This window comes from Labrys sp. F242 (genome assembly GCF_057813875.1).
In genome coordinates this window covers 1-57,671 of the sequence record NZ_JBVASG010000008.1, presented here as the reverse complement: position 1 = coordinate 57,671, position 57,671 = coordinate 1, and the positions used below count along the sequence as shown (strand labels likewise).

The 57,671-nt window shown below is 61.9% G+C and carries 46 protein-coding genes and 1 pseudogene (1 of these 47 running past the window's edge); 12 read left to right on the top strand and 35 right to left on the bottom strand.

Annotated features, from left to right (window positions below; translation table 11 throughout):
- The 5 genes in view from ACZYTC_RS31530 to ACZYTC_RS31510 are tightly spaced (at most 58 nt apart) and all read right to left on the bottom strand, a layout consistent with a single transcriptional unit that may run on beyond the window.
- Positions 1-265: the 5' portion of an acyl-CoA dehydrogenase family protein gene (locus ACZYTC_RS31530; RefSeq protein WP_488991431.1), read on the bottom strand. The gene continues 944 nt to the left of window position 1, outside the view; only the first 265 of its 1,209 coding nucleotides appear in the window; the start codon lies at positions 263-265; the stop codon falls past the left edge of the window.
- A gap of 58 nt (positions 266-323) precedes the next feature.
- Complete coding sequence (locus ACZYTC_RS31525) at positions 324-1,124, bottom strand: CoA-transferase subunit beta (RefSeq protein ID WP_488991430.1); 801 nt, start codon at positions 1,122-1,124, stop codon at positions 324-326.
- Positions 1,125-1,135: 11 nt separating this feature from the next.
- Positions 1,136-2,014, bottom strand: coding sequence for a CoA transferase subunit A (locus ACZYTC_RS31520; protein ID WP_488991429.1), 879 nt, complete (start codon positions 2,012-2,014; stop codon positions 1,136-1,138).
- Positions 2,015-2,063: 49 nt separating this feature from the next.
- Complete coding sequence (locus ACZYTC_RS31515; protein WP_488991428.1) at positions 2,064-4,157, bottom strand: 3-hydroxyacyl-CoA dehydrogenase NAD-binding domain-containing protein; 2,094 nt, start codon at positions 4,155-4,157, stop codon at positions 2,064-2,066.
- Entirely contained in the window at positions 4,154-5,164 is a 1,011-nt protein-coding gene (locus ACZYTC_RS31510) for an NADPH:quinone oxidoreductase family protein (RefSeq protein WP_488991427.1), read from the bottom strand. Before ACZYTC_RS31510 ends, ACZYTC_RS31515 begins: the two co-directional genes overlap by 4 nt.
- A 211-nt stretch (positions 5,165-5,375) precedes the next feature.
- On the opposite strand from ACZYTC_RS31510, the gene ACZYTC_RS31505 reads away from it, so the two are divergent.
- Together ACZYTC_RS31505 and ACZYTC_RS31500 are read left to right on the top strand one after the other, a co-directional pair.
- Positions 5,376-6,131 (top strand): SDR family NAD(P)-dependent oxidoreductase, encoded by a 756-nt coding sequence (locus ACZYTC_RS31505; RefSeq protein ID WP_488991426.1) that lies wholly within the window; start codon positions 5,376-5,378, stop codon positions 6,129-6,131.
- A gap of 99 nt (positions 6,132-6,230) precedes the next feature.
- Complete coding sequence (locus ACZYTC_RS31500; protein ID WP_488991425.1) at positions 6,231-7,769, top strand: class I adenylate-forming enzyme family protein; 1,539 nt, start codon at positions 6,231-6,233, stop codon at positions 7,767-7,769.
- A 16-nt stretch (positions 7,770-7,785) separates the two neighbouring features.
- Here the strand turns inward: ACZYTC_RS31500 and ACZYTC_RS31495 are convergent, their stop codons facing one another.
- From ACZYTC_RS31495 to ACZYTC_RS31475, 5 genes are all read right to left on the bottom strand, one after another.
- On the bottom strand, positions 7,786-9,720 hold the full coding sequence (locus ACZYTC_RS31495; RefSeq protein WP_488991424.1) for an ABC transporter permease: 1,935 nt from the start codon (positions 9,718-9,720) through the stop codon (positions 7,786-7,788).
- Between the two features lie 5 nt (positions 9,721-9,725).
- Entirely contained in the window at positions 9,726-10,439 is a 714-nt protein-coding gene (locus ACZYTC_RS31490) for an ABC transporter ATP-binding protein (protein WP_488991423.1), read from the bottom strand.
- Positions 10,432-11,208 carry an ABC transporter ATP-binding protein gene (locus ACZYTC_RS31485; protein ID WP_488991422.1) on the bottom strand — a complete coding sequence of 259 codons (777 nt, stop codon included), beginning with the start codon at positions 11,206-11,208 and terminating at the stop codon, positions 10,432-10,434. Before ACZYTC_RS31485 ends, ACZYTC_RS31490 begins: the two co-directional genes overlap by 8 nt.
- A gap of 15 nt (positions 11,209-11,223) precedes the next feature.
- The gene (locus ACZYTC_RS31480; RefSeq protein WP_434960474.1) at positions 11,224-12,423 is read right to left on the bottom strand and encodes an ABC transporter substrate-binding protein; all 1,200 of its coding nucleotides are present in this window, start codon (positions 12,421-12,423) and stop codon (positions 11,224-11,226) included.
- Positions 12,424-12,616: 193 nt separating this feature from the next.
- Positions 12,617-13,423, bottom strand: a complete 807-nt coding sequence (locus ACZYTC_RS31475; RefSeq protein ID WP_434960473.1) for an SDR family oxidoreductase — start codon at positions 13,421-13,423, stop codon at positions 12,617-12,619.
- A gap of 216 nt (positions 13,424-13,639) precedes the next feature.
- Between ACZYTC_RS31475 and ACZYTC_RS31470 the strand changes: the two genes are divergently transcribed.
- Complete coding sequence (locus ACZYTC_RS31470; protein ID WP_488991421.1) at positions 13,640-15,223, top strand: FadD3 family acyl-CoA ligase; 1,584 nt, start codon at positions 13,640-13,642, stop codon at positions 15,221-15,223.
- A gap of 219 nt (positions 15,224-15,442) precedes the next feature.
- On the opposite strand, the gene ACZYTC_RS31465 is transcribed toward ACZYTC_RS31470, so the two are convergent.
- From ACZYTC_RS31465 to ACZYTC_RS31410, 12 genes are all read right to left on the bottom strand, one after another.
- Positions 15,443-16,348, bottom strand: a complete 906-nt coding sequence (locus ACZYTC_RS31465; protein ID WP_434960471.1) for an SDR family oxidoreductase — start codon at positions 16,346-16,348, stop codon at positions 15,443-15,445.
- Positions 16,349-16,359: 11 nt separating this feature from the next.
- A complete protein-coding gene (locus ACZYTC_RS31460; protein ID WP_434960470.1) occupies positions 16,360-16,962 on the bottom strand; it encodes a gamma carbonic anhydrase family protein in 603 nt (200 codons plus the stop codon).
- Positions 16,962-18,116: an acetyl-CoA C-acetyltransferase gene (locus tag ACZYTC_RS31455; protein ID WP_434960469.1), complete on the bottom strand. Its 1,155-nt coding sequence runs from the start codon at positions 18,114-18,116 to the stop codon at positions 16,962-16,964. Before ACZYTC_RS31455 ends, ACZYTC_RS31460 begins: the two co-directional genes overlap by 1 nt.
- Complete coding sequence (locus ACZYTC_RS31450; RefSeq protein WP_488991420.1) at positions 18,109-19,173, bottom strand: acyl-CoA dehydrogenase family protein; 1,065 nt, start codon at positions 19,171-19,173, stop codon at positions 18,109-18,111. Before ACZYTC_RS31450 ends, ACZYTC_RS31455 begins: the two co-directional genes overlap by 8 nt.
- Positions 19,174-19,186: 13 nt before the next feature.
- Positions 19,187-20,350, bottom strand: coding sequence for an acyl-CoA dehydrogenase family protein (locus ACZYTC_RS31445; protein ID WP_434960467.1), 1,164 nt, complete (start codon positions 20,348-20,350; stop codon positions 19,187-19,189).
- 37 nt (positions 20,351-20,387) lie between these two features.
- Positions 20,388-21,284, bottom strand: coding sequence for an enoyl-CoA hydratase (locus ACZYTC_RS31440; protein WP_488991419.1), 897 nt, complete (start codon positions 21,282-21,284; stop codon positions 20,388-20,390).
- Between the two features lie 93 nt (positions 21,285-21,377).
- Positions 21,378-21,902, bottom strand: a complete 525-nt coding sequence (locus ACZYTC_RS31435; RefSeq protein ID WP_488991418.1) for a thioesterase family protein — start codon at positions 21,900-21,902, stop codon at positions 21,378-21,380.
- A 5-nt stretch (positions 21,903-21,907) separates the two neighbouring features.
- A complete protein-coding gene (locus tag ACZYTC_RS31430) occupies positions 21,908-22,609 on the bottom strand; it encodes an ABC transporter ATP-binding protein (RefSeq protein ID WP_488991417.1) in 702 nt (233 codons plus the stop codon).
- Entirely contained in the window at positions 22,602-24,404 is a 1,803-nt protein-coding gene (locus ACZYTC_RS31425; RefSeq protein WP_488991416.1) for a branched-chain amino acid ABC transporter ATP-binding protein/permease, read from the bottom strand. The genes ACZYTC_RS31430 and ACZYTC_RS31425 overlap by 8 nt, the downstream gene beginning before the upstream one ends.
- Positions 24,405-24,406: 2 nt before the next feature.
- Positions 24,407-25,285: a branched-chain amino acid ABC transporter permease gene (locus ACZYTC_RS31420; RefSeq protein WP_434960462.1), complete on the bottom strand. Its 879-nt coding sequence runs from the start codon at positions 25,283-25,285 to the stop codon at positions 24,407-24,409.
- A 147-nt stretch (positions 25,286-25,432) separates the two neighbouring features.
- Positions 25,433-26,278 (bottom strand): sugar phosphate isomerase/epimerase family protein, encoded by an 846-nt coding sequence (locus ACZYTC_RS31415; RefSeq protein ID WP_488991415.1) that lies wholly within the window; start codon positions 26,276-26,278, stop codon positions 25,433-25,435.
- A gap of 62 nt (positions 26,279-26,340) precedes the next feature.
- Entirely contained in the window at positions 26,341-27,354 is a 1,014-nt protein-coding gene (locus tag ACZYTC_RS31410; protein ID WP_434960460.1) for an SMP-30/gluconolactonase/LRE family protein, read from the bottom strand.
- A 284-nt stretch (positions 27,355-27,638) separates the two neighbouring features.
- On the opposite strand from ACZYTC_RS31410, the gene ACZYTC_RS31405 reads away from it, so the two are divergent.
- Complete coding sequence (locus ACZYTC_RS31405; protein WP_434960459.1) at positions 27,639-29,072, top strand: NAD(P)/FAD-dependent oxidoreductase; 1,434 nt, start codon at positions 27,639-27,641, stop codon at positions 29,070-29,072.
- Positions 29,073-29,175: 103 nt separating this feature from the next.
- Positions 29,176-29,775, top strand: a complete 600-nt coding sequence (locus ACZYTC_RS31400) for a LysE family translocator (RefSeq protein WP_488991414.1) — start codon at positions 29,176-29,178, stop codon at positions 29,773-29,775.
- 109 nt (positions 29,776-29,884) lie between these two features.
- Here the strand turns inward: ACZYTC_RS31400 and ACZYTC_RS31395 are convergent, their stop codons facing one another.
- Entirely contained in the window at positions 29,885-31,141 is a 1,257-nt protein-coding gene (locus ACZYTC_RS31395) for an MFS transporter (RefSeq protein ID WP_488991413.1), read from the bottom strand.
- 105 nt (positions 31,142-31,246) lie between these two features.
- On the opposite strand from ACZYTC_RS31395, the gene ACZYTC_RS31390 reads away from it, so the two are divergent.
- A complete protein-coding gene (locus ACZYTC_RS31390) occupies positions 31,247-32,032 on the top strand; it encodes an AraC family transcriptional regulator (protein WP_434960456.1) in 786 nt (261 codons plus the stop codon).
- A 219-nt stretch (positions 32,033-32,251) separates the two neighbouring features.
- On the opposite strand, the gene ACZYTC_RS31385 is transcribed toward ACZYTC_RS31390, so the two are convergent.
- From ACZYTC_RS31385 to ACZYTC_RS31360, 6 genes and pseudogenes are all read right to left on the bottom strand, one after another.
- The gene (locus ACZYTC_RS31385; protein WP_434960455.1) at positions 32,252-33,688 is read right to left on the bottom strand and encodes an NAD(P)(+) transhydrogenase (Re/Si-specific) subunit beta; all 1,437 of its coding nucleotides are present in this window, start codon (positions 33,686-33,688) and stop codon (positions 32,252-32,254) included.
- Between the two features lie 10 nt (positions 33,689-33,698).
- Entirely contained in the window at positions 33,699-35,270 is a 1,572-nt protein-coding gene (locus ACZYTC_RS31380) for a Re/Si-specific NAD(P)(+) transhydrogenase subunit alpha (protein WP_434960454.1), read from the bottom strand.
- Between the two features lie 717 nt (positions 35,271-35,987).
- A pseudogene (locus tag ACZYTC_RS31375) lies at positions 35,988-36,134 on the bottom strand (ribose ABC transporter permease); the annotation flags it as partial.
- A gap of 50 nt (positions 36,135-36,184) precedes the next feature.
- A complete protein-coding gene (locus ACZYTC_RS31370) occupies positions 36,185-37,669 on the bottom strand; it encodes a mannitol dehydrogenase family protein (protein ID WP_488991412.1) in 1,485 nt (494 codons plus the stop codon).
- Positions 37,670-37,739: 70 nt separating this feature from the next.
- Positions 37,740-38,690: an ABC transporter substrate-binding protein gene (locus tag ACZYTC_RS31365; protein WP_441770823.1), complete on the bottom strand. Its 951-nt coding sequence runs from the start codon at positions 38,688-38,690 to the stop codon at positions 37,740-37,742.
- A 400-nt stretch (positions 38,691-39,090) separates the two neighbouring features.
- Positions 39,091-40,317 carry an MFS transporter gene (locus tag ACZYTC_RS31360; protein WP_488991411.1) on the bottom strand — a complete coding sequence of 409 codons (1,227 nt, stop codon included), beginning with the start codon at positions 40,315-40,317 and terminating at the stop codon, positions 39,091-39,093.
- Positions 40,318-40,409: 92 nt separating this feature from the next.
- Between ACZYTC_RS31360 and ACZYTC_RS31355 the strand changes: the two genes are divergently transcribed.
- On the top strand, positions 40,410-41,429 hold the full coding sequence (locus tag ACZYTC_RS31355) for a LacI family DNA-binding transcriptional regulator (RefSeq protein WP_434960451.1): 1,020 nt from the start codon (positions 40,410-40,412) through the stop codon (positions 41,427-41,429).
- Between the two features lie 65 nt (positions 41,430-41,494).
- Here the strand turns inward: ACZYTC_RS31355 and ACZYTC_RS31350 are convergent, their stop codons facing one another.
- Both ACZYTC_RS31350 and ACZYTC_RS31345 read right to left on the bottom strand, forming a co-directional pair.
- Positions 41,495-41,956, bottom strand: coding sequence for a hypothetical protein (locus ACZYTC_RS31350; RefSeq protein ID WP_488991410.1), 462 nt, complete (start codon positions 41,954-41,956; stop codon positions 41,495-41,497).
- 36 nt (positions 41,957-41,992) lie between these two features.
- Positions 41,993-42,529, bottom strand: coding sequence for a hypothetical protein (locus tag ACZYTC_RS31345; RefSeq protein WP_488991409.1), 537 nt, complete (start codon positions 42,527-42,529; stop codon positions 41,993-41,995).
- On the opposite strand from ACZYTC_RS31345, the gene ACZYTC_RS31340 reads away from it, so the two are divergent.
- The 5 genes from ACZYTC_RS31340 (at position 42,507) to ACZYTC_RS31320 (ending at position 46,137) form a co-directional block, all read left to right on the top strand.
- Positions 42,507-42,815, top strand: a complete 309-nt coding sequence (locus tag ACZYTC_RS31340; protein ID WP_488991408.1) for an NAD-dependent epimerase/dehydratase family protein — start codon at positions 42,507-42,509, stop codon at positions 42,813-42,815. The two genes, ACZYTC_RS31345 and ACZYTC_RS31340, sit on opposite strands and share 23 nt — an antisense overlap.
- Before the next feature lie 522 nt (positions 42,816-43,337).
- The gene (locus ACZYTC_RS31335; RefSeq protein ID WP_488991407.1) at positions 43,338-43,616 is read left to right on the top strand and encodes a hypothetical protein; all 279 of its coding nucleotides are present in this window, start codon (positions 43,338-43,340) and stop codon (positions 43,614-43,616) included.
- 1,482 nt (positions 43,617-45,098) lie between these two features.
- Entirely contained in the window at positions 45,099-45,296 is a 198-nt protein-coding gene (locus ACZYTC_RS31330) for a hypothetical protein (protein ID WP_434960446.1), read from the top strand.
- A gap of 255 nt (positions 45,297-45,551) precedes the next feature.
- Positions 45,552-45,761, top strand: coding sequence for a cold-shock protein (locus tag ACZYTC_RS31325; RefSeq protein WP_434960445.1), 210 nt, complete (start codon positions 45,552-45,554; stop codon positions 45,759-45,761).
- A 118-nt stretch (positions 45,762-45,879) separates the two neighbouring features.
- Positions 45,880-46,137 carry a hypothetical protein gene (locus ACZYTC_RS31320; RefSeq protein ID WP_441770541.1) on the top strand — a complete coding sequence of 86 codons (258 nt, stop codon included), beginning with the start codon at positions 45,880-45,882 and terminating at the stop codon, positions 46,135-46,137.
- Between the two features lie 311 nt (positions 46,138-46,448).
- Here the strand turns inward: ACZYTC_RS31320 and ACZYTC_RS31315 are convergent, their stop codons facing one another.
- From ACZYTC_RS31315 to ACZYTC_RS31300, 4 genes are all read right to left on the bottom strand, one after another.
- On the bottom strand, positions 46,449-54,992 hold the full coding sequence (locus ACZYTC_RS31315) for a GH36-type glycosyl hydrolase domain-containing protein (protein WP_488991406.1): 8,544 nt from the start codon (positions 54,990-54,992) through the stop codon (positions 46,449-46,451).
- Between the two features lie 419 nt (positions 54,993-55,411).
- Positions 55,412-55,624 (bottom strand): hypothetical protein, encoded by a 213-nt coding sequence (locus ACZYTC_RS31310; RefSeq protein ID WP_481271490.1) that lies wholly within the window; start codon positions 55,622-55,624, stop codon positions 55,412-55,414.
- A gap of 71 nt (positions 55,625-55,695) precedes the next feature.
- Entirely contained in the window at positions 55,696-56,148 is a 453-nt protein-coding gene (locus ACZYTC_RS31305; RefSeq protein WP_434960442.1) for a DNA-binding transcriptional response regulator, read from the bottom strand.
- A 726-nt stretch (positions 56,149-56,874) separates the two neighbouring features.
- Positions 56,875-57,483, bottom strand: a complete 609-nt coding sequence (locus tag ACZYTC_RS31300; RefSeq protein ID WP_488991405.1) for a phytanoyl-CoA dioxygenase family protein — start codon at positions 57,481-57,483, stop codon at positions 56,875-56,877.
- Between the last annotated feature and the right edge of the window lie 188 nt (positions 57,484-57,671).

The following is a 57,671-nucleotide window of genomic DNA, read 5'->3' as shown; positions in this document are numbered from 1 at the left end:
AATGCACGCGTCCCATCACCTCGCAAAGCGGCGCGTATTCGGTGTTGCTCAGGTCTGCGCCATGCTCTGAATCCGGCAGGAACAGGTTCCACAACCCAGCCGCCCTCGCCTTGGCCTTGAGTTCATCGAGCACGGGCGGATGCCTCCAGCGGTCGGCCTCGACCTCCTGATGATAGCGTCGCTCATTGGGATAGACATGCTCGTCCATGAAGGCATTGAGCCTGTCGAGCAGGTCCTTGGTCCTGGTGCTGTAATCGAAATCCATCTCGCATCCGCCGCTGGTTGGCGCGGCGCCGCCGGTCCGATCGCCGGTGGCGGCCGTCTTAGGCTGCCCGTACGCCCGGCGGGTTGCCCTTCAGGACCCCAGACCGGATATTGTGCGGATCGAGCCGGCCGATGATCGCCAATTGCTCCGGGGTGGGGGCCGGCGTCGTCGTCAGGCCTTCGTCAGGCAACAATGGAAAGCCGGTGGCCTCCTGCACCTGCTGGAAGGTCACGCCGGAATGCAGTGACAGCACCCGCGCGGTGTGGCCGGGACCATTGAAATCGAACACGCAAAGATCCGTGACGACAAGGCCGAGCTTGACGTCTATCGGTTTGGCGCCCTCCGGCCAGTTGCGCGGGTTGTGGCCGACGCTCGCCACCACGTCGACCTCTCCTTCGACGAAGGTGCGCTTGCTGTGGTTGGGCAGGAACATCGAGTTCTTGTGACAGATCGAATTACCCGGGAATCCGCGGACACCGAGCATGGCGACCTTGGGCTTGCGAAAATCGCCGCCAAGCGCGGAGATGTTGCCCTGGCCGAAGCGGTCGACCTGGACGGGTGTGACCATGGCATGGCGGCGCCCGCTCCAGACACTGTCGAACACGCGCGAATAGGGCATCCAGCCCGAGAATTTCGGCTGATAGTCACCGCGCGGCCCCAGCGGCACGGGATCCTCGACGAGATAGGCCTCACCATCCGTCAGCATGAGGCCCGGCGCAAAGGTCAGTTTCGCAAGGCCGGCAGCCAGGCGCGGCAACGGGCCGATACCGGTGGCGAGCACTTCGCCGTCGCCCTGCCAGGCCTGTGCGGCAGCCACGATGACCAGGTCTGCCAGTGTATAGTCTTGTGCGGTCGTCATATCGTATCCGATCAGAAAATGGGGAGCGGCAAAGCGCGGATCTCGGCCTCGCCGCCCACGCTCGCGATGTAGCCGGCCTCGTCGCTCTTCAGATATTGCTCGAAATAACGCTGCCAGCCTCCCTCCTCGCCGGCCGATGCGGCATAGCTCTTCAGGTGGCCCATGTCCCAGCCATAGGCATCGTGCGAAGCGGTCGGATGCGCACCGAGCGGCGCCTCGATCACGCCGGTCACGAGGCAGCGCTCGAACAGGTTCGACCTGGCCGTGTGCGAATGGTCGGCATCGATGCGGTCGACCAGCACTTCGCTGGTCACGAACACCCTGTCCGCCGCGCGCGCGAACAGGCCATCGAAGAACGGGTCGGGACCATCGGTCTGGGTGTTGCCCAGCCGGTCGGCCCGGCTGGCATGGATCAAGGCGGCATCGAGCCTGATTGCCGGCATCGCCAGCAATACCTCGCCATCGTCATAGGGCGATTTCACCGTCCTGAAATGCGGATTATAGGTCATGACGCCAGAGCCGAGTCCGACGCGCGTCGCCGCGAAGGGTAGATTATGGCCCGCTGCCTGCAGCCCGAGCAGCAGCAGACCCTCGTCCAGTTCCGAGACCTCGACGGCACCCGCCTCGCGGGCCTTGCGGAAATAGGGTTCGATCGGCATGGCATCGAGCGATACGAAGCCGTAGATCAGCTTCCGGACCTTGCCAGCCGCGCACAGCATGCCGATCTCCGGCCCGCCATAGGCGACCAGCGTCAGATCCTTGAGATCGGAGCGCAGGATCTCGCGCACGAGCGCCATGGGCTTGCGCCGCGGTCCCCAACCGCCGATGCCGATCGTCATGCCGCTGCTGAGCTGGCCGACTGCCGTTGCCAGGTCCATCTGCTTGTTCATAATGTCCTATTCCGTCTGGTCTTGAATGGGTTCGGCACGGGCGGCGACATCAGCCATGGAAGCCGCGGCCTTCGGCAACCAGCCTTTCGATGAGAGCGGCAGGGCGGAAATAATCGTCGCCCACCAGGCCGGCATATTTCTCCAGGGCCAACTTGACTTTCGCCAAGCCGATCTGGTCGGCGTGGAACATCGGCCCCCCCAGATAGGCCGGGAAACCCAGGCCGCTGGTCCAGATGACGTCGATATCGCCGGGCCGCGCCGCGGCCTTCTCCTCCAGGATCCGCGCCGCCTCGTTGATCATGGCAAACAGGCAACGCTCCAGGATCTCCTCGTCGCTGATGCTGCGCGCTGCAAAGCCGCGCTCGCGCCGATGGGCATCGAGTATATCGTCGACGGCCGGATCATGGGCAGCCTTGCGGTTCTCGTCATAGACATAATAGCCCGTGCCCGATTTCTGGCCGAGCCGGCCGGCTCCAACCAGTTTGTCGACGATGGCGCATTGCTGCTCGCGTAGCGACATGCGGGGCAGACGAGCCCTTCGGGCGGCGGCCATGATGTCCATGCCGGCGAGATCGGCCAGGGCGAACGGCCCGATGGGGAAACCGAACGTGGTGAGCACCCGGTCGACCTGAAGGGGTGTCGCCCCCTCCTCGAGCAGGAACTGGGCTTCCCGCGTCCGCTTGGAGAGCATGCGGTTGGCGACAAAGCCTTCCGAGCGGCCGACCATCACCGGCACCTTGCCCAGGCGCCTGCCCAGCGCCATCGTGGTCGCCAGCACGTCCGGGGACGTTTTCGCGGAGCGCACATTTTCGAGCAGCTTCATGACATTGGCCGGATTGAAGAAGTGCATGCCGACCATGCGGCCGGGATTCCTGCAACTGCCCGCGAGTTCCTCGATGTCGAGGAAGGAGGTGTTGGTCGCCAGGATCGCATCGTCGCGAACCGCCCCCTCGAGCCTGGAGAAGACCTCCTTCTTCTCCGCCATATCCTCGGTCACCGCCTCGAGGGCAAGATCGATGTCGCCGAGCCCGTCATAGGTCGTGGCCGGGGTCAGCAGCTCCATGCGCCGCGTCATCTCCTCGGCCGTCAAGACGCCGCGCTTGACCAGGCTCTCATAGCTTTTACCGATCGCCCCGACCGCCGTAGCGAGCCCCTCTTCCGACAAGCCGACCAGCGTGACGGGGATGCCGATATTGAGGAAGCATGTGGCGATGCCGCGGCCCATGACGCCGGGGCCGACGACGGCTGCCTTCCTTACCTCCCGGGCCTTTATCTCAGCACCGACACCGTCAATCCTGAAAGCTTCGCGCTCCGCCGCGAAGACATGGCGCAGCGCCTTCGACTGCTGTGAGCCAAGCAACTCCCTGCAAGTCTGATATTCGCGAGCGATAGCTTCGGCCACGGGCGTTTCGGCTACCATCCGAACTAGATCCACCGCTATAAGAGGTGCCTTGAACCCTTTGTATTTCCTAGATAATAACGCTCGACTTGCTTCGAGTACGGTCGGGTCGAAGGCCGGGATTGGCAGATCGCTGGTGCGGCGCATCCTGGCGCCTTCGGCAACCACCTTCCCGGCGAAGGCGACGGCCGCAGCCTCGAGATCGCCACTGACGACGTCGTCGATGAGGCCCCTCTCGCATGCATCACGCGCTGAAACCTGTCCTCCCTCGCTGATCATCGCCAGCGCCTGTTCCACGCCCACCAGGCGCGGCAGACGCACCGTGCCGCCGGAGCCCGGCAGGATGCCGAGCTTGACCTCGGGCAGGCCGACCCTGGCGCCTTCGAGCGCGATACGATAGCTGCAGGCCAGCGCCACCTCGAGCCCCCCGCCGAGCGCCGTGCCGTGGATTGCGGCGATGATCGGCTTGGTGGCCGCATCGAGCCTGTCGATGACCTCGCCCAGGAGCGGCGGCACCATAGGCTTGTTGAATTCATGAATGTCGGCGCCGGCGATGAAGGTGCGTCCCCGGCAGATGATCACCATGGCGCGCGCATCCGCATCGCCTTCCAGCATCCTCACCGCCTCGATCAATCCCGCGCGCACTGAATACGACAGGGCATTAACCGGTGGATTGTCGACAGCCGCAAGCAGGATGTCGCCTTGCCGGACGATCGATACGGATCTTGCGAGCAACTCGGTCATGCCGGCATTCCTTCCATATTGTTCGCCGCCTGGTCCATGACCAGCACCACCTTGCCCTTGACCGCCCGTTCCATGACGAGATCCAGCGCTTCGTCAAAGCGATCGAGGGAATACTGGGCCGAGATGTACGGCTTGAGCCTGCCTTTGGCGAACCAATCCATCAGTTCGGCGATATTACCGGCATTCCTTTCAGGCATTGCGCGCGCAAAGGCACCCCAGAACACGCCGATCAGGGCCGATTGCTTGAGAAGCAGCAGATTGAGGGCGATCTGGGGAATGTCACCCGCTGCAAAGCCGATCACCAGCATGCGTCCGAACAGTGCGAGGCTACGCACCGCCGTCTCGGTCATGGCTCCACCGACCGGATCATAGACGATGTCAACACCCTGCCCGTCGGTCAGGGCCTTGATGCGCTGGCGCAGGTCCTCCCTGGCATAATTGATTGTCTCGTCCGCGCCGTGGGTGCGGCAGAGCGCGAGCTTCTCGTCGCTGGAAGCAGCGGCGATGATGCGGGCGCCCATCTGCTTGCCGAGTTCGACGGCGGTAAGGCCGACACCACCCGCCGCACCCAGGACGAGCAAGGTCTCGCCCGCCTTGAGCTGCGCCCGATCCTTGAGCGCATGATGGGAGGTGGCATAGGTGATGAGAAAGCCGGCGGCCTCGACAAAACTCATTTCGGCCGGGATCGGAAATACCCGCCCGGCATCGAGCGCAACCTGCTCGCCATAGCCGCCAATGCCGGCAAAGCCGAGCACGCGCATGCCGATCTCAAGATATTCGACGCCCAGCCCCACCGACACGACGATACCGGCAACTTCGCTGCCGGGCGTGAAGGGGAGCTCGGGCCTGGTCTGATATTTGCCCTCGACCATCAGGCCGTCGAAGAAATTGATACCGCACGCATGGGTCTGGATCACGACCTGCCCGGGACCTGCCACGGGCTCCGGCACGTCTTCGATCCGGAGCCCCGCCCGCGGCGCAAACATTTTGCAGACGACTGCTTTCATACCTGTACCGCCGAACCGGCCTTGCCAAATTCATCCATTGTCCAAGCAATGGAACATGGCCCCGGGCCAAACATCGTCTGATGAGACTAGTCGCGAGAACTCAGGCGGGCGCGGGCCGAAAGAGCGCCCCTCCAGGCCTTTAATCCATTCGGACGATGCCGGCCGCGCCTCGAGGCGCAGCTTGCGGATTGTGTTTGAAGGAGAATGAACAATGGCCCGCCTGGCAGGCAAGGTGGCAATTATCACCGGTGCAACCGGCGGAATCGGAGAAGCGGCCGCCCACTTGTTCGCCGAAGAGGGTGCCAAGGTCGCCGTCACCGGCCGCAGCCGAGGCAAGGGCGAGGCAGTCGCCGCCGGGATCAACGCACGGGGAGGCACGGCGCGCTATCTCGAGATGGACGTCACCCTGCCCGACAGCGTCGAGGCCTGCTTCAGGACGGTGGCGGAAACCTGGGGTAGGCTCGATGTGCTCTACAACAATGCCGGCGGCTCGAGCTCGGCCGACGGGCCGGTCACCACCACCCCGGTCGAGGAATTCTGGCGCTGCATCAAGCTCGACCTGTTCGGCACCTGGCTGTGCTGCCTCCATGCCATCCCGCTGATGCAGGAATGCGGCGGCGGGTCGATCGTCAATTGCTCCTCCATCGTAGGTGCCATGGGCATCCCCAACCGCGATGCCTACACCGCGGCCAAGGGCGGTGTCATCTCGCTCACCCGTTCGATGGCGGTAGAATTCGCCAAGGACAGGATCCGCGTCAATGTCCTGGTGCCGGGCGCGGTCGCCACCGACCGCGTTCTCGGTTTCTTCGAACGCGAGCCCCATCTCAAGGCGCAATGGGACGCCTATCTACTCGGGATCGCCGAACCGATCGACGTCGCCAGGGCCGCTCTCTATCTGGCTTGCGACGACTCGCGACGCATGACCGGCCACCAGCTTCCCATCGACGGCGGCATTCTGATTTCGTGATCGCCACTTCCGCCGATCCTTAGTCTATGCAGACGATGACCGGCCGAAGAGCACGCGTTGAAGTCGGTGCAAATCCCATCCGAGGGCAGGTAGACGATCATGGAAACCCTGAGCCAGATCCTGGCGCGGAATGTGCGCCTCATCGGCGAGCGCACCTTCATCGTGACCGACGATGAAACGCTGACCTATGCGGCATTTTCCCGGCGTACCGCCCAGCTTGCCCATGTGCTCAAAGCGCGCGGCGTCGCCAAGGGCGATCGGGTTGGTCTCTATCTGCCGAGTACGCCGATGATGGCGATCGGCTTTTGGGCATGCCAGAGGCTCGGCGCGATTCCCGCTCCGCTCAGCGCCATGTTCCGCCATGCCGAACTGCGCAAGATCGTGCCGCAGACCGGCATGAAGGCACTGATCGCCGATAGCACGACCTGGCCCTATTTTGCCGAAATCCGCCATGAATTCCCCAATCTCGCGCATCGCCTGGTGGCCTCGGGCACCGGGGGTGCCGACGATCTAGCCATCTTGATGGCGCAGGCATCGCCGATGTTCGAGGACGTGGCCTGCGACGGCGCGGACATTTGCGCGCTCTTCTTCACGTCCGGCACGACCGGCGCCCCCAAGGGCATCGTGCAATCGCAGTTCAACCAATGCTCGACATTACGGGATATGATGGTCTCCCATCGCACCCGCTTTGGACGAGAAACCTATCTGTGCGCGGTGCCGCTGTTCACCAATTTCGGCCTGACGGTGACCCTCAACCTGTGTGTGTATACGGGCGGCAGCATCGTATTGCACGAACGCTGGGATACCCTGCGCGTGCTGGCCGATATCAGCCGCTATAAGGCGACCTATTTCGGCGGCACACCGACCATGTACGCCTACATGGTCAATGAGGTCGATCCGGACGAGCACGACCTCTCCTCCTTGCGCGTGTGCGTCACCGGCGGCTCCCCGGTGCCCCAGCCCGTGATCCGCCGGTTCGAGGCGCTGTCCGGAGCACGCGTTACCCAGGTCTATGGCTCAACCGAAACCTGCGGCCAGAACGTCATGGAGCCCACCGCCGGCACCCGCAAGCCCGGCTCCGCCGGCCTTCCGGTCGGCAGCTCGCGCATCCTGATCATCGACGACGAGGGCCGCCCTCTCCCGCAAGGCGAGATCGGCGAGGTCGTCATTTCGGGTGATTGCGTCTCCCAGGGCTATTGGCGGGATGAAAAAGCGACGGAAGAAGCCTTCAGCGATGGCGGATGGAAATCGGGCGATCTGGGTTATCTGGACGAAGACGGTTATCTGTTCATCGTCGACCGCAAGAAGGACGTCATCATCGCCGGCGGCCACAATGTCTATCCGCTGGAGATCGAGGCGCTTCTCTACAAGCACCCCGCGATCGCCCTGTGCGCGGTGGTCGGCGCGCCGGACGAGAGCAAGGGCGAGATCCCCGTCGCCATCGTGGTCAAGGCGCAAGGCCAGGAAACCTCATCCGAGGAGCTCATTCGCTATTGCCGCGACAATCTGGCGGCCTACAAGGCACCGCGTGCCATCCACTTCATCGACACCATGCCGGTTGAGGCGGCAAAGATCCGCAAGCGCGAACTGGTGTCGGCGCTGCACGAGAACCGCCTGGACGATTTCAGGAACAGGTGAGGCGTCGATGGCGCGTTCATTGCGCCGGCTTCGTCGACGGCGCAGCCTGTGTGCTGGCCTGTGCCTTGCGCTCGGCGCGGTTGGCCAGGAACTCCTCCAGCGTGCCGACGAGGCCCTTGCGCAGGAAGAGCACGCACAGCACGAAGATCACGCCCTGTACCACCACCACCCACGCGCCGAGCGTTGCCAATTCCCGCTGCAGGACCACCACGACGGCAGCGCCGACGACTGGACCGAGCAAGGTGCCGACGCCGCCGATCAACGTCATCAGCAATACATCGGCCGAGGTCGTGAAATAGACGTCGGCCAATGAGGCGAGCTGGAAGATGATCGCCTTCATGCCGCCCGCCACACCCGACAGCATTGCCGAAAGCGTGAATGCGATCAGCTTGAAACGATCGGTCGAATAGCCAAGCGAGATCGCCCGCGGCTCGTTCTCGCGGATCGATTTCAGCGTCTGGCCGAACGGTGAATGGATGACGCGATAGACGAAGGCGAAACCGGCGAGGAACACTGCCAGCGTGACGTAATACAGGTTGAGCGTGTCGGACAGGTCGACCAGGCCGAACAGGGTGCCGCGGGGCACGGACTGGATGCCGTCCTCGCCATGGGTCCATGGCGATTGCACGACGTAGAAATAGACGATCTGGGCCAATGCCAGCGTGATCATGGCAAAGTAGAGCCCCTGCCGGCGTATCGCCAGCCAGCCGAACAAGGCACCGATGGCGGTGGCCGCCATGACACCGAGCAGGAGGGCGAGTTCCGGCGGCAGCCCCCATGCCACGGCCGCATGGGCCGTCACATAGGCCGAAGCCCCGTAGAAGGCGGCATGGCCGAAGGCGAGCAGGCCGACATAACCGAAGATCAGATTGTAGGCCAAGGCAAAGAGCGCCAGCACCAAGATCTTCATGCCCAGCACCGGATAGACCAGGAATGGCAGGAAGCACCCGCCCAGCGCGAAGATCGCGAGCCACAGGCGCCCGTTTTCCAGGAAGCCGCCCGAACGGCCCGACGAGACGTCGGTCACCGAATGGCTCGATGTCTGCCTGCCGAACAGGCCGGCCGGCCGGAAGATCAGCACCAGCGCCATGATGACGAAGATCACCGTTGACGAGGCCTGCGGATAGAAGACCTTGGTCAGCCCCTCGATCACGCCCAGCATCAGGCCTGAGACGATGGCGCCTGAGATCGAACCCATGCCGCCGATCACCACGACCGCAAAGGTGGTGATGATGATGCTTTGCCCCATCTGGGGGCTGACCTGGTAGATCGGGGCGGCCATCACACCGGCGAAGCCGGCAAGGCCGACGCCGAAGCCATAGGTCAACATCAGCATCCGCGGCACATTGATGCCGAACGTGCGGACCAGATCGGGGTTTTCGGTCGCGGCCCTTAAATAGGACCCGAGCCTGGTGCGCTCGATCACGTACCAGGTGCCGAAGCACATGACGATGGCGGCCACGATGACCCAGGCGCGATAGAACGGCAGGACCATGAAGCCCAGATTGAGGCCGCCCTTGAGGGAGGTGGGCACACCGTACATCTGGCCCGCGGCGCCATAATGGACGTTGAACACCCCCTCGATCGCCATGGCAAGGCCGACGGTCAACAGCAGGCCATAGGCGTGGTCGAGATCGTAGATGCGGCGAATGAAGATGCGCTCGGTCAGGCAGCCGATGAGGGCAACCATCACCGGCACGAGGACGAGCGCCCACCAATAGCCCACGGATGGCAGGCCGATGCCGGGAAACAGCTCCGGCAGGCGCAGCAGAAACCAGGCTCCGAACGCGCCGAGCATATATTGCGCGCCATGGACGAAGTTGCCGATGCGCAGCATGCCGAAGATGATCGCCACGCCCAGGCTCATCATGGCGTAGAAGGAACCATTGATGAGACCAACCAGCAGCTGGCCGAAAAGGAGGGTCGGCGAGATGCCGAACAGGTCCAGCATGGCAGTCATACCCCGAGATAGGCGTGGATCTTGCCTTCGTTGCCGGCGAGCTCGTCACGGCTGAAGCAATCGACCACCCTGCCGTGATCGACGACGAAATGGCGGTCGGCGAGTTTCGATGCGAAGGCGAAGTTCTGCTCGACCATCAGAATGGTGAAGCCCCTGGCCTTGAGTACCTCGATTGCCCGAGCGATCTGCTTGACGATGACCGGCGCCAGCCCCTCGGTCGGCTCGTCGAAGATCAGCAACCTGGCGCCCGTGCGCAGGATGCGGCCGATGGCCAACATCTGCTGCTCGCCGCCAGACAATCTGGTGCCGGGGCTAGACCAGCGCGCCTTCAGGTTCGGGAACAAGGCGAGGATTTCGTCCAGGCCCATGCCGTCGGACGCGATGAGCGGCGGCAGCACCAGATTCTCGCCAACCGACAGGCTCGAAAATATGCCCCGCTCCTCCGGGCAATAGGCAATGCCGCGGCGTGCGATGATCTCCGGCGCCTCGGCCGCGACGTTTCGGCCGCGATAGGCGATGGTACCGGTTTTCTTGCGGACCAGGCCCATGATGCAGCGCAAGGTGGTGGTCTTGCCCGCGCCGTTGCGGCCGATGAGCGTCACAAGCTCGCCCTCCCCGACCTTGAAACTCAGGCCGTGAAGAGCCTTGCTCTCGCCATACCAGGCGTGCAGTTCGGCGACGTCGAGTACCGGTTTCGATATCTCAATCATCCGGGCCACCGATATAGGCTTCGATGACGCGCGGATCGCGCGACACGGTGTCATAGGGACCTTCGGCGAGCACGCGCCCCTGGGCGAGCACCGTGACGGTATCCGACAGGGCGGCAACGACCGGCAGATTGTGCTCGACCATGAGAATGGTGCGCTTGGCCGACACCGCGCCGATCAACTGCGCAATACGCTCGACGTCCTCCTGGCCCAGGCCGGAGGTCGGCTCGTCGAGCAGCAGCATGCGCGGATCCAGCGCCAGGGTCGTGGCGATTTCCAGCGCGCGCTTGCGGCCATAGGACAGGTTTACGGCGACGCGATCGCGATGATCGAGCAGGCCGACCGTATCGAGCAGTTCATCGACGCGCTCATCGAAACGGGCGAGGCTGCGTTCGCTCTGCCAGAAGCGGTAGGGCGCGCCGGACGAACGCTGCAGCGCCATGCGAACATTCTCGCGCACGCTCATGCGGGGGAACACGGCCGAGATCTGAAAGGAACGGACAATGCCCTTGCGCGCCACCTGCTCGGGACACAGCGCGGTAATGTCTTCGCCGTCATAGCGGATCGTGCCCCCGCTCGGGGCAAGAAACTTCGTAATGAGGTTGAAGGTGGTCGTCTTGCCGGCTCCGTTCGGGCCGATCAGGGCGTGGATGGTGTTGCGCCGGACCTTGAGCCCGACATCCTCGACGGCCGCAAAACCGTTGAAGTACCGGCTCAGGCCCTTCGCCTCGATAATGTAATCGCCAGCACCTCCGCGCACCTCGTTTTCCATCTTGCTGCCTCGAAGTCAGTGGCCGGCCAGCTTGCAGGCGCTCTTGTCGAGCGGGCGAAAGGCAACGTTGGCGGGTATCGTCGCGACGACCTTGAAAACGTCCTGCGGGTCGGCGGATTCGCCCGGAGCCCGAACCTCCAGCAGCTGCATGTCATGCACCAGCCGGCCATTCGGCCAGAGCATGGCATTGTGCGCGAACAGATCGTTGATCTTGGTTGCGCGCAGCTTGGCAAGAACGGCGCTGGGTTCGTCCGTACCCGCGGCCTCGACCGCCTTGAGATAGTTGGTCACGGCCGAATAGGCGCCAGCCGCAACCCAGCCCGGTGCATGACCTGTCTTCCTTTGCATCTCTTCCTTGAAGTGCCGGGAGGCTTCGTCCGTGTTCCAATACCAGGCCGCGGCAAACTGCGTGCCTTTCAACGCTTCGAGGCCGATGGCGCGCGCATCCGACTGGTGCAGCACCGTCAACGCCACGCGCATGCCCTGATCGATCAGACCGAATTCCTGGACCTGCTTCAAGGCATTGACCAGCTCCGGCCCGTTGAGGGTCAGCACCAGGACCTTGGCGCCGGAGGCCTGGGCCTGCAGGATGTAGGAGGAAAAATCGGTCGTCCCGAGCGGCGCGCGCACCGTTCCGAGAACCTTGCCGCCCTCTTCCTCGACCGCCGTCTTCACGCCGGCCTCGAGCACCTTGCCCGCCTCATAGTCGGGCGAAATGACGAACCAGCTTTCCCCGCCCGCCTTCAACTGGGCACTCACCGAGGAACGCACCTGGGAATAGGCGTCGAAAGCCCAGGCTAGGCCGTAGCCGTTGCAATCGGCTTCGGTCATCCTGTCGGTCATCGGCGAGATGAAGAAGCCCAGCTTCTTGCGTTCGCCCAGCAACGTGTTGATGCTCAGGGCAATCGCCGAGTTGGCGATGTCGAACAGGGCGTCGACATTGTCGCGCTCCAGCCATTCGCGCGCGATGGAGAGCGCGATTTCCGGCTTGTTCTGATGATCGGCCGAAACCAGCTCGATCGGCTTTCCCAAGACCTTGCCGCCGAAATCGGAAATGGCGAGCGCCACGGCATCCACGACTTCGGTGCCGCCGAGGGCGGAAAAGGACGAGCTCTGGTCGTTGAGCACACCAAGCTTGACGCTCGCTCCCTCCTGTGCGGCCACGGCGAGCGGCATCGACAACAGGAAAGCCGCGGCCAGAAGGCATTTCCTCATTCATCCCTCCCAGGGAAACATGACTTGGCTGCCGGTCTTATGCATGCCGGCATTCAGACCGACGCGAGGCCATCCTTTTGCAAACGGCGCGTCGGCTGCTCGGGAGAGATCACAGGATGCGCGCGGAGCGAGCATCGTCCATGCGGACTATTGATGTCGGTGCCCGGCTCCCGTCGCCAGGCCACCGGAGGGGTCAGGTCGGATCAGCCTTGGCATGGCGTTTCATGAGATCGAGAAACAGCGGGGTTTCGCCACCGCCATGAACTTCGAGCGTCGCCCCCGTCACGAAAGTCGCCGTCGGGTTTGCCAGATACAGTGCGGCGCGGGCGATATCGGCTCCCTTGCCCATGCGCTTCATCGGCACGGATGCAGCGATCGCCCGCCGTGCTTCGGGGGAACCATAGGTCTCGTCCGCCTTTTCGGTCTCGATCAAGCCGACGATGATAGCGTTGACGCGCACCTTAGGCGCCCATTCCTGGGCAAGACTGGTCGTCAGGCTGAGCAGTCCGGCCTTGGCGGCTCCGTAGACAGCCGTGCCGGGCGACGGCCGCCGTCCCGCCACGCTGGCGATGTTGATGATATTGCCCCCCTCGGGCAATCTGGCCATCCAGGGATAGACTGCCTGGGAAAGGTAGATCGGCGCCATCAGGTTGAGATTGACGATGGCATCGGAAAAACGCGGCGAGGCGGAGGCGGCATCCACATGCGGCGAGCCGCCAGCATTGTTGACCAGCACGTCCACGCGTCCGTGCTCCTCGCCCACGCGCTCGACCAGTTCCTTGCAGGCAGCGGCGTTGCGCACGTCGCAAGGAAGAAAGAGGGCCTGGCGCCCGGCGCTTCGCGGCAAATCCTCGGGCTGCGTGCGTGCGCATACGATCACCGTTGCGCCCGCCTCGAGAAACCCATGCGCGATGGCGCGCCCGATTCCTTTGGTGCCGCCGGTCACGATCACGACGCGCTCCTCGAAGCCGGTGGCGGTCGATTGCTGGGCCTCATTCATCTGGTTTCTCTCAGCCTGCCTGTCGGTGACGTACGCGATTGCGCGCACTCCTACACGCCTATAATTCCATCGCCGTCAGCTTAAGTCGTCCCTTCGGACGATGTTGGTCATCGGTCAATGCCTATGTTCCCTTTCCAGCTTGCCCGGCCACCCCGCCCGGCCGCACCATCCAGACAACCCAAGACCCAGACAACCAAAGAGTGCGCAGGTAGACCGATGATCATCGAAGACTCGGACTGGACGTTCACCACCATTCCCGCCCTGTGCGCACGAGCAGCCGAGGTCTACGGCACCCGCATGGCGATCGAGGACGGCATCACGCTGAACTTCATCGAGCTCGATGCGATGCGCAGGCGCGTCGCCAAGGCCATGATTGCCGCCGGCGTCAAGAAGGGCGACCGCATCATGATCTGGGCGCCCAATACCTGGAAGTGGTTTGCCACGGCACTGGGTCTTGTCAGTGCGGGCGCCGTCCTGATCCCGGCCAGCACGCGCTTCAAGGGCACCGAGATTGCCGAACTGGTCAAGCGTAGCGGCACTTCGGTGCTGTTCTCAGCCGGCAACTTCCTGCGCGTCTACTATCCCGACCAGTTAAAGCCGGAAACACGCGATCTGCTGCGCCGGGTGGTCGTATTCGGTGATCCGCATGGCGGCGACCAGGATTGGGAGAGTTTCGTCGCCGCGGGCGATGCGATCAGTGACGCCGAACTCGCCGCGCGCGAAGCCGACATTGGTCCGGACGATCTTTGCGACATGCTCTTCACATCGGGGACCACGGGCTATCCCAAGGGCGTAATGTATGCCCACCGGCAGTGCCTCAGGGCCATCGATGCCTGGGCGACGCGGGTCGGCATCCAGGAGCACGACCGCATTCTCGTCATCCCGCCTTTCTTCCACGCCTTCGGCTATCGTTCCGGCGCCATCGTATCGCTGATGCGGGGCGCGGTGCTGATGCCCCACCTCACCTTCGATGCCGGCGAGATCCTTCAACGCGTCTCGATGGAGAAAATCAGCGTCATTCCCGGCCCACCGGCAATCTTCCAGGGCATGCTGCAGCATCCGGAGCTCGCGAAATTCGATACGTCGAGCCTGCGATTGGGCGTTACGGGGGGTGCGGTCGTGCCTTCCATCCTCATCCGTCGCATGCGGTCGGAGCTGGGCTTTGCCGGCGTGGTCAACGGCTATGGCCTCACCGAATGCGGAGGCTACGGCACGATGTGCCTGGCGACCGACCCCGATGACGTCATTGCCAATACGGCCGGCAAGCCTGCGCCCGGTGTCGACGTGCGTATCATGGGAGAGGATGGCCAGCTCCTGCCCGATGGCAAGCCTGGCGAGGTGGTCATTCGCGGCTATGTCGTGATGAAGGGTTATTTCAACGATCCGGAAGCGACGGCCAAGACCATCGATCAGCAAGGCTGGCTGCATACCGGAGACATCGGCTATTTCGACGCAAACGGCAATCTGCGCATCGAAGACCGGCTGAAGGACATGTACATCGCCGGCGGCTTCAACTGCTATCCCGCCGAGATCGAGCGCATCCTCAGCACCCACCCGGCCATCGGCATCGTCGCGGTGATCGGCGTCCCTGACGAGAAGCTCGGTGAAGTCGGCAAGGCATTCGTGGTGCTCCGCCCGGGAACGGGCGCTACCGAGCAGGAAATCATCGCCTGGTCGCGGGAGAACATGGCCAATTTCAAATGCCCGCGCAGTGTCGAGATCCGCCCGGCGCTGCCCACCAGTGCCCAGGGCAAGGTTCTCAAGAACATCCTGCGCGAAGAATTACTTCAGGAGGCCTGATCATTGCAGGCCTCCTGCAGTCGCAACCGAAGCTGAAGGCCGTGTGTCCGCTGGAGCAAAGTGCGTTCATGATTGACCGCTTGTTTGCTCTAACTCTTTGGTTCGACGCGTCTTTGCGATTCTTGGTGACTCCGTCAAATCGCAAAACGCTCTCGACACTGACGCGATGCAAGGGCGTGTGATCGGCCACGCCCTCACAGTTTTCGGGGATGCTGTACCTTATGAACCGTAGACCGGCTTGGCGGCGGGACGCGCCGCGACCAGCTCCCTGATCTTGGCCCCCAGCTCCACGGCATCCCAGCGACTGCCCTTGTCGAATTCGGGGCCATCGTTCCAACCAAGCGCCAAACGGATCCTGCCGCCGATCAACTCGAAGATCTGGCCGGTGACCTCGGCCGAAGCCGAGCTGCACAGCCAAGCCACCAGCGGCGCGGTATTCTCCGGCGCAAAGATATCGAACTGGCCTTGCTCAGGCTTCATCGCCTCGGCAAAGGCTGTCTCCGTCATGCGCGTGCGCGCATTCGGCGCAAGGCCGTTGACCATGATGCCATACCGACGCAGCTCCGCTGCCTGGACCAGCGTCAGCGAGGCGATTCCACCCTTGGCCGCCGAATAGGCGGCCTGACCGACGCTGCCCTGCAGCCCCGCGCCCGACGAAGTGTTGACGATACGCGCATCGACTGCCTGGCCTGCCTTTTGACGGGCCCGCCAATAATCGACGGCATGGCGGCTGATGCAGAAATGACCACGCAGATGCACCCGCAGAACCGCGTCCCACTCCTCCGGCGTGCAGGAGACGAACATGCGGTCGCGCACAAAACCCGCATTATTGACTACACAATCCAAATTTCCGAATGTATCGAGCGCGGCCTTCACCACGCGACCACCCGCCTCGAAATCGGCCACGTCATCGTAATTGGCGATGGCCTGGCCACCCAGGGCCCTGATCTCGTCGACGACCTGCTGTGCCGGCGTTTCGCCGGTGCTGTCGCCATGGGTGCCGACACCGAGGTCGTTGACCACGACTTTCGCCCCTTCGGCCGCGAGCCCCAATGCATAAGCGCGGCCAAGGCCGCGGCCCGCACCGGTGACGATCACAACCCGGTTTTCGCAGATGCCTGCCATATCGTTCTTTCTCACTTCACCTGTGTCGACAACCGCACGGCGCGTGCCTGTCCGGCATTGCGCCTGCGGCCGGGCTCCGGCGCCCTGAGCGGTTCACATTCGACCATGCCGGCCAGTGAACGGTCAGCAAGGCGCTGATATTCACCATCGCCGTCGTTACGCCAGATGACGGCCTCCTGCGGCAATTGCTTGATCACCTTGGCTGGATTGCCGGCCACCAGGCTGAGAGACGGCGCCACCAGGTCATTTTTAACCAGGCTCATCGCCGCGACGAGGCTCTCCTCGCCGATCACGGCGCCATCGAGCACGACGGAATTCATGCCGATCAGCGTGTTCTCGCCCACGCGGCAGCCATGAAGGATCGCACCATGGCCGACGGTTGCTCCCCGCCCCACGATGCAATCCGAGCCGGCGCCGGTGTGCAGCGTGCAATTGTCCTGAACGCTGGCGTCTCCCACCACGGTAATCCGCCCGAAATCCCCTCGAAGCGATGCCCCCGGGCCGATATAGCAGCGCGGGCCAATGGTCACATCGCCGATCAGGACCGCAGTCGGATGCAGGAAGGCCGTCGGATGCACGACCGGCACGATCCCCTCGAAAGCATAGACAGGCATCACCCCAGTCTTTCGATGATGGTGACGTTGGACTGGCCGCCGCCCTCGCACATGGTCTGCAGGGCAAAGCGGCCGTTGCGGCGCTCGAGTTCGTAAAGCATCGTCGTCATGAGCCGCGCGCCGGTCGCGCCGAGGGGATGTCCCAAAGCGATGGCCCCGCCATTGACGTTGACCTTGTCACGGGGAATCCCGAGATCCTTGATCCAGGCCAGTGGAATGGAGGCAAAAGCCTCGTTGCATTCGAACAGGTCGATGTCGTCGAGTTTCATGCCAGCCCTTGCCAGGGCATAGCGCGTCGCCGGGATGGGCGCCGTCAGCATCCAGACCGGATCGTCGCCGCGAACGCTGATGTGGTGGATGCGCGCCCTCGGTTTGAGGTTGTGATCCCTGAGCGCCTGTTCGGAGGCGATCAAGAGCGCGGCGGCGGCATCGCAGTTCTGACTGGCCACCCCGGCGTGGACACGGCCGCCTTCGACCAGGCTCTTGAGCGAGGCCATCTTTTCCAGCGAGGTGTCGCGGCGAGGCGTCTCGTCGACAGAAAAGTCGCCGACCGGGACGATCTCGTCGACGAAACGCCCCTCGTCGATTGCCGCGATGGCGCGCCGGTGGCTTTCCAGGGCGAAGTCTTCCATCTCTTCGCGGCTGGACTGCCATTTCTGCGCAATCATCTCGGCCGCACGAAACTGGCTGACTTCCTCCTCGCCATAGCGGGCGAGCCAGCCGGGCGAAGTGCTGAAAGGATCAGGGAAACCATAGTGCGCGCCGACGATCATGGCGGCCCCGATGGGCACCATGTTCATATTCTGGACCCCGCCGGCAACCACCAGATCCTGCGTGCCGCTCATCACCGCCTGCGCTGCGAAATGCACGGCCTGCTGTCCCGATCCGCATTGGCGATCGACAGTCACCCCCGGCACGTGATCGGGGAATCCGGCAACCAGCCAGCAGGTGCGGGCGATATCGCCCGCCTGCGACCCGATGGTGTCGGTGCAGCCATAGACGACGTCGTCGACGGCACCGGGATCGATGCCGGTACGCGCCATCAGGGCCTTGATCGGCTGGGCGCCAAGATCGGCCGAGTGCAGATGGGCGAGCGCACCCTTCTTGCGGCCCACGGGGGTGCGGATGGCGTCGACGATATAGGCTTCAGGCATTCTCGGCCTCTCCTGCAAAAGTATGTTCGGGCCCGATCGATGTCCCGAAGACGCGGGCGGCGACGCGTTCGCGGTGAAAGGCGCTCCCGCCCCACCAATGGGTCAAGGCAATGGCACGCTTGAGAAACAGGTGCACGTCCACTTCCCAGGAATAACCCATGGCGCCATGGACTTGTATCGAGGTTCGCGCAGCAATATCGGCTGCCTCGGCGCAGGCAAGCTTGGCCTGTGAGATGCGCGCCCGGCTGTGGACATCCGATCGTTCGAGCCCGGCTGCCGCCGCATGCAACACCGGGCGGGCAAACTCGATCTTCACCTGCGCCGTGGCGAGATGATGCTTGACCGCCTGGTACGAGCCGATCGGCTTGCCGAACTGCTGGCGCTCCTTGGCATAGACGACGCCGAGATCCACGCAGCGCTGGGCGAGGCCCAGCAACTGGGCGGCCGCAAACAAGGCACCCCGATCGAGCGCTGTCGCGAGCCCAACGTCGGCCTGCCCGGTATCGGCAATCGCTGTCCCGGCATCCGGTATGAAGGCAAGCGTGAACAGGCGTCGAAACGGATCGATGCTGGGCTGTGCCACGACATCCGCTTTCTTGAGGTTGACCAGATGCACCGCGCCCTCACGCACGGCCAGGACGGCACTCGCCATGTCGGCATCGGCGACGAAAGGATTGACGGGATGGGCGACCGTGACCGTCGCCTCGCCCGCCAACGCCTGTTCGAGCAGGCGTGCCGCCCGGGCATTGCTGGCGAAAGCAGCCAGCAGCGGCAGCGCCACCCCGGCATTCTCCACCAGCGGCTCGGGCAAGCCCGCATGGCCACATGCCTCGGCAACCTGCACGAAATCGACGGCCGAAAGGCCAAGCCCGCCGCTCTGCTCGGGGACCAGCGCGCCCGCAAGGCCGAGTTCGACGATCTTGGTCCAGCGCCCGGCATCGCGAGCAGCCCCTTCCTCCATCAGGCGACGCAGATGCGCCGGCTGGCAGATTTCGGCCAGCAGTTCGCGCACCATATCGGCCGTCATGGCCTGCTCTTCGGAAAAACGAAAATCCATTCTTCGTCCTCCTTCAGGCGCGCGGCAATCCGAGCATGCGCTCGGCAATGATGTTGCGCTGGATCTCGTTGGAGCCGGCATAGATCGGGCCGGCCAGAGAGAAGAAATAGCCATCGAGCCAGCGGCCGACATCGCCCGCCGCGGGGGCCGTGCGCAGGAGTTCCGAACGCGCGCCGAGGATCGACAGGGCCGCCTTGTGCAGTGCGATGTCCATTTCCGACCAGAAGATCTTGTTGGTGCTGGCCTCGGCCCCGATCTGGCCCCCTGCCGTCAGCCTCGAGGCGGTGGCATAGATCGACAGCGCATAGGCCTCCGCATCCATCCAGGCCTGGAGGACGGCTGCGCGAACGGTGGCATCGACGTCCGCCTCATGCGCCTTGTAAAGCTCGACCAACCGTCGCGCCGCGACCTGGAAACGCGCCGGGCTGCGCAGCATCAGGCCACGCTCAAAACCGGCTGTTGCCATGCAGATCGCCCAGCCCTCGCCTTCCCCGCCGAGGCGGTTGAAGGCCGGCACGCGTACATCCTCCAGGAAGATCTCGGCAAAGCCGGTCTCGCCATCGATCTGCGGGATGGCCTGCACCCGCACGCCCGGTGCGTCCAGGGGAAAGAAGACCAGCGACAGGCCCTTGTGTCGCTGCGAAGCCGGATCGGTGCGGAACAGGCCGAAAGCCCAGTCGGCGAAGACGGCGCGCGACGACCAGATCTTATGGCCCTTGAGCACATAGCTATCGCCCTCCCAAAGTGCCGTCGAGCGCACTGCAGCCAGGTCCGATCCGGCCTGCGGTTCGGACCAGGCCTGCGCCCAGATCTCGTCGCCGGACGCCATCGCGGTCAGGAAGCGCGCCTTCTGCTCAGGCGTGCCATATTCCATCAAAGTCGGGCCCAACAGGAAGATGCCGTTCTGGTTGACCCGCAACGGCGCGCCGGCACGATAATATTCCTCCTCGAAGATCAGCCACTGGATGAGGTCGAGCCCACGCCCCCCATAGCGTTCGGGCCAGGTCACCATGCCCCAGCGCCCCCCAGCCAGCACACGCTCCCAGGCGCGATGCGCCTCGAAACCCTCGCGGCTGGCATCGAAGGAAGGCAGCGGCTTTTGAGGTGCATGGGTCTCGAGCCAGGCGCGCACTTCCCGCCGGAAGGCCTTCTGTTCTTGGGTATAGTTCAGGTCCACGTCTTGATATTCCCGATGATCGCGGGCGGCGGCGGGCCTATCCCTCGCCGGCCTGCTTCTTGTTGGCGGCCGCCATGCTCCTGGCGTCCTGCCCTCCCAGCGTATCGCCGGTGGTCAGGTCGTTCTGAGCATGAGCGAAGTGGTGCATGTGGTAGTGCGCATCCATGGCGCTGCGCTTGCCGCGCAGGTCCTCGACATGGTTGATCGCCTGCTTGGAGAGCCAGAGGCCGAGACGAGGATGGCCTGCGAGCTTGCCGGCCATGGCGCGGCCTTCAGCCTCGAGGTCGTCGCGGGCCACCACCTTGTTGACCATGCCGAAACGCTCGGCGCGAGCAGCCGGCATGCGCTCGCCCATCATGAGGAATTCCTTGGCCACGCGCGGCGGCAGCTCGAAGGCATGCGCGAAATATTCGACGCCCGGAATGCCCATGCGCACGACCGGGTCCTGGAAAAAGGCATCGTCGGTCGCGATGATGAAATCACAGACCCAGGCAAGCATCAGACCACCGGCGACGCAAGCCCCCTGCACCAGCGCAATCGTCGGCTTGGGCATGTCGCGCCAGCGCCGGCACATGCCGAGATAAACCTCATGCTCGCGGGTATAGAGCATTTCGGCCGCCGGCTTGTTGACGTGATCGGCCCACATCAGGCGCCGGTCGAACGTCTTGCTGACATCGCGCCCCGGCGTGCCGATGTCATGGCCCGCCGAAAAATGCTTGCCGGCACCGTTGAGAATGATGACCCTGACTGCATCGTCGTCCACCGCCCGCTTGAAGGCGTCGTCGAGCGCGTAGGTCATCTGCGAGTTCTGGGCATTGTTGAACTGGGGGCGGTTCATCGTCACCCAGGCAACCGGCCCCTCGGTCTCGTAGAGAACCGGCCGCTCGGTCTCATAGGCGATGTCTGCCTTACGCGGCTCCACCAGATCGCTCATGTCAGGATTTCCGCCGACAATTCAATTTACTAGCTGGCGAGACACTACGACCGCCGCCAGAAGCCGCAATCGTCCAAAGAGACTAGCAAAGCCCTACTGCCCAAAGGTCCGCACCACACCCTTCGGGCGCGCCAACCGTCCATGTTCGGCGGCAAGCCGGATCAGGGGAGCCGTCACCTCGCTGTCGAGAATCTTGGCGGCCTTGCGTAATCGCAGATCCACGTGGATCGACACCCCCTCGGCCGTCGCCGCACGGTAGTCCTGGTCGACATTCCACAATTCGTGAAAATGGTGGATGCGCTTGAGGTCGGTCCACAACACGAGGCTGCGCACTTCCAACCGCCCACCCAGCATCAGTTCGCGCTCATAGCGAACAGTTTTTTCGAGACGAAAGATGCTGTAGTTCGTTCTGCGGATATAGGCATCGCGAATGCCGAAAACATCGAACAGGTCGCTTTCGGCGCTGTCGAACACGCCATCGTACCAGGACACGTTCATGTGACGGTTCACATCGAGCCAATGCGGCTCGACCGCGCCGCGAAAGCTGACATAGGGCCGCGGATCGCCCCCAGCCAGCGCGACCGTCCTATCGGCCTGCTCGTCCATGCCGCCTTTCATCCGGCCTACTCCGCGGCCACGGATGCGCCGAGCATGCCGTCGAGCTCGGGAGCCAGGCACGAGAACTTCACCTGCCCGCGCTCGATGATCATGGCGCGATCAGCAAAGGGCGCCGTTACTCCCAGATGCTGTTCCACGATGACGACCGCGGTACCGGTCTCTGCCCAACGACGCAGGAAAGCCAGGATCGGCGGGAGCAATGCCTGGGCGAGCCCCATCGAGGGTTCGTCGCACAACAACACTTTGGGCTGGGCGATGAAGGCCTGCCCAAGCGCGAGCATCTGCTGCTGCCCTCCCGACAGGTCGCGAGCATAGAGCTTGTGCTTTTCCTTCAGGACCGGGAAGACCGAGTAGATCTCCTCCACGGCATGATTGAAGCCGGCACGGTCACCGCGGCGAGCCGCCGCTCCCATGCGCAGATTGTCGAAGACGCTGAGCTCCGGGAAGACGCGGTGCCCGTCCAGCACCAGACGCAGGCCCGATTGCGCGATCCTCTCGGGAGCAAGCCCGCAGATCGGCCTGCCATCAAGCAGGATCTCTCCGCCGTCCGGCTTGTTGAAGCCGGCAAGCGCTCGCATCAATGTCGATTTTCCGGCACCGTTCTCGCCGCCGATGAGCAGGATCTCGCCTGCCTTGGCGATGAGGCTGACATCCCGCAGCACTGGAATGGTGCCGTAGCCGGCGACCAGGTTCTTGACCTCAAGCATGGCGTGGACTCACGAACATATGCTGCACCGCCGGATCTTTGGCGACCACATCTGGCTTGCCCGAACAAACCACTTTGCCCTGATCCAGCACGGTGATGGTATCGGCAATGCCCCACACCAGATCGAGATCATGTTCGACCAGCACCATGGTCTTGCCCATCTGCCGGCTGAGGAACCTGACCAGATTGGCGAAATTGGCCCGCTCGCTGGGAGATAAACCGGCGGCCGGTTCGTCGAACAGCACGATCGGAGCCTCCTTCAGCACCGTGCGCATCACCTCCACCAAACGGCGCTGGCCGTGCGACAGCAGGCCGGCGCTATCCTGGCCGAAGCTTTCCTCCAGGGTCCTCGCCAGTGCCGCAATGTTGGTGCTCGCGGGGCCGACCCGGGCATCCATGCCGATCTTCAAATTATCCCACAGCGACATCTGGCTGAAGATGCGCGGTGCCTGGAAGGTACGGCCCAGGCCCAGATTGGCGATGCGATCGGCGGCCATTCGGGTCGCGTCGAAGCCGTTGATCGTGAAGGAGCCGGCGTTCAGCCTGGAAAGGCCGCTCAGCACGTTGAGAAGGCTGGTCTTGCCCGAGCCGTTGGCGCCGATCAGGCCATGCACCTCACCCTTGCGGACCTTGAGCGTGACGGCGTTCACCGCAATAACCTCGCCGAACTTCTTGGTGCCGCCGCGGACCTCGATGGCGGTCTCTTCGGTCGGCTCGCGCGAGCCCTTGCCGGACTGCAGGTCGGCCAGGAAGCCATCGATGCGAAAGGCGTGCTCGCCTCCGCCCTGCTGCTTTCGTTTCGCACGCAGGCGCTCGATGGAGCCGACGATGCCATCCGGGAAGGCCATCACCGCCAGGAGCGTCAAGGTGCCGTACATCAACAGGCGATATTCGACGAATTGGGCGAGCAGGATATTGGGCAGGATGAAGACGATCCAGATGCCGACGATTGGCCCAAGCATCTGGCCGCGCCCGCCCACCACGACGGCGAAGAAGAACACGAAAGACAGCTCGATGTTGAAGCCCTGCGGGCTCACAAAGGCGACCGTGGGCAAATAGAGGATCCCGCACAGGCCCGTGCCGACCGCCGTGAGCACGAAGGCGAGAAAGCGCATCACACCCGGCTTGATGCCAAGGGAGCGAGCCGCCTCGGGGCTGAGCGCAGCGATGAACATGCTCCGGCCGAGCTTCGAGCGGCGAACAGCATAATGCGCAAACAGCGCGACCATCGGAAGAACGCCGACCATGATCGCCAGCGGCGACATGCCGAGGATGGCCGGATTGGTCAGCGCGGGCACCGTGACGTTGATGCCGTTGATGCCGTTGGTCCAGGCATCGAGCGTAACCAGGAGCTGCGGGAAGACGATAGCCGCGCTCATGGTGACAAAACCCAGGTGGAAGCCTTGCACCCTGAGCGCCGGCAGGGCGAACAGCAGGCCGCCCAGGACCGAGCAGGCGACACCACCCAAGGCCGCAGTGGCGAAGGACCAGCCATGCAAGCCATAGAGAATGGCGGCGCCATAGGCCGCGAGACCGAGAATGGCGCCCTGGCCGAATGACTTCTGCCCCGCGTCGACGAACAGCATGTTCTGGAAGATTGCCGCGGCAATATAGATGTTCACCAGCTGGAACGTATGGATCCAGTAGGAATTGCCGACGATCAAGGGGCCGAAACCGGTTACCGCAATGAGCGCGACGCCGATCCAGACCTGCGCAAGATCGGAGTTGAAGCGGCCCTTGGCCTTGGCATTCGTCACGGGAACAGGATCGGTGTGGACGTTCAGGGCTGTCTGCATGGTCACACGCGCCTTGCGCTGGCGCGCCCGAACAAGCCCTGCGGCCTGAACATCAGGATCAGGACCAGAACCAGCAAGGACGCCAGATCCTGATAGGCCCCGCCGAGCTTGTAGGCGGTGAGCATCGCCACGATACCGACCAGGGGCCCACCGATCAGCGTGCCTGCATTGGAGCCGATACCGCCGACGACCGCGGCCACGAAACCATTCAGCACATATTTCAGGCCGGCATCCGGGCTGACGGAGATGACCGGAGCGACCAGAAAACCGACCGTTCCCACCATCAGGCCGCTGATGCCGAACGAAATGAGTTGAAGGCGACGCACCGGCAGTCCCGCCGCTCGGGCAGCATCGAAATCCTGCGACAGGGCGCTGATGGCGAGGCCGGTGAAGGTGTGGCGCAGGAAGAAGCGCAATGCACAGAACCAGAATAGCATGGCCCCGATCGCCAACGCATAAGCACCGGGCGTGCGGGTTCCGAAAATGCGAAAACTCGGCACCACATTGGATACCGAATAAGCGAACGGTCCTTGCGTGATCATCAGGAGGGCGGCGACGATGACCGACACCGAGACCGTGGAGATCAGCCAGCTATCCTGCTCGACGGACGAGCGGAGCGGCAGGAGAGTGAGATAGCCCTGGAAGGTAACGAGGACGGCGATGGCAAGGCCCGTTACCAGCAGCATCACGCTCCATTGGCCCAGGCCAACCTGGTTTGCCAGGAAATAGGCTGCGAACCCGCCCAGGATGAACATGTTGCCCTGGGCGAAATTGAAGATGTTCGTGGCGCCGTGGACGATGTTGAAGCTCATCGCGATGGTGGCGAAAATTGACCCGATGGCAATCCCGCGTATCGCGATGATCACGAGTTCACTGAGCATCGCATCGCCTCCCTGATTTCGAGGACGCAACGACTGCATCGGGGGCTCTAAGCCCACGAAGCAGACGGCGCATTTTTGCCAGCTTATGCAAAATTACCGCCTGCCTCGACATCGTTCGAACGGACTAGCAGCGGATAGTTTGATGGCTCAGCCCAGGCCACGCAGGCAGTTGCGCGCCGAGGCCAGCGATAGAGCCGCGGCCTCGGCTGCCGACCGTCCTGCCATATCCGTGGAAATGATCTCGATACTCAGGGGCACGGTCACGCCCATTTCGTCCAGGGTCGCAACAAAACGATCGAGCTCGAACGAACCCTGCCCGCACAGTTTGCGGTTCATCGTGTCGACGGCCAAGGCCCCGACCGGCACGCTGTCGGCGTCGTTGATCTGAACTGCCAGGATACGTTCCATCGGGATCTTTTTCATCTCGTCGAGCGCGAGGCCGGCACGGAAGAAATGCCAGCAATCGAGCACCAGGCCGGCATTGGCGATATCGTCGACGATTCCCAGAGCCGTGTCGATGTCGCGCACATTGCCCCAGGCGACCGGCTCCAGGGCAACTATCAGACCACAGCGGGCCGCCCGCTCGCAAAGCTCGCGAAATTTCAGGCGCATCACCGGCCCGGCTGTCCGGCGATCGGACAGATCCGGGCCGACATGAATAATCCGCGCACCCAGTGCCCTGGCCGCCTGGAAAGCGACTTCTTCGTTTGATCTGGCAAGCTCGCCTGCCTGGCCGCCCATGAACCACTCGGTCAGGAACTCAAGGGACAGATAGTCGATCCGGCCTGCAGCCAGCACGGCCCGCATGTCCTCGTCGCGCCATCCGCGCTCGCGCTGTTCGGCATAGTCGCGAAAATGCAGGCACATGCCGGCGTAGCCGGCTTCGGCGCACGCAGCCACCCTTTCGGCAAAACCATGGCGCGACGCTACCGCCCCGCCCGGCATCGTGCCGCTTATCGTATAGGAGCTGCAGATATATGGACGCGACCTCATCTTCCTTGGCCCTTGTCGACGGCGACGGACAAATCATCGAAGCGCATCGAGACTAGCCGCGCCTACCACAGGGAAGTATCGAGCTTGCGGCATACGATCGAATTGGCCTTGGCTGGGGGGAGATTCTTGAAGAAATTCAGATTGGTGACACACAGCTCGTCATTGACGAGTGCGATACTGGCGGGGGCTCCGAGGGGGGCCTCGAGCGGATTGCCGAGTTGCTGGCGCTTGCTGGCATCGGCGCTGACCTTCCATATCTCGCTGCGCGTGGTTTCTGTCAGATAGAAATTGCCGCTCCGATCCACTTCCAGACCATCCATATTGTCATAGCCGAAGGCCAGCATCTGGGCCTTGCCGGCACGGCCGTCGTCGAGGATCGGGACCCGCACGAGCATGGGGATGCCTCCCGTGACGCCGAACAGCGCCTTGCCATCGCGCGCCAGGGCTATGCCGTTCACGCCGACCGGGTAGCCGCTCAGGGAGCGGTCGCCCGGGCTGAACAAGCGATCCTTCGACCAGATCCGCGCCGCCTTTTGCTCGGGATCGATCTTCCAGATCGCCTGCAGGCTGAGGTCAGAAAGAAAAATCGTACCGTCCGGCGCATAGACCGGATCATCGGGAAAGCAGAACGGATATCCGTCCGCCCTGGTCACGATCGCTTCGACCTTTCCGGTCGTAATCGTTACGCGATAAAGGCCGGATTTGGTGACGGTCGCATCGCCACAGGCTTCGGCGGCAAGCTCGGCCTTTGCCGGCCAGGGGTAGCGTTCCGAATATTGAGAGAACGCCACATAAAGATGGTCCTTGCGATCCCAATCGATGCCGACCGTGCTGCCCTTGGCATCGCCGATGACATCACGCAGATCGGCAACCTTGCTGACCCGGCCATCCCCGGTCACCCGCATGATCCGACCGGAATGAAACAGGCTGACGAAGAGATTGCCGTCCGCGTCTGCGACCAGGCCCTCAGGCGCATCGTCGAATTGCGCCAATATCCGCCATTGCGATGCCCGAGCCGACGTCCACGACAGTGAAATCATCAGCGCGAGCAGCGCCCTATGCAGTAATGCCGACATGCCGCGCGCCTCATTCGAGAGACAATACCGGCCAAGCTAACGTCGGCCGCATCCGGAGCATCGTCCGGTTGGACTAGCTCCCTGCCAGACGGCCGCCGGATCATCCGCCGCTCAACGCCGCCGCCAGCCAAGAAGAACGCAATACATATTGTCCGAACGGACGATACCGGCTCTCACTTGCAGAATTATCGTCAATTCGGGCGCCCGTACTACCGAGGCTCGATAGGACTTCAAATCCGCCGCCCTTTCTACATCTAGCCTCGCGAAACGCACAGGAGACCTAGATGATACCAAATACAACAGATGTACTTGTGATTGGTGGAGGTCCAGCCGGCTCGACGGTTGCCACCATCCTCGCCGGTCATGGCGTACAGACGACGGTTCTGGAACGAGACGTGTTTCCGCGGTACCACATTGGTGAATCTCTCCTCGCATCCCTGATGCCCATGCTCGATGCGATTGGCGCCAGCGAGAAGATCAAGCAACATGGCTTCGTTGAAAAACCCGGCGGCTACTTCAACTGGGGTAACGAGAAATGGTCTTTCCGCTTTGACGAGATCGAAGGCGCGCCCCAGCACTCGTACCAGGTAAAACGGTCCGAATTCGACAAGCTTCTGCTGGATCATGCAGCCGAAAACGGCGCGGACATCCATCAAAACGTGAAAGTCACCAATATCGAATTCGAGAATGGCCGGGCTGTTGGCGCCAGCTATCTCGATCGTGGCTCGGAGACGCGGGGCACCATCCGCTTCAAATATCTTGTCGACTGTTCGGGGCGCAGCGGCATCATCGCCAACGACTACAGGAAGGACCGCCAATTCCATAACGTCTTCAAGAATGTGGCCGTCTGGTCGTACTGGACCGGGACAAACCTGAACTATGACAACCTGCCGCCCGGCTCGACGCGCATCATTTCGATCGAGGCGGGATGGATATGGTTCATCCCGCTCAATGACGGCACCGTCAGCGTCGGCACGGTGATTACCCGCGACCAGTTGAGAAAAGAACGCGAGGACGGCCGTTCTGCCGAACAGGTCTACGATCATCTGTTGGCCAACAATGACGAGGCCAAGATCATCCTGAAAGATGCCAAGCGCAACGACATCAGGATGGAGACCGACTACTCCTACACCTCGGAACGGTTTTCCGGGCCCGGCTATTTCATGTGCGGCGATTCAGCCTGCTTCCTCGATCCCCTGCTATCGAGCGGCGTGCATCTGGCGATGATGTCGAGCCTCGTCGCCGGTGCTTCGATCGCCAGCATCTTCAAGGGAAAGGTCGACGAAGACCGGGCGGTCAACTTCTTCGAAACGAGCTACCGGCAAGCCTATCTTCGCTTCCTGATGATGGTGTCCTCGTTCTATGACCTGAACAAGGGACAGGACGGCTATTTCTGGGAAGCGCAGCATCTCACCTCCAAGGACTATTCCGATCAGGACATGAAGAAGGCATTTGTCAGCATCGTCTCCGGCGGGGCCGACTATACCGAGTTCAGCGACGGAAAATATGGCGAGCTCGTCGCCAAGAAGGTTGCCGAAAAGCTGCGGCAGGGCGTCGACATGCGTCGTGGTGCCGGTCAATTCGGCGAGGAAACGCGGCGCGAGAACATGCAGTTCATGGATGCCTTGAACGGACTGCACTTCCTGCAGGCCACTGCAGCGATCGACGGCCTCTATGTCGTCACCCGGCCCCAGATCATGCTCACCCAGGCGGCCTAGGGCCGAATGCCCGGACGTGGTCGGCGGTTTCCGACCACGTTGTCGGCCGGTTGGACCGAGCCGGCCATCGCATGGTGCCGTCACACAGCCATAGGTATCGGTAATGGAAAACTGGTTTGCGTTTTCACTCGCGGCCATGGCGCTGCTGTTCGTCCCAGGGCCAACCAACACGCTCATCGCGACCAATGGTGCCCTTATCGGCTTTCGCTCGACCATATTCTTGCTGCCTGCGGAACTGGCCGGCTACCTGACCGGCATACTCGGCTGGTCCTATGGCCTCGCCATCGCGGCACGCATCGTACCCGCGGCAACGACATATGCGGCGATAGCCGCATGCTGCGCCCTCTTCTACTCGGCAAGGAAATTGTGGGGATGGCACGAGCGAGGGCAGGCATCGGTCGGATCGGGCAGCCGCGACATTTTCCTCGTGACGCTCCTCAATCCCAAGGCACTCTTGTTCACGCTGTCGATCGTACCGCACCTGCGTGACGGCCAGATATTGGCCGCCCTTCCCTATCTTTGCTGGTTGTCGGTACTCGTCCCATCGGCAGGCCTCGTCTGGACTATGATCGGCGCCGGGCTCGCCTTGCGCTTCAGACTCATGGCGTCGTCGCGGTTGTTCGCCCGTATAGGGGCACTGGTGCTCCTGCTCTTTGCCGCTTCCCTCTTCGTATCTACGGTGGTCAAAGCCTTCGACCGGTGATCCCGCGCGCGCTCTCGCGCACGTGGGCTCGCTATCCATGGGATTTGTGCCCGAACTTCTGTTCAAGGCTCAGATGCCGCACAGCAAAGTGAGCGCCGCCGCCAGCCCCTCATGCCTGCGATGACTCGTGCCCCCGCAGGTTCGGCAGCAACACCGTGAGAATGCCGAGTGCCGGCAGGAAGGCACAGAGCTGGAACATGAAGTCGATGCCGGTCCGGTCCGCTAACGTGCCGAGTGCGGCTGCCCCGATGCCACCGATCCCGAAAATGAAGCCGAAGAACAGGCCCGATACCATGCCCACACGGCCCGGCATCAGCTCCTGTCCATAGACCACGATCGCCGGGAAGGCAGAGGAGATCACGAAGCCGATGATCACGCTCAGCACGGTGGTTGCGGTCAGGCCGACATGCGGCAGCAGCAGGGTGAATGGCAGCACGCCAAGGATCGAAACCCAGATCACGACTTTGCGTCCGAGCCTGTCACCGATCGGCCCGCCGGCAATGGTACCGGATGCGACGGCCGCGAAGAAGACGAACTGATAGATCTGGGCCGTCTGCGTGGCCAAGCCGAATTTGTCCTTGAGATAGAAGATGTAATAGCTCGTGAAGCTGGCGAGATAGATATATTTTGAAAAAAGCAGCGCGATCAGTACGGCCATCGCCCGCGAAACCTGACCGCGTGTCAGTGTCGGATGATGGCCGGGAGCCTTGTGCGATGCCCGCTTTGCGTGACCGTTGAGCTGATACCAATGCCCCAGCGCCGTCAGGATGATGATGCCGGCAAGAGCGGCGAGCGCGAACCAGGCGAGCCCGGCCTGTCCACGAGGCAGCACGAAGAAGGCGGCCGCCAAGGGACCGAGCGCCGATCCGAAATTGCCGCCGACCTGAAACAGCGATTGCGCCAGACCATGGGCGCCGCCGGACGCCAGGCGAGCAATGCGCGACGTTTCCGGATGGAAGATCGAGGAGCCTAGGCCGAGCAACATGGCGCCGATCAGCAGCACGCCATAATTGGGTGCGAAGGCGAGCGTCAGCAAACCCGACATCGATGAAGCCATGCCCACAGGCAGGGAATATGGCATGGGCCGGCGATCGGTATAGTAACCGATGAAGGGCTGAAACAGCGATGCCGTGATCTGGTAGATGAAGGTCAGAAAACCGACCTGTGCGAAGCTGAGTGCGAAATTGCCCTGAAGGATCGGATAGACGGCGGGCAGGAGCGCCTGCAGCATGTCATTCAGCAAATGGCAAAAACTCGCCGCCCCCAAGACGGTGAATACCGTCTTTGTCCTTGTCTGCGGTTGGGGGAGTGTATGTTGACGCGGTAGAGTTCGGGTAGACACGGGAAAATCCTCGGAGAAAGCCATCGCCGATCGGAACGGAGAGCTTGTGTTCGGCCGATCGGAAGCGTACCGAGTGGCCATGCGGCCTGCCACCAATGTTGGGCCAAAATCCTACGAGAGTGGGCCAACATGCGGGACATTCATATCGACACCGTCGATCACATCCCTCGGCCGATTATCGCGATCGGCCGAGATTATCCGGATGGCTTCATCGTCCCGCCTCACCATCACCGACGCGGGCAGTTGATTTCCGGCGCGTCCGGCGTCGTCGTGCTTGCGACACCGGACGGTACCTGGGTCATGCCTCCGCAACGCGGAATGTGGATTCCACCCGGCACGACCCATCACGTTCGCATGGTCGGCGTGGTCGGCATGCAAAGCCTGTATCTCGAGCCTGACGCGGTTCCGAGCATGCCTGCCCACTGCCAGGTCGTCGGCATTTCGCCGTTCATGCGAAGCCTTATGACCGAGGCGCTCAGCCTACCACTCGAATACGACCTCGATAGCCGCTCCGGCGCACTGATGGAGTTGATACGCCATGAAATGCAGCAAATGCCGGCCCTGCCGCTTTCGCTGAATTACCCCTCGCACGGCCCGCTGGCTCTCCGCTGCCGACGTTTCGTCGAACGACCGAACATTCACGAGCAAATCGACGACTGGAGCACAGCGCTCGGCATGAGCCGGCGCACGTTCACGCGCGTTTTTCGGCTCGAGACGGGTCTCAGTTTCCTGGCCTGGCGCCAGCAGGCCTGTCTATTATTTGCCATGCCCCGTCTGGCGGCGGGCGAGCCCGTCACGACGGTTGCGATCGACCTGGGCTACGAAAACCCGGCCGCATTCACGATCATGTTCAAGCGCGCCTTCGGCAGTCCGCCCCTCACCTATCTTGGGATGCGTACCAGCCGCGCGAACTGAAAAAAGGCCAAGAAACCCTGATACTGCGAAGGCCTCTTGCGAGCCTTGAATGATGATCTTGGAAAACGGCCTCGCACCCTCGGCCAATTTCTATGCTGCTTCACAGTGCCAGGGACCGGTGAATGTCGAACACCGCAATTCCTCGGGAGGAAGCCTCCGGTCGCTCCCATATGCCGGGAGCGACCTTTGCCATGTATATTCCGATATCGCCCCGTTGGATCAGGCCAGCATGGGCAGGAGCTGGTCGATCGACTTCTTGGCGTCACCGTAGAACATGCGCGTGTTCTCCTTGAAGAACAGCGGGTTCTCGATGCCCGAATAGCCGGTACCCTGGCCGCGCTTGGAGACGAAGACGGTCTTGGCCTTCCACACTTCGAGCACCGGCATGCCGGCGATCGGACTGCCCGGATCCTCCTGGGCTGCCGGATTGACGATGTCGTTGGAGCCGATGACGATGACCACGTCGGTGGAGGGGAAGTCCTCGTTGATCTCGTCCATCTCCAGCACGATATCGTAGGGCACCTTGGCCTCGGCGAGCAGCACGTTCATGTGGCCAGGTAGCCGGCCCGCCACCGGATGGATGGCAAAGCGCACGTTCTTGCCGGCGGCGCGCAGCTTGCGCGTCAGCTCGCTGACCGACTGCTGGGCCTGGCTGACCGCCATGCCGTAGCCGGGCACGATGATGACGCTTTCGGCATCGTTGAGCGCTGACGCCACGCCGTCGGCATCGATGGCGACCTGCTCGCCCTCGATCTGCATGGTCGATTGCTGTTGGCCGCCGAAGCCGCCGAGAATGACCGACACGAAGGAGCGGTTCATCGCCTTGCACATGATGTAGGACAGGATCGCGCCCGACGAGCCCACCAGCGCGCCGGTGACGATCAGGAGGTCGTTGCCCAGCGTGAAGCCGATCGCCGCCGCCGCCCAGCCCGAATAGGAGTTGAGCATCGACACCACCACCGGCATGTCAGCCCCGCCGATGCCCATGATCAGGTGCCAGCCGATGAAACCGGCAGCGAGCGTAATCAACAAAAGCGCCCACAGCCCGGCGCCCATGCAATAGGCGATGCCCAGAACCAGGCAGAGCAGTGCTGCCCCGGCATTGAGGGCATGGCCGCCAGGATATTTCTGGGCCTTGCCGTCGATCTTGCCGGCCAGCTTGCCGAAGGCCACGATCGAGCCGGTGAAGGTGACCGCGCCGATGAAGATGCCGAGGAAGACTTCCACCTTCAGCATGGCGATCTCGGCCGAGGTCTTGTGCGCCAGCACCGCCGCAAAGCCCGTGAAGGTCTCTGCCGTACCGGAGGCATGAGCCGCGACCACATCCTGCAGCGTGATCTCGGCATTGATGCCGATGAACACCGCGGCAAGGCCCACGAAGGAGTGCAAGGCAGCCACCAGCTGCGGCATTTCCGTCATCTGCACGCGATTGGCGACATACCAGCCGGCCAGCGCGCCAAAGGCGATCATCACCACCGTCAGATAGAAATGGCCCGAGCCGGCGCCAAACAGGGTGGCGAGCACCGCCAGCGCCATGCCGATGATGCCGTACCAGACGGCGCGCTTGGCGCTCTCCTGCCCCGACAGGCCGCCGAGCGACAGGATGAAGAGAATGGCGGCAACAACATAGATCGCCGTGGTCAATCCGTATTCCATGGCGATCCCCTTACGACTTCTGGAACATGGCGAGCATGCGCCGGGTGACGAGGAAGCCGCCGACGACGTTGATCGAGGCGATCAGTACCGAAATCGCCGAAAGAAGGATCACCCACCACGATCCGAACCCTATTTGCAGCAGTGCGCCCAGGATGACGATGCCGGAGATCGCGTTGGTGACCGCCATCAGGGGCGTGTGCAGCGAGTGACTGACATTCCAGATCACCTGGAAGCCGATGAAGCAGGCCAGCACGAAGACGATGAAATGGCCGAGGAAGCTGGGCGGCGCATAGAGGCCGACGATCAGCATCAGCACGGCGCCGATGCCGAGCAGGGTGAACTGCGAGCGGGTCTGTGCCCTGAAGTCGGCGCGTTCCTTGGCCCGCTTTTCCTCCAAGGTCAGCTCCTTAGCTTTCTCCTTCGGCTTTTGCGCGGCAATGGCCGCGATCTTGGGCGGCGGCGGCGGGAAGGTGATGGCACCATCCCGCGTGACGGTCGCGCCGCGGATCACGTCATCCTCCATATTGTGGTTGATGATGCCGTCCTTGGCAGGTGTCAGGTCGGCGATGAAGTGGCGGACATTGTTGGCGTAGAGCTCGGAAGCCTGCGCGCCCATGCGGCTGGGGAAGTCGGTATAGCCGACGATGGTGACGCCATTCTCGCTGACGATCTTCTCGTTCGGCACGGTCAAGTCGCAATTGCCGCCGCGTTCGGCGGCAAGGTCCACCACGACCGAGCCGTTCTTCATCGCCGCCACCATGTCGGCGGTCCACAGCTTCGGAGCGTCGCGGCCGGGGATCAGGGCCGTGGTGATGACGACATCGACCTCGGGCGCCTGTGCGCGAAACAGCTCGAGTTGTTTGGCCCGGAATTCGGGCGATGAGGGCGCGGCATAGCCACCCGTCGAAGCGCCATCCTGCTGGTCGGAGAAATCGAGGAAGAGGAACTCGCCACCCATCGACTCGATCTGCTCGGCGACTTCAGGCCGAACGTCGAAGGCGCGCACGATCGCCCCGAGCCCGCGGGCTGCGCCGATCGCGGCAAGGCCTGCGACGCCGGCGCCGATCACCAGTACCTTAGCCGGCGGCACCTTGCCGGCGGCAGTGACCTGCCCGGTGAAGAAGCGCCCGAAATTGTTGGCAGCCTCGATTACCGCCCGATAGCCGGCGATATTGGCCATCGAGGACAAGGCGTCCATCTTCTGGGCGCGCGAGATGCGGGGTACCATGTCCATGGCCACCGCGGTGACGCCCTTGTCCTTCGCGTGCTGGAGCAGTTCCTGGTTCTGGCCTGGGTAGAAGAAGGAAATCAGCGTCTGGTCGCTCTTCATGCGCTCCAGTTCCGCATCGCTGGGCTGGCGTACCTTGGCCACCACGTCGACGGCCTCGACGAGATCGGCGGCAGAATTGGCCACCACGACGCCCGCCTTCACATAGTCGGCATCGCCAAAACCGGAAGCAGTTCCAGCGCCGGCCTCGACAAAGACTTCATGGCCCAGCTTGGCAAGGTGCGCCGCGGACGACGGGGTCACCGCAACCCGCGTCTCACCCGCCCATATTTCTTTCAGTGCGCCTATCTTCATTCCACTCCCCTGCGCCAGCACTCCCACCGGCATCCTTCGATGTTCAGTTTTGATGGATCGCCAATATTTAGCTTCGGCTTATGTCGTGGGGTCAAGTCCATGTCGACGACCCATACACACTTTGACCTTATACCAAGCCCCGGAGATGCTGGCGCAACGGGGGTTTGAACACCTGACGATCTCAGACACCAAATCGACGATTTGGCAAAAATCGTTGGACGGAACCAGGAGTTATTGAAAATGCCTCTTGCTATAAGAGTCTTTTAGAGCACCACCCTCGACAACCGATAGGAGCCGTCGAGAAGGCCGCAAAATTATCGGGATAGGCCTGCATCAGCTCGGCCCTCGGCTTGGCAACGTCCAAGATTGGCGGACTTGGTGGCAATTACGGCGATCGCCTCGCCGCCGGCCAAGCACATCGGCGAGAATCCGCACCCACAGCGCGTTGCGGGCTCCATCCCCGATCACCGCCACTTCGCCAGGAGCGATGCCGGCTTAGGCAAGGCAGGCCGCGATAGGGAGGGAGAGCCTGCTCGCTCCCAGCCAGCACGATCTCGTATGCGTCGACGACGATGATGCGGTCGTTTCTGGTTTTCATTGTTGAGATCACGCAATGAAGCCGTTTCGTGGGCTCTCTCGAAAAAAAAGGGCCACGCGCCCAAGGACAGGGCAAATTCTTGGGCGGGCCCTATCGACCTCACGAGTGAGTATCGATTTCTATGTCCGGGCGTCGCCGGAAGATCGCAGGCGGTCGAGAGCGACGGCTCCGATGTTGATCACGCCCTTAATGATGAACTGCCCGATGTCGGAGACACCGATCAGGATCAGGCCGTTGGAGAGCACGGCGATGATCAGGGCGCCGACCGCATTTCAAGGAAGGCTTGCCTCTGGCCTGCGTTCATCCTGCCCCCAACTCAATGCCGTGATCTCAGCAGTTGCACCAATGTTGCTGCAGCGCCCTGCTCTGCCAGAGCCCCTAGGGATTTGAGATAGGCCGCAACGAAGGCCGAGCTTCGGCGAAGACCCAGGCTGGCAAAAGCCTCGATGTCGAGCACGGCCAAGGGATCGCCACCCTTCAGCCTCTGCCAATCGGCTGTGCCGATGCGCGGTTCGAAAATCTCGAAGGCAACGCCCTGATCATCCACGCCGCCTAGATAGCGGGCAAAGCAGGCAAGCAGGAAGGCCTCGCGGTCGAGCTCGCCACCGCCGGCAAGCAACTGGCCGATCGTCTTGCCGTGGAAGACCACGATTTTGGAGGCGCCGTCGCCGGCCACCCTGAGGAGCTGGTCCTTGATCGCGGGATTGGCGAAACGTTCGATCACCTTGTCGGTGAAGTCTTTCGTCGAATAGCCGGCGGGCGGTTCGACCAGGCGCCGGACGTCTCGCTCCCAGAAGGCGTGGAGAAGGCGGGGAATGTCGGGGTAGCGCATGCCTTCGTCGACCAGGCGGGCACCCATCAGCAAGGATGGATAGCACATCAGCATATGGGCGGCGTTGGAGAGCCTCCCCTTCACCGCGACATAGGCCGGCACCTCACCGCTGAACACCACCCCGGCCAGTTCGAGCTGCGGCCGCCCGGCGCAGAAACGATCCTCCACCACCCAGCTCGTATAGGGTTCACAGGTGGCGGCGACGAGATCGTCGACGCCGATACCGGTGGTGATGCGTCGGCACTCGTCTTCCGGCACCTGCGGTGCGATGCGGTCGACCATCGAGTTGGGGAAGGCACCATTCGCCTCGATCCAATCGGCAAGACCGGGATCGAGAGCGCGGGCAAAACCGATCACGGCCAGACGCGAGGTGTCGCCATTGCGTGGGAGATTGTCGCAGGACATCACCGTGAAGGGCGGCAGCCCGGCTTGGCGCCGGCGCGCCAGCGCAGCCACGATATAGCCGAACACTGTCCGGGGCGGTCCGCCCGCCAGATCGTGGCGGATGTCGGGGGTATCGAGACGGAAAGCGCCGCTGGCTTCGTCGATATTGTAGCCGCCTTCGGTGATGGTGAGCGAGACGATGCGGGTCGCGGAATCAGCGAGGCGGGCGAGCACAGCTTCCGGATCCGCCGGAGCATGCAGATAGTCGATCATCGCCCCGACGACCTGCGTTTGCTTCGGCATCGACGAGGTGAGTTGCGTCACCGTGTAGAGATTGTTCTGCCGGCGATAGGCATCGGCCTTGGTGCGGGCAGCGGCACCATCCGTCAGGCCTACGCCGCAGATCGCCCAATCCTCATGTCCGGGATGATGGAGGCAGGCATCGATGGCGATTGCCTGGTGCACCCGATGGAAATTGCCGACCCCGAAATGCACGATCCCGGCCCGCAGCCGGCTCCGGTCGTAGATCGGCCTGGTCACGGTCGGGCCGAATGAGGCAAGTGTCGAAGTATTGAGCGGGAGCATGGGCCTGTACTTTCAGGATTGAAATGGCCTCCTCGGGCAGGAGGAGGCCATCTTGAGCCAGACGATGGTGTCAGTCATCGTGCTTAGTATTCCATCCCTTGTAGTCGCCGACATTTTCGCGGGTAACCAGGGCGGAGGGAATCAGAATAATGGGCTTCTCGGGCTTCTTGCCGTTGACCAGGTCCATTGCCGTCTGCGCCGAGACCTTGGGAATGGCATAGAAATCCTGGCTGGCCGAGGCCTTGATCATGTCCAGGGCCGGATCCTTCAAGGCGGACTCGATGTCGGGCGAGCCGTCGACGGACGTGATGAAGAACTCGCTGCGACCTGCCTGCTTGGCCGCGAGCGCCGTGCCGATAGCCTGCGGATCGTTGATGGTGAAGATCGCATCGATTTTGGGGAAGCGGGTCAGATAGCCCTGCGCCACCGCCATGCCGCCGTCGCGCGATCCCTTGCCGTCCTGGTCGTCCGACAGGATCTTGATGTCGGGATATTTGGCCAGGACCTGCTTGCAGCCCACCACACGGTCGATCACCGAAGAAACCTGCGGTCCGTTCTGGATGACGACATTGCCGGCGCCCTTGAGCTTGTCGGCGATATACTGGCAGGAAACACTGCCAGCCATGATATTGTCGGTCATTACTACGGCATCGGCTCCCTCGGCGGCCGTATCGAAGGCGACGACGGGAATACCGGCCGCCTGCGCCTTCTTGATGGCCGGGGTGATCGCGTTGGGATCGCCGGGATTGAGCAGGATGAAGTCGGCACCGGCAGCGATGAAATTATCGATCTGGTTGACCTGCTTGCCGAGGTCGTAGTCGTAGCCGACGGTGGTCACTTGTGCTTTGGGATAGGCCTTCTTGATGATCTGGGTCGCCGTGTTGGCGATGATCACGAAGCCGGGATTGCCGAGCGATCCCACCGATATACCCACCGATCTGACGTCCTTGGCCGAGGCTGGAGCAACCGCACCCATGGCCAAGGCAACGCCGGTCATTGCAAAGCCGGCGAGATAATTCATGGCTTTCACGTTTCCCTCCCTAATGAGATCGATCTCATTAGAATTTAATATTTAACATATACAGACTGTTATCAACTCGACTGCCCTGTCAACCTCTTATGTCGATCTCGAGCGGACCCGTGCGCTGCGCTGATCGCGGCACCGTCTGCGGCGAACCATGCTACCGAAATGGGCGGCGGGTAAAAGCCATGAACAAGGTAGATTCTCAGCTGTTCACGGACCTGATCGGCGACGCGGAGAACAACACTGCAAGAGGCCCGCCGGCGACGGCACGATCGTGTGCTCCAAGTAATCGCTACCTGGAATCCGGCAGGCAAGGTCCCTGTCGTGATGCCGGACGATGGTTTGCTCTGACAGAACCGGCTGAGGTGATCGGTTGACGCGCAGCGCTCGAGCAAAACTATTTCAACTCAGAGGAGCGGGCCATCGCAGCCAATCCGATGACGGCAACGGCGGAGAAAGCGGCGGGAAAGAAGAACACATTCGGCAGTCCGACCAAGGCGACTCCAAGCCCGCCGGTCGCGCCTCCAAGAGCTGTGCTGAGTGCCGCCGAACTCATGAAGATGGCTGATGCTGTGGCGACCGCTTGTGGGAGGAGCCGTTGGGCAACGATGATGCCAAGTGCCGCGAACACGCCCCACACGCCGCCCATGAGAATCTGGCCAGCAAACATTCCGGCTGCCGTGCTCCAGACAGCAAAGCAGATATTGGCCGCAACGCCAAGTGCTGCGGCCAGTGACATCAGCCAGAGATACCCGATCCTGCGGCCAAGAACGACGCTGAAGGGCATAATCAGCAGTTCCACGAAAGGCTGAATACCGATGACAGCGCCGCGGGTTCCGGCATCCAGCCTGAGTGTTTCTTCCATATAGAGCGGCAGGAAACCGTATTTGATTGATTCCCCACCGTAGACGAGAATGAAAAAGCCGGTGAAGACCAGCAAAGGCAGCATTGACCGCCACGATGCGACTTGACCGCTCCCGGCGGGCAGTGCTGGCGTGCTTTGCCTTGGCGGCACTGAAACGTTCAGGGTACCCAGCGGTACGATCTGCAACAGGAAACACAGTGCCGTTGCCCACAACATGGTGCGGTAACCCGCTTCGGCAGCAAGCCATGTCCCGGCCACCGGTCCCAGAACCCAGCCTGCAGTAAGGGCCATGCGGACGATGGCGACAACGCTCTCATTGGCTCGCCCTCCCCCCCGGCCCAAATCATCATGAAGGGCCGCGAACACCTGTGAAGCGGCTGCCACGGAGAACGCCAGGAAGAAAGCGCTCATCACGAACGGCATCCACGCCGCAGTTGAGATTGCGATGCCGGCCCAGCCTAGGAAGCCCAGGATTGCGCAGATCCGGAACAGACCGAGGCGGTTGCCGGTCCGGTCGGAGTAGCTACCGACGACATAACCGGCAATGGGTGCCACCAGACTGGTCAGATAGAACAGACCAGCGACCGGCAGGGAGATGCGCAATTCCTTCACCAGGAACAGCACGATCTGGGGAGCCGCCGCCGACGTTGCGAGGCCGGAAAGGAACATCGCCACGGTCGCGCCACGGTAAAGCGGCGAAGACAAAACCTGTTTGATGGCCGACGGGCCTTCGGACTGGTCGAAAACACGCGCTTCCATGCCTTGGGCCTTTGCAGTAACCGGTTACTATATGCATATTCTGTCAAAGCGATGCGGTCAATCATCGCGATGACAAGACGAGGAGCCTCAGATTGGGCGGCAATACCACCGGCACGAAAAACATCCGAGATGTCGCCAGAGCGGCCGGCGTTTCAGTCGCCACGGCATCGCGCGTTCTGGCTTCGACAAATTACCCGGTCGCCGCGGCAACGCGCGAAAAAGTTCAGGAGACGGCACGGGCGCTTGGTTTTGTGCCCAACGCACTGGCCCGCAGCCTCGCCCGGGCGCGAAGCGACAGCATCGGGGTGGTCGCACCATTGTTGGTGAATCCCTATTACGCGGCCATGGTCGAAGGCATTGATGCAATGGCACGTGAACATGGGCTTTGCATGCTGCTCAGCCTCACCAACAGCGATGAGGAAAGACGCGAGACGGTGATCGACGAACTGCTTGCTCGCCAGGTCGATGGCATCATCGTGTGTGCGGGCGCCGCAGACCACATGCCCGGCCGTACGCCTGAAGCCGCCGGCGTCCCCTTCGTGCTGATCGGTCAGCAGGCCAATACAGGATTTCCGATCATCACCGTCGATAACCGCCGCGCCGGCTACGAAGCAACCGAGTATCTTTGGAGCCTGGGACATCGCCGGTTCGCCTATCTGACGGGTCATGCAGGCTGGCACGACTTCAAGGACAGGGAAGCGGGCATGCTGGAGTTTCTGCGCAGCAGGGCCGAACATCATCAGGCCCGGGTCTTTGAGGACCTCCTCGATGAAGCCGATAGCTATCGCTGTGTTCGTGAAGCCTATGCAGCCGGATTGAACGCCACCGCCCTCCTTGCCTCCACGGACCGCCATGCTCTCGGTGCCTTGGCGGCGCTCGCCGATTGCGGCCTTGGCGTTCCCGGCGACATATCCGTCATGGGCTTTGACGATTACGTCACCAGCAAGTTCGTGCGCCCATCGCTGACGACCATGCGCATGCCGGCCGGCGACATGGGCCGAGCCAGTGTTTCCAAGCTGCAACATATGTTTTCCAGCAAGGAGAAAGCAGAAGATGCACGGTTTTCAGCCACTCTCATCGAGCGAGGATCGGCGGGGGCGGCGAAATCCTGATGCATTGACGAGATTATCGGACATCGTGGAGGAGTGGCAAACCGCAGTGCCATACTGAACCGCCTCTACACCGCCGATCTGGTTGCCATCGCCCCTGCGCCCGCTGTTTCTGGACGGGACGGCGATGCGCACCCATCTCGGTCCACGGCATATTCTTCAAACTCGATCTCGTGTCTTTTCAAAGTCCCGCCAGGGAAAAGATCACCACAAGGCTCATTAAGACCCAACCCAAATGCCTGCCTCGGCTGGCTATGGCGTTGCCGACAGCCGCGTAGCCATAGACGATCACCGCGGCTCCAATGACATCGGCGGGCATTCTCCGAACCTAATGCAGGGGCCGCGATCAGTAGCGCCCCAATTGCAATCCAGTCAATCGTGCTTGCCTGCCAGACCATCCTGAGCAGCGCGCGCACCCTCTTTGTCTCGATGATCGCTTTGGGAAACAGCTGCCATTCGCCAATGACCCCGTGCATCATCGCAAACATGATGGCCAACGCTCCCGCGGCCTGCAAAGCCAGATCTCTCATCGGGCACCCCCCGTCGGGTCGATATGTGGACACCGTTTACGACGGCTCTCCTCGAGCATCATCGGTTTGGAGCCCAAGCCAGGCGATGCGCATGACGACGTCGACGAGTTCTGCACGCGCGACATCGGGATGGTCGAACCACCACAAGCCGAGCGCGTGGAGACCATGCTTGAGAAACTCCGTCGCAGCCTGCACGCGGGGCGAAGCATCGCCCCGCATAAATGTGGCAAGCAGAACTACCAGTCTCGCGGAAGCCCCGACCTGCACCGCACGTGACAGTTCAGCCGCCACTAAATTGTCGGTCGGCGTCGACAGCAAAACCCGCTCAGCCTCCGGCTGCTGCTCGATAAAGAGAAAGAAAGCATCGATGGCACGACGGAACTTCGGTTCCGGCTCCACCAGATGCAGCCCACCCTCGACGCGCTGACCTATATGGAGCGTCGCGTCACCACGTCGAGGGACGTGGAGGGGGTCGTCCTGCGCTATGGCGCTTTCTACGGTCCCGAGAGCGGCGTATTCGAGCCTGATCGAGCAGATCCGCAAGCGCCGCATGCCGATCATCGGCAACGGCATGGCATGGTGGTCATTCCTGCATATCGACGACGCGGCAGAAGCCACAGCTCTGGCGGTCGACCGCGGCTCGCCTGGCATCTACAACGTCGTCGACGATGAGCCAGCACCGGTCCGCGAGTGGCTTCCGGCGCTGGCAGAGTTGCTTGGCGCCAAGCCACCAATGCACATCCCGGCATGGATCGCCAAGTTCGTTGTCGGCGACCAACTGGTCAAGATGATGACTGAAATCCGAGCCGGCTCGAACAGGAAGACCGAAATCGGATGGATCCCGCGATACCCCTCGTAGCGCCAAGGCTTCGCCCAGGTACGCGCCGGCCCTGGCTGATCCGGCAGCCGCGAGCATCGGGCTAAATGGTCGAGCTGACAGAACCGTCAAAACCTATGATGCGCCGCTCCAGCACAAACACCATTGGAATACGGATTGGAATATCGACGCCACCGACAAAAACCGCACCGGCGAAGCGCTTCCCAGCAAGTGGAAGCCTTCTATTTTGAACCTTTCAGCGTTTGTGGCTCGGCTCGCGCCTACGATGCCGATCTGCTTTCTAACTCATTGATATACCGAGTATGGCTGGGGTCCCGCTACAATGCCGACCCACATTTAGAAGCGACCAGGGGGCATCTACGGCGGGTCTGACGCGATCAGCGTGGTAGGAACCGGGTACCGGGTTTTCGCGCGGTGAAAGCTCAACTTCGCTGCGATCCTACAGATAAAGACCGTCGTCACATGCGAGTGTGGCAACCTCGAACTGGAACCTTGCGAGTGCCATAGTGTTCTCACCCTATGAGGTTTGGTAAGGGAACGGCGATGACCACGGTTCGATTTCTTCGCGAAGACGAAAGCCCTCCGACGGAAAGCCATTGGGTCCTGATTGAATTGACCGGCCCCGTTTGGGTTGTAAACAGCGCCACATACTCGGAGGATGTTGTTCCCTCCGACCCCATTGGGCCGTTTCATACCCGCGGCGATGCAGTCAAAGCCGCAACGAATTTGGCCCAAGAAGTAGGCATCGACGTCGTTTATGTGCGCGGGCCTCAGTTGGAATTGCCCTCGATGAATGAGCACGGGACAAACAAGAGCAATTAGAATTACTTAGACAAAATAAATATTTATTCATATTAAATCCAACAAATAAGGATTAAGATCTAAACTTGATGATTGGATTGGATAATATGAAAAATAAAAATGATAAGTCTGCACAAAAAAATCAACCGAAGAACAGCGATTTTGCTGTCGCTTCAAGTTCATATTACAAGAAGCGCTCCAACGTTTCGCAAGAAATACAAAGGCATGACAGCGAAGGCGACGGTGAAGAGACCGCCGGCGGTACAAATACCGACGGGACACCGCCTACGCGAACCAGGCTCCAAAAGACATCCCCCGGATCTCGACGGGTCCAGCGAGCCCGTCTAATTCGCTCGTCCCCATAAGGTGCAATGCTGTTGGAGCGCAGCAGCGGGCAGCGGACGGAAAACAGAGATTTCAGAGTGAGAAACCAAGACCGGGGCAACACCTGTTTGCTTATGAGGGAATGCTGTCTGCAGAGCTTCAAGGTCCTCCTTGTTTAGCGTACCCTTCACGCCTTGTTATGTTGCTCGTCAGGGGCCACATTCATAATCCGAGGGGGCAGATGAAACCAATCCTCATGACACTCACAAAGACAGGCCGCGACGCAACACCGGTTACTGTGAACGTATCCCAGATTTTGAAAATCGAACCTCTCAAGGAGGGGTCGATGATATATCTGGGTGATCAAACGACAGTATCCGTAGCCATAGGGCATGAAGAACTCATTCAAAGGCTACGGGAAGCCATCGCCCATGCGCCGTAGCGAACTGGCAAGATCCCAGCGTTGATCGGCTAGAAACGAAAAGGAGCTTCCCTGGCTCGAAAGCCGTAGAGACGAGTAATATCGAGTCTCAAAAACACTGACCTATCGAAGACTTCGCTTTCCTGGGAGCGCGGACGTTCTTGTCGGCGTGCAAGACGAATGTGATTTTGAAAGATCCTGTCAATAGACTGCAGGGGGTGGTCCGTAGCTGGATGATGACCTTTGTCCCTTTGCTTGGATGTCACCCCAGCCAACGTTCGCACCATTGTCCAAATGAAAGTGAGACAATCACATTGTCATGATGACAGGTACTGAGGAAGCCAGCGGCGCGGCGGGGAACGGCTGCGACGTGGAGCTCTCACCCGGGCCCTCTCATTTTGCCTGAAGCTGACCCAACTCATTGCCGGCTACCGCAAAACAGGAGAACTGAGATGGAAGAACGACGTGAGCTTTACAGAAGCCCTGGCGATGATGTCTGGTACCTCGGTCGCGATCCTTCGGACGGGATGGCCATCATCATTCATCAAGCGAATGGTCCTTCCGGCTCCGCCATTTCCTTTATCGCCTTGCGCGACTTCCTCAGAGCTGGCGCAGACGGTCCAGAGCATAGGGCTTTGCTGCGACTCATAGCGACACTTGTGCAAACGCCTCCCTTTGCCGATCGGGGGAATGCGGAACGGTAGGCAGGCAGGGGCCTTTCCGCTCACCGGTAACAGACACACTGAAAGGAAAGAACGATGTCCCAAAACCTCTCCGGCCCGGTGGAGCGCATTTGCCGCCTGATGTGCCGCATGGAGGGACATGAGGAATTGGTAGGGTTTGAGGGCGAGCCCATGTGGGAGTCCTTCCGGGAGGACGTGACGCAGATACTTGCTGAGCTTCGCGACGGGGACACATTGCCGAGTGGATTATCCGTCGTTAAGATCGACAAGTGAACATCTCGTATTTTCTGGAATACGAGATGTTAATTCCGGGAATTTCTGGGATCTTTCCGAAGAAATTTCTAAAAATATTTATCTGACTTGCCATAATCATATTTAAAGTTTATGGTAATTTTCATCGATCTTGTTGCCGATCTTTTTCTGCGCTACTAGCGCCGACGATTTTCCTCTCCAAAAATCGATCAAAACTTACTCGCCGGGGCTTTGCACGGTGGGTTATTTATTATGAACGATTGAAAGGAAATCGTTATGAATACCGGAACCGTAAAGTTCTTCAACACGACCAAGGGCTTTGGCTTCATCCAGCTCGATGCTGGAGGCTCCGATGTGTTCGTTCACATTTCTGCCGTCGAACGGGCGGGAATGCACACCATCGTAGAGGGTCAGAAGCTCTCGTTTGATGTCGTGACGGATCGGCGCAATGGAAAAAGTGCAGCTGAGAACCTTCAGGCTGCGTGAGAATATGGCGCGTCTGGTCTTTGACCACGGATGTACTGGCACTGGCCATTGATGCGCGATGAGAAGGCCGGGTTCGCCCGGCCTTTTTGCTATGGTAATTTACGAGAAGATTGCCGAAATGACGACATTGGATTTCACGACGCCCGCAGCGGTATATGTGCAGATACCCGGGGCCTTTCGTTCAATGCGAGGCAGGGCACCCCAGAAATATCGTCGGTTCGAAAGCCTCGCACTTGCCGTTCAGTTCGCGGTCGAGAAGTCGCTGGCAGAACTGCGAACGCTCATGATCGAAACCGATGATGGCGATTACACCGGCGCCGAGATCCAGTCTCTCTACGACCATAATAATTATCCGCTGCGCAAAGCGGCCGACTGAGACGTTTCCGAACAACAGCTGTTCGAGGAACCTTCCAGATCGGCAGGCCTGTTACAGCGCCCTCCTCCGCCTTGTCCTTCTCCATCCTGCTCCGCAGGCCTCTATGGGTTTTCAGCGGAAAGTCTTTCAGCAACAGTGCGTTTATAGTGGCCTCGAAGCCGGCCTGCATTGCCGGTCTGGCTTTCGGCCGAGCACGTCGATGAACTCGATTGGCCGTGGCTTGGCCGGCACCTGTTCGAAGAGATCGCGCACGTTGCGGCAATGCCGACGAACACTTCCACAAACTCAGAATCGGAGAGGCAGACGAACGGTCATGCCCCATGAATAACCTTTCCACCGAGACTGATCCGCAAATCGTGCATTCCTCCGTCCAGGGGGACACGGGCGTAGCCTTTGACGCATCCGAGAGGTGCCCCGTCGAGGACAGCCGCAACAACAACGTTGCAACCCGTATCGGATGGGCTTTCGACACGGATGGTGTATTGGGTGGCGGCAATCTTGACCGTGGCTTCGAAGCCCGGCCAGGCAGCGGGGATGCAGGGATCGATAACAAGGTAGGCACCCTCGCGGCGAATGCCCAGGATGCTTTCCACGCCCGCGCGATACATCCATGCGGCTGAGCCCGTATACCACGTCCACCCCCCTCGTCCCACATGGGGCGGAACGGAATAGACGTCGGCGGCGATGACATAAGGCTCGACCTTGTAGCGCTCGACCTCCTCAGGCGTTCGGGCGTGGTTGATCGGATTGAGGAGCGAAAACAGATCGGCAGCCGCTGTGCCGTCCCCCTGCTTTGCAAAGGCCATGATAGCCCACATGGCGGCATGGCTGTATTGTCCGCCGTTCTCGCGTAAGCCCGGCGGATAGCCCTTTATGTAGCCGGGATCGCGGGAGGTCGTGTCGAAAGGCGGTGTGAAGAGCAGCGCCAGACCATCCTCCCGGCGGATCAGGTGTCTATTGAGGGCGGCCATCGCCTGCACGGCGCGCGCGGGGTCTGCAGCACCCGACAGCACCGCCCAGGACTGGGCGATGGAATCGATCCGGCATTCCTCGCTCTCCTTCGAGCCGAGCCACGTTCCATCATCGAACGTCGCCCGGCGATACCATTCGCCATCCCAGGCGTCTCGCTCGATCGCGGCTTGGACGGAGGCGGCATGCGCCCGCCAACGTGCGGCACGGGCCGGATCGCGACTGTCGGCAAAAGGAGCAAAAAGCGCGATCGCACGCACCAGCAGCCAGCCGAGCCACACGCTCTCGCCCCGGCCGCCTTCGCCGATCCGGTTCATGCCATCGTTCCAGTCGCCGGTTCCCATCAGCGGCAGGCCGTGCTCGCCCGTAAGTTCGAGGCACTGGTCAAGGCCCCGAGCGCAATGCTCGAACAGCGTCTCTTGCTCGTCGGCGATCGAGGGCTGGAAGAAGGCGTCATGCTCGCCCTCGCCGAGCGGCGGCCCCTCCAGGAATGACACTGTCTCTTCCAGCACTGCAGCGTCGCCGGAAGCAGCGACATAGGTCGCGGTGGCGAAGGCAAGCCACACACGGTCGTCGGAAATGCGCGTGCGCACGCCCTGGCCCGAATGCGGTAGCCACCAATGCTGCACGTCACCCTCGACGAACTGCCGAGAGGCCGCGCGTAGGAGATGGCGGCGGGTCTCTTCGGGAGCCGCAAAGGATAGCGCCATGCCGTCCTGGAGCTGGTCGCGGAAGCCGTAAGCGCCGCTCGCCTGATAGAAAGCCGAGCGGGCTGTGATACGGCATGCGAGCGCCTGGTAGAGCAGCCAGCCGTTCAGCATCAGGTCCATGGTGCGATCCGGCGTCCTGACCTGGATCGAGCCGAGCAGGGTCTGCCAATGTTCGGTCACCGATGCCAGTACCGCGTCGAGATCGGCGTTGCGATAGCGCATGATCAGTTCGCGCGTGTCTTCCACCGAACTGCACTGGCCGATCAGCCACACGATCTCCACTGTCTCGCCCACGCCGAGCTCGATGCTCGTGGCGAGCGCCGCGCAGGGGTCCAGGCCGGCTCCCGCCGCACCCGACAGCGCGTGCTCGTCCATGAGTGCGGCCGGCGTGCCAGGCTCCCCGCCACGCCCGAGAAACTCGCTACGATCAGTTGTCCACGATGTCTGACGCCCGCCGAGATCGGCGAAGGCGATGCGGCCCGGAAAGGCTGCGTTCCAGGGGTTGCGGGCGAAGATGGCGCCGGTGACCGCATCGATCTCCGTCACGACGAACGGCGCGGAAGCGCCGCGCGATATGCCCAGCACCCATTCCGCATAGGCCGTAACCGACAATCGGCGCGACCGCTCGCAATTGTTGCGCAATGTCAGGCGGGAGATCTTGACCGGGTCGGAAAGCGGCACGAATTGCAGCAGCGCGAGGGCGATCCCGTTCGTCTCATGTTCAAAGCGGCTGTAGCCGAAGCCATGGCGAGCGACATAGGTATCTCCGTCACGGATGGGCTGCGCCGTCGGGCTCCAGAGATCGCCGGTGACTTCGTCGCGCACATAGATCGCCTCGCCTGAGGGGTCTGCAACCGGATCGTTCGACCATCGCGTCAACTGGTTCTCGCGGCTGTTCTCCGCCCAGCTATAGCCCGCTCCGTCCACCGAGACCTGGAAGCCGAAGCTGGCGTTGGCGATCACATTGATCCAGGGCGCGGGCGTGGTGCGGCCGCCATGGAGGATGGTCACATATTCCTGCCCGTCCCTGTCGAAGCCGCCGAGGCCGTTGAAGAATTCGAGTTCGGGTGCTGCTGGCTGTGACAATCCGAGGGGTATAGTCGCCTTTGTCCGCCGGCCATGGGACGGCACGGCTGCTTGGGGCCAAAAGCGCCCGACCTGATCGGCAATTGGCCCGCGACGGGCGTGGAGTACAACTCGGGCCGCCGCATGCAGCAGGGACCGGGCCTCGGCACTCATGAGATCGGTCCGCAGCACATGAACCGAGCCATTCGCGTGGGCATCGCCCAGCCTTGGCCGGGACTGGCTGCTGCGCACGGCCATTTCAATCGCGATGTGTAGATCCTGCATGTACGAGGCGGCATGCTCGTTGACGATGACGAGATCGACGGCGAGGCGCTTCATGCGCCAATACTCATGGGCACGGAGCAACTGTCCGACCTGGGTGATGTCCGCGATATCGTCGATGCGCAGCACGACGATCGGTAGGTCGCCGGAGATTCCAAGCGGCCACAGTCCAGACTGGGGTCCAGCCCCGCGCAGGATCGCTTCCGACGATGCCCGAAAACGCGGATCGGCGTAGAGGATCGGCGCAGCAAGGCGCTGAAAATCGGCCGCCTCCGTCGCCGCGACGCCGAGATGGCGAAGCTGAACCTGCGCCTGGGTCCACGCCAGTGTTTTTGCGCGATCGAACGAGCTGCGATCGTGATGCAGGTCGACGATGTCCAGAAGCTCGGCCCGCGACGATGCAACCACGGTCCAGAAAGCGACCCGCACCACCTTGCCGGGCGGAACGATCACGCGCTGCCTGAGCGAGAAGATCGGATCGAGAACCGTGCCGACCGTGTTCGAGAGCGGCCGATCCTCCTTGAGAGCCGCCGCGTCGACGATCGTGCGGCCGCGGCCGAGGAAGCGGGCCCGATCGGTCTCATATTGCGGATCGGCAGCAATCTCACCCTCGACCACCGTGAGATGGGCCGCCCAGAGCCGTGGCTCGTCAGGGGACCTCGGCCGGCGCGTCGCCACGAGTGCGCCAAACTCGGCAAGATGCTCGGTCTGAACGAACATCTTGGAAAAGGCCGGGTGAGCGTTGTCGGCGGCGGGCGTCGCCAGCACCATTTCCGCGTAGGAGGTAAGCTCGATCTCACGCGGGCGGCGACCATTGTTGGTCAGGCCTATGCGACGGACTTCGCCATCGTCCTCGGAAGAGACCAGGACGTCCATCGTCGTGGTCAGACTGCCGTCGCGATGGATGAAGTGGGCGTAGTCCTCGCCGAAGATGACTTCTCCGTGTCCGGAATCATCCCCTATCGGCTGTGCGCCCCCGGTCCAGACCTTTCCGGTATGGACGTCTTTGAGGAAAATGAACGACCCCCAGTCGTCGCGGGTCGCATCCTCCCGCCATCGCGTCACGGCCATGTCGCGCCAGCGGCTGTAGCCGGCGCCGGTGGTGGTCAGCATCACCGCATAGCGACCGTTCGAGAGCAGATGCGTCATCGGCGGGCCTGCAGCCGAGGCGGCAAGCCGCCGCGCCGAGGCAACTTCGTCGATGGCTGCGACAGGCGGCGCATTCACCTCCTCCGCCCGGGCTTGCGCTATGGCGATCTCGTCCGGGATACGTTCCTGCAACAGGAGTTCGCTGGCCTTTATCATCGGTTCGCGATGGAACCGGGCGCGCATCCGTCCCTCCTGGAGGGTGTTGGCGATGGCGACGATCGTCATGCCCTGATGGTGGGCCATGAAAGCGCGCACGATGGCGACTTTCTCTTCCGCCGGCAGACGGGAGCGGGTGAAGTCGAGCGCTTCATAGAAGCCGTGGCGGCCACGGGCGCCCATCGCAGCGAGCCGGCTATAGTTCGCGCGCGCCGCCTGGGGGTCGATCATGGTCGCCAGTCCCGTCGCGTAGGGCGCGATCACGGCCTGTCCCGCGAGGCCGCGCTTGAGACCCAGGCCCGGCACGCCGAAGTTTGAATACTGGTAGGTGAACTCGAAGTCGCGGGCGTTGTAGGCCGATTCCGATATGCCCCACGGGATGCCGAGGGAGCGCGCATACGCCTGCTGGTACCCTACCACCAGGCGGCTCGTCTGCTCGAGCAGGCTGCCGGCCGGCGCACGCACCACCAGCGACGGCATTAAATATTCGAACATTGATCCGGACCAGGAGATCAATGCCGAACCGCTTCCCACCGGAGTCGCGGTTCGGCCCAGCCGGAACCAGTGCCGTGTGGGAACATCACCCTTGGCGATCGCAAACAGGCTGGCAAGCCGCGCCTCCGAGGCGAGCAGGTCGTAACAACTTGGGTCGAGGCCATTGTCGGCAAGCGAATAGCCGATCGACAGCAGTTTCCGGTCGGGATCGAGAAGGAACGCGAAATCCATCGCGAGCGCCATTTCACGCGCCGTGTCGGCGATCGCCTGCAGGCGCTCCTCGAGGAGGTTCGGCACATCGGCAATCCCGAGACGATCACGGCTCCACTCGATCACGCCTTGCCTCATCGCCTCGATCCAGAACAACAGGTCTGGCGGACCGCCTTCTCCATTGTCCTTCATCAAAGACATAGCCGTGCGGGCCGAATCGGTGGCCTTTTCGACCAGCCTGTTGAGCGGCGCAGCGATGGACTCGATCGCCCTCGGACTGTTGAGCAGGGCCTCGATCTCATCGAGAATGACGGTGAGTGGTTGCCCGGGCCCTCCTCCTCCGGCGGGCAGGGCGTCGGCCGCCTCGCGCGCCAGGGTGAAGGCGTCCAGCATGCCGGCCCTCACATCCGGCGCCTGTGCGGCGCCCACCCATTCCTCGCAGGCGTTGGCAAGCGCGATCAGGTGACCCGCGAGGTTTCCGCTATCGACCGACGAGACATAGGCCGGCTCGAGAATGCGCAGATTCTGCGTATCATACCAGTTGAAGAAGTGCCCCTTGAACAAGGCGAGCTTGCGCATGGTGTCGAGTGTGGCTTCCAACCGCTCGACGGTTTGCGTAAGCCCGGCCCAGCCGAAATCGCGGGCGGCAACCGCGGAAAGCAGATAGAGCCCGATATTGGTGGGTGACGTACGCCGCGCGAGCACCGGCTTCGGCTCTTCCTGAAAATTATCGGGCGGCAGCATGTTGTCGGACGGTGTGACGAAGGTCTCGAAATAGCGCCAGGTGCGACGCGCAGTGAGGCGCAGATCGGCCGCCTCCGCCTGCGACATGGTAAGCCGGCGCGAGATCGGCGGCGCGCGGCTGATGCGGAACGCAAGTGCCGGCGCTCCGGCCCAGAGCAATGCGAAAGGCAGGACGAGCAGCCAGGAGGCCGGAGCGAGCGTGACGGCGAGTGCCGCCAGAACCAGGCCAAGCGCCACACCGCCCGCCATCCGGCGATAGAAGCCACCCACGCTCAGGCGCGGTGCTGCAGCCGATCTTGCCGCCGTCGTCCACTCCAGAAGATGCTTATGCGTGACGAACAGCCTCGCAAGGGTTCTTGCGATCGCGTCTCCCGTCCGCCAAGCCTGATCGGGCAGGAAGGCGATCGAAAAGAACGCCTGGGCAGCCGCGAGGCGCAGGCCACGATCGAGCATGCCGAGATGATTGCGCAAATGCAGTCCCGAGCGGCGCGGCCATATGGAGAAAGCGCCCGGCAGGAAGGCCGGGATCGCAACGGCCGCGAACACGACCGCAAGTCCGACCGCTGCCGCAGGGATTGGGAACAGCCACGACAGAGCAAAGGCCATCAGCGTGAAGGGCGCCAGCAGCGACCGCCTCAGATTGTCCAGCATCTTCCAGCGCCCCAGGGGCGGCATCGCCCGGTCCCCGGTCGAGGAGCCGAACACCCAGGGCAGAAGCTGCCAGTCGCCCCGGATCCATCGGTGCTGGCGTCTTGCGGCGACGTCGTATCGCGGCGGGACCTCCTCGACGACCTCGATGTCGGAGGCAAGGCCGGCGCGAGCGAAAACGCCCTCAAAGAGATCATGGCTCAGCAGCGTGCTGTCCGGCACGCGTCCGGCGAGAGCGGCCTCGAAAGCATCGACGTCGTAAATACCCTTGCCGGTGTAGGTGCCCTCGCCGAACAGATCCTGGTAGACGTCCGAGATCGCCGCCGCGTACGGATCGATGCCGGCCGGGCCCGACGACACCCTTTGATAGATGGAGCCCTCATGGTCGAGCGGCAATGCCGGCGTGACACGCGGCTGGAGTATCGCGTAGCCGCTCACGACTCGTCGTTCGCCGTCGTCGAATCTGGGTCTGTTGAGGGGATGGGCGATCTTGCCGACCAAACGGCGCGCGGCATCGCGCGGCAATCTGGTATCGGCATCGAGGGTAATGACGAAGCGTACGCCGTCCGGCACCTGGGGGGGGCGCCCTGCCACGGCCACGAAGCTGGTGTCGGAGGCCCCGCGAAGCAGCCTGTTGAGCTCGTGCAATTTGCCTCGCTTACGCTCCCATCCCATCCATGTGCTCTCGCCTTCGTTGAAGAGGCGGCGACGATGGAGAAGAAGGAACCGGTCGCCTCCCGGTCCCGGGCCATAGCGTCGATTGAGTTGCGCGATCGCCTGCGCCGTCACCGCGATGAGTCCCGCATCGCTCTCGACGGTCTGCCGATCCGCGTCGAGGCCGTCCGTGAGGAGGGCGAAAGTCAGATCCCCGCTCGAGCCCGCCAGATGATGCACTTCCAGCCGCTCGACCTGTTCGAGGAGATCGGCCTCGCTGGTCAGCAGCGTCGGCACGGCGACGAGTGTTCGCAGCGATTGCGGCACGCCATCGGCGAGTTCGAGGCCCGGCAACGCTGTCGCGCCGAAGCACCAGGCAACCACTCGGTTGACCATCGCGATCGCGGCCTCCGTCGCCGGCACGAACCCCACCAAGACGAACAGGGCAAGCCAGCCGGCATCAAGGCCGTAGAGGCCAAGCGCCCATGACGCCAGGGCGAGCAGCACGGCGGTAACGGAAAAGATGGCACCCGCATATCCGCTGATGCCCAGGCGCAGGCCGAAGCGGCTTATCCGCGTTCGTGGAGGCGGCTTGAAGTCGATCGCCCGTTCCAGCGCGCGCCGGCCGTCCCCGATCAGATGGTAGCCGGGATCAGCGAGGCGCCAGCGTTCCTCGGGCTCGACCACGCCCGCGGCTGCCCGGCGCGCTGTCTCCAGCACCTGCCCGGTGATCTCGAGTTCCGTCAATGTCGAGCCGCGAGCGAGTTCCTCGATCGCGCTCCGGTAGAGATTGCGCGTCGGGAAGTCCATCGCAGCGAAATCGCTTCCCGAGCCAAGACGCTCGTCGACGAGACTCACGGTCTCGAACAGGTCCGCCCAATCGATGTCGGAGATCAGCCTCATGCTGGTGATCACATTGCGCACGGTGACGTTGGATGCTCCCAGCCTTTGCTGGGCATGCTGCACCACGTCCTCGATCGAGGTGCCCTGCAGGCGGAGCCGCTCCGTGAACCATCCAAGCGCGGGAGTCGTCCTGGGATCCTGATCCCGCAGCCGCTTGGCGAGTTGCGCGGCAAAGATGTCCGACAGGGGCACGAAGGGGCCCATCAGGACATCGAGCTCGGAAGCCGCCTGCCCTATTGCAGGAAGCTTTTCGACCAGGGCGTCGGCATCCGCCCGCTCCTCGCGTCCGGCAATGATCTGGTCGGCGAGCCGGCGCAGATTCTCTACGAGGACAATGCGCAGCGTGATCGCGACGGCCCATAATTCACCGATCGTCAACGGCTGGACCTGCTGGTAGGCGCGGATGAACCGGCGCAGTAGCTCGGGATCGAAATAGCTGTCGGTATGCGCTATGAAGGCCCAGGCTAGCCCGAACACCCGCGGATAGCCCGCGAAAGGCCCGCTCGCCAGCTTCGGCAGTTGCCGATAATAGCCAGGCGGCAGGTCATCCCGGATCTCGCGGATCTGCTCCTCGACTAGATGATAATTGTCGAGAAGCCATTCCGCCGCGGGAACAATACCAAGGCCGCTTTCCACATCCGCGGCGCTTGCCCGGTACGCCTTGAGCAGTGCAGTGGCATTGTCGTTCAATCGTGTCTGTAGAGGCAGAACGGCGGGCGGGCGCCTCGTGACCGTTTGCGCAGCAGCGAGGCTTTGCGCATGCTGCTCGAGCCGCTCGACGCCGAACAGCTCCTCGCGCACCGGTGCGATGGCGCTCCATGGGTGTGGTGGCGCGCGAAGCCCGAACATCCGATGCAACAAAGCGTTCATTCCCTATCCAGTCGCGCTGTCAGCGCCGGCTTCAGCGCATATGAATGGCGAGCTCCATGGCAGCACGCGTATGCACCTCCCAAATCGGTCTCATCCAAAATGACATGCCAGCAAACGCCCGCTAGTCCATCCGTGGCTAGCGCCTGCTATTGTTTCCGTTCAGATTAGACGATCAATCGCGAATATTTTCGGGACTTTATATCAATGTATTAACGGCATTTTTGAAAAAATGTTCGATTCTGAATTGAATCGAACGGCGAACTAGCGATAAATTATAAAAATAGAACTACAAAAATATCGCAATATTGAGGTTTTATGATCGAATTGATGGATCAAATTCACATCGAGACCCGCAATTAATTTTTCCGATCCGATGCCCGTGTCCTGAATTTTTCTCTTCGGGCTACCCGAACGAAGAATTATTTGCCCAGCAATGCTCGCAACGCGATCCCTTGTGGGCTCTCACCATCGCGCAGAATGAAATCGTCAACATCGATCTCGACTGCTTTCCCGCCCGAAGACCGGTTCGGTTCATGCCTGACCAAAGATCGGCCGGATTCGATGTCGTGGACCAGAACCCAACGATCCCCGTTTGAACTGCTGTAGATCGGCTTCACATCTGTAACCATCATGGATTTCCTTCGTCGTTTTAGATTTCGATAGGGGGTTCCACGTCACCGGAGAACCTTGCGGTGCAGACGGATTATTCACGTACCGGCGCAAGCCGATAGCCGAGCAGGCCGTGCATGCGCCGGACGAGGTCACCCGCGGGATATGGCTTCGGCAGAAAATCCGTATCGATCTCGCCCGACTCCGCTTGGGCATCCGGCCAGGCGGACCGGACCAGGATCTTCATCGACGGATGGTGATTTACCGCGTAGCGAACAAGAGCCAGCCCACCAGGAGCATGCTCCGCGTCAATGTCACCAATCATCGCATCGAAGTCGCTGCGACTCCGCAAAATGCTCATAGCCTCGCTGGCACTTTCACTTTCGACAATATCGTAGCCTTCATCCAGCAGTTCGTTGGCACTGCTCACACGCGAAGCGAGTTCGTGCTCCACGAGTAGAACCAAGGGAGATGAGGCCAATTGCAAAGGCCTGTCCGAATGCCGGCGGCGATGATTCACCGCGGCGATGGTGGTGCTGGTGGGCATATCAAAGCCTGTCGATACGAGGGCCGGGATGGGCCTGTTGCGTGGCGACGGCAGGTAATTTGCCCTGGCTGGTCCCCGCTGCAAAAACCGGTGGCGCAGCACGTGAAGCCCGATTGACCTCACATATGGTGGCACCTCTGGCCACGGAGGCCAGAAAATGCAGCAGTGAAACCTTACACGGATCCACCTCAATATCAAGGTATTTTTCATGAATTTAAAATAAACAAAATAATATATCCTCTTCCCCTTTTAATTTTTGTAATCATAACTACCTAAGTAAAAACGTAAATTGCCTATTTCAAATGTCAATTGGCATGATTTTTGCGTTCATTTACGAATATAATTGTGAAATATGATGTAACATAACTAACGAAACCATCGCACCATTTTGGATTTTAAAGATCGCAGGGCTTTGTGTTTCTGCGCAAGAAATTCAAATGCGGCTGACAAAGGGCGACAGGAATGGCCAAGGGACAAAAACGCGGCAATCGGGAAACTCGCAAGCCAAAGGCTGCCAAGCCGGCAGCCCCCGCTGCCGCAACTTCATTACTGACGCGAGGAACGCTGACGCCGGTCAGCACTATTCTTCCAAAAAAGAAGTAATAGCATAGCCTGGCGTCGTTCTGTGGTGGGCGTCAATGCATCCCGGTATTCTCGACATTCTACCACAGAGTTCGAGACACCAAAATGGCGGGCTGGTTGATCCACCCGCGCTGAGGGCTGTCTTCAGGTCGGATCGGCTCCCATCACGAGACCTTCGATATCGTGCTTCTGGCTGATCGGCACCAACTCATCCACGACCCGGCAGACGAGATGTTTTCTCGCAATGTCCGGCAACGCGTCATACCAGTCGCGGGTGACCATCATGTCATGCAGTTCGGCATGTCCGGCCCCTGGTGCATCGACGCCGAGGACCATGACGGGCCGCGCGATAGGCGATTGGTGCTCTGTTCCTCGGTGGACCGTCAGGGCCGACCGACAGGAGACATCGCCACGCTGAGGATATTTGCGGGTCGCACGCTCCTGGAAACGGCTCCAGAGCGACTTGTCCGGAAACATCTCGTGCTTCCATTCGCGGCCGTCGTCATATTGCGTTCCGGGCGCCACTTCGAAAGGCCCCATATCCTCGGTGACGTCGACGCCGGTGAGGTTGAAGGCGAGCGAGGTGATTTTTCGATCGCGATAGGTGTCGACAGGCGAGGGAAAGTCACGGTGCCAGGGCTGGTACTTTGCACCTTGGAACGGCACGTCGAAGCCGACTTCCACGATCTGGTAATCAGGCCCCAGGACATGGGTGCAGACATCCACCACCCATGGGTGGACGATGAGGTCCACAAAACCGCCAAACGCCTGCGGGTGTATCTCGACATACCAGCGCCGCGGACCGCGACCGACGGTGTCATCCGAAGTGAGAAACTGCCCCCCTGTCGAAATTGAGAACTAACCCCTCCAGGTTCGAAAATGGAGGGACATATGGTGCGTGTAATTGCAGAGATTCCTGCACAGGTGAGTGTTGTGCAGGG

What these genes read in the sequence shown, in the direction of transcription:
- ACZYTC_RS31525 (WP_488991430.1), bottom strand. Translation starts at nt 1,124, where the DNA reads ATGACGACCGCACAAGACTATACACTGGCAGACCTGGTCATCGTGGCT.
- ACZYTC_RS31520 (WP_488991429.1), bottom strand. Translation starts at nt 2,014, where the DNA reads ATGAACAAGCAGATGGACCTGGCAACGGCAGTCGGCCAGCTCAGCAGC.
- ACZYTC_RS31515 (WP_488991428.1), bottom strand. Translation starts at nt 4,157, where the DNA reads ATGACCGAGTTGCTCGCAAGATCCGTATCGATCGTCCGGCAAGGCGAC.
- ACZYTC_RS31510 (WP_488991427.1), bottom strand. Translation starts at nt 5,164, where the DNA reads ATGAAAGCAGTCGTCTGCAAAATGTTTGCGCCGCGGGCGGGGCTCCGG.
- ACZYTC_RS31505 (WP_488991426.1), top strand. Translation starts at nt 5,376, where the DNA reads ATGGCCCGCCTGGCAGGCAAGGTGGCAATTATCACCGGTGCAACCGGC.
- ACZYTC_RS31500 (WP_488991425.1), top strand. Translation starts at nt 6,231, where the DNA reads ATGGAAACCCTGAGCCAGATCCTGGCGCGGAATGTGCGCCTCATCGGC.
- ACZYTC_RS31495 (WP_488991424.1), bottom strand. Translation starts at nt 9,720, where the DNA reads ATGCTGGACCTGTTCGGCATCTCGCCGACCCTCCTTTTCGGCCAGCTG.
- ACZYTC_RS31490 (WP_488991423.1), bottom strand. Translation starts at nt 10,439, where the DNA reads ATGATTGAGATATCGAAACCGGTACTCGACGTCGCCGAACTGCACGCC.
- ACZYTC_RS31485 (WP_488991422.1), bottom strand. Translation starts at nt 11,208, where the DNA reads ATGGAAAACGAGGTGCGCGGAGGTGCTGGCGATTACATTATCGAGGCG.
- ACZYTC_RS31480 (WP_434960474.1), bottom strand. Translation starts at nt 12,423, where the DNA reads ATGAGGAAATGCCTTCTGGCCGCGGCTTTCCTGTTGTCGATGCCGCTC.
- ACZYTC_RS31475 (WP_434960473.1), bottom strand. Translation starts at nt 13,423, where the DNA reads ATGAATGAGGCCCAGCAATCGACCGCCACCGGCTTCGAGGAGCGCGTC.
- ACZYTC_RS31470 (WP_488991421.1), top strand. Translation starts at nt 13,640, where the DNA reads ATGATCATCGAAGACTCGGACTGGACGTTCACCACCATTCCCGCCCTG.
- ACZYTC_RS31465 (WP_434960471.1), bottom strand. Translation starts at nt 16,348, where the DNA reads ATGGCAGGCATCTGCGAAAACCGGGTTGTGATCGTCACCGGTGCGGGC.
- ACZYTC_RS31460 (WP_434960470.1), bottom strand. Translation starts at nt 16,962, where the DNA reads ATGCCTGTCTATGCTTTCGAGGGGATCGTGCCGGTCGTGCATCCGACG.
- ACZYTC_RS31455 (WP_434960469.1), bottom strand. Translation starts at nt 18,116, where the DNA reads ATGCCTGAAGCCTATATCGTCGACGCCATCCGCACCCCCGTGGGCCGC.
- ACZYTC_RS31450 (WP_488991420.1), bottom strand. Translation starts at nt 19,173, where the DNA reads ATGGATTTTCGTTTTTCCGAAGAGCAGGCCATGACGGCCGATATGGTG.
- ACZYTC_RS31440 (WP_488991419.1), bottom strand. Translation starts at nt 21,284, where the DNA reads ATGAGCGATCTGGTGGAGCCGCGTAAGGCAGACATCGCCTATGAGACC.
- ACZYTC_RS31435 (WP_488991418.1), bottom strand. Translation starts at nt 21,902, where the DNA reads ATGAAAGGCGGCATGGACGAGCAGGCCGATAGGACGGTCGCGCTGGCT.
- ACZYTC_RS31430 (WP_488991417.1), bottom strand. Translation starts at nt 22,609, where the DNA reads ATGCTTGAGGTCAAGAACCTGGTCGCCGGCTACGGCACCATTCCAGTG.
- ACZYTC_RS31425 (WP_488991416.1), bottom strand. Translation starts at nt 24,404, where the DNA reads ATGCAGACAGCCCTGAACGTCCACACCGATCCTGTTCCCGTGACGAAT.
- ACZYTC_RS31420 (WP_434960462.1), bottom strand. Translation starts at nt 25,285, where the DNA reads ATGCTCAGTGAACTCGTGATCATCGCGATACGCGGGATTGCCATCGGG.
- ACZYTC_RS31415 (WP_488991415.1), bottom strand. Translation starts at nt 26,278, where the DNA reads ATGAGGTCGCGTCCATATATCTGCAGCTCCTATACGATAAGCGGCACG.
- ACZYTC_RS31410 (WP_434960460.1), bottom strand. Translation starts at nt 27,354, where the DNA reads ATGTCGGCATTACTGCATAGGGCGCTGCTCGCGCTGATGATTTCACTG.
- ACZYTC_RS31405 (WP_434960459.1), top strand. Translation starts at nt 27,639, where the DNA reads ATGATACCAAATACAACAGATGTACTTGTGATTGGTGGAGGTCCAGCC.
- ACZYTC_RS31400 (WP_488991414.1), top strand. Translation starts at nt 29,176, where the DNA reads ATGGAAAACTGGTTTGCGTTTTCACTCGCGGCCATGGCGCTGCTGTTC.
- ACZYTC_RS31395 (WP_488991413.1), bottom strand. Translation starts at nt 31,141, where the DNA reads ATGGCTTTCTCCGAGGATTTTCCCGTGTCTACCCGAACTCTACCGCGT.
- ACZYTC_RS31390 (WP_434960456.1), top strand. Translation starts at nt 31,247, where the DNA reads ATGCGGGACATTCATATCGACACCGTCGATCACATCCCTCGGCCGATT.
- ACZYTC_RS31385 (WP_434960455.1), bottom strand. Translation starts at nt 33,688, where the DNA reads ATGGAATACGGATTGACCACGGCGATCTATGTTGTTGCCGCCATTCTC.
- ACZYTC_RS31380 (WP_434960454.1), bottom strand. Translation starts at nt 35,270, where the DNA reads ATGAAGATAGGCGCACTGAAAGAAATATGGGCGGGTGAGACGCGGGTT.
- ACZYTC_RS31370 (WP_488991412.1), bottom strand. Translation starts at nt 37,669, where the DNA reads ATGCTCCCGCTCAATACTTCGACACTTGCCTCATTCGGCCCGACCGTG.
- ACZYTC_RS31365 (WP_441770823.1), bottom strand. Translation starts at nt 38,690, where the DNA reads ATGAATTATCTCGCCGGCTTTGCAATGACCGGCGTTGCCTTGGCCATG.
- ACZYTC_RS31360 (WP_488991411.1), bottom strand. Translation starts at nt 40,317, where the DNA reads ATGGAAGCGCGTGTTTTCGACCAGTCCGAAGGCCCGTCGGCCATCAAA.
- ACZYTC_RS31350 (WP_488991410.1), bottom strand. Translation starts at nt 41,956, where the DNA reads ATGAGAGATCTGGCTTTGCAGGCCGCGGGAGCGTTGGCCATCATGTTT.
- ACZYTC_RS31340 (WP_488991408.1), top strand. Translation starts at nt 42,507, where the DNA reads ATGCCGATCATCGGCAACGGCATGGCATGGTGGTCATTCCTGCATATC.
- ACZYTC_RS31345 (WP_488991409.1), bottom strand. Translation starts at nt 42,529, where the DNA reads ATGCCGTTGCCGATGATCGGCATGCGGCGCTTGCGGATCTGCTCGATC.
- ACZYTC_RS31335 (WP_488991407.1), top strand. Translation starts at nt 43,338, where the DNA reads ATGACCACGGTTCGATTTCTTCGCGAAGACGAAAGCCCTCCGACGGAA.
- ACZYTC_RS31330 (WP_434960446.1), top strand. Translation starts at nt 45,099, where the DNA reads ATGTCCCAAAACCTCTCCGGCCCGGTGGAGCGCATTTGCCGCCTGATG.
- ACZYTC_RS31325 (WP_434960445.1), top strand. Translation starts at nt 45,552, where the DNA reads ATGAATACCGGAACCGTAAAGTTCTTCAACACGACCAAGGGCTTTGGC.
- ACZYTC_RS31320 (WP_441770541.1), top strand. Translation starts at nt 45,880, where the DNA reads ATGACGACATTGGATTTCACGACGCCCGCAGCGGTATATGTGCAGATA.
- ACZYTC_RS31315 (WP_488991406.1), bottom strand. Translation starts at nt 54,992, where the DNA reads ATGAACGCTTTGTTGCATCGGATGTTCGGGCTTCGCGCGCCACCACAC.
- ACZYTC_RS31310 (WP_481271490.1), bottom strand. Translation starts at nt 55,624, where the DNA reads ATGATGGTTACAGATGTGAAGCCGATCTACAGCAGTTCAAACGGGGAT.
- ACZYTC_RS31305 (WP_434960442.1), bottom strand. Translation starts at nt 56,148, where the DNA reads ATGCCCACCAGCACCACCATCGCCGCGGTGAATCATCGCCGCCGGCAT.